This window comes from Enterobacter cloacae complex sp. 2022EL-00981, from assembly GCF_028737495.1.
In the GTDB taxonomy this organism is placed as follows: domain Bacteria; phylum Pseudomonadota; class Gammaproteobacteria; order Enterobacterales; family Enterobacteriaceae; genus Enterobacter; species Enterobacter cloacae.
Map to the genome: position 1 here is coordinate 51,381 of NZ_JAQZRK010000012.1, position 56,555 is coordinate 107,935.

Below are 56,555 nucleotides of genomic sequence, written 5' to 3' on the forward strand. Positions count from 1 at the left end.
CTGTTCAGGCAAATATCGTCAGCACAGCTACGACAGAGGTTCCGCCTGGTGTAGGCGTCAGGAAAACTGATACGACCAGTAATGGCGCTACTGCTAAAGCCGGGACATCAAACTCAGCAGACCCCGCTACTGCTAACCGGGCTACGCCAACCAAAAACGTTGGTAAGAATACTGGTTCAATCCTGAGTCAGGCTTTGGGTGGCTTGTCCGGTTCGGGCGGTAAGCTTCAGGAATATCTCGGCAACATCATAGGTAATGTCACCCCATGACCCCACTAAATTTTCAGGCTGGATTTACTGACCAGACATTGCAGGCTGTTTTCGACGATACACCGGTTACGCTTCGCCTGCGATGGAATGAGCGCTTTGGCTTCTGGTCGCTTGGTATCTATGACCGTGAGTCATTGCCGATCATAACCGGAGTTAAGCTTGTACAGAACTCCCCGCTTCTGAAGAACTTCAGTTTCGATAACTTCTCCGGAGATATCTACTTCATCCGTACGTATGGTGAAAAGGTACGTCCTGATATCGATTCGATTGGAGGCGATCACCTGTTGGTGTATGCCACTAAGGAAGAAATAGATGAGTTTGTTTCTGCGAACGGGTGAAATCATAGTCGGTCAGCCTCATGGTGAGGCGGTAAGTATCAAAGACCTGAGATTTGAGTTCGACATCACCAAAACAGCAAGCAAAACCGCCAACGAAGCATCACTAAAAATCTACAACGCCGCCCCCACAACTATCACTTTGATGGAGACCATAAATAACGTGGTCATCATCAAGGCTGGCTACGTCAATGACATCGGCGCTATCACCATCTTCACTGGCACCACATGCCGTAGCCTGACGTATCAGGATGGGCCTGACATCATCACGGAGATGGAGTTAAGGGACAGCGTCATACCTTTGCGCGACGCCAAGATAAGCGTTTCCTTCCCTCCAAATACGTCAGCAATGACCGTTCTGGATGGAGTGGCGAAGAACTTTGGCCTACCAATCAAGAAGAGCATTAGCAAGGTACAGGATAAGCAATACGTCGGCGGATATGCCTACAACGGCAGGGTCCGTGATGCCATGGACAGGGTCTGTAATTATCTCGGGCTGGAGTGGAGCGCTCAGGATAGCGAAATACAGATTATCAAAAAGGGTGGCGTCTATGCAGACACGGCAGTCGTGCTGTCGAAAGACACTGGCATGATCGGATATCCACGTCGTGAAGCTAAAACCATGACCGAGAAGACGGCGGCCAAGCAGGGCATCAAATACGGTCAGAAAGGTATCGTCAGGACGGTGGTGGATGTAGAAGACCCAACGGCGAAGCTCAAAGACCGGGTCACTCTTGAGGTGCAGGGCTACCGGGTTAAATCACTGCTTAACCCTGCCATTTATCCTGGCGCGTATGTGCAGCTTAAATCTCGCGGAATTGATGGAGAATTCTTCCGGGTTGAAGAAGCACATTACACCGGTGATACACACGGGCAGGAATGGAGCGTGGAAGCGCTATTGAGGTTTATCTGATGGCTGATAACAGTGATGTAGTAGAAGCGCTCAGACGGCTTGTCAGCTCGGAAATGGACACGGTAAACACCGCACTTCCATGCACCGTGGTGAGTTATTCAGGCGGCAAGGTAACTGTAAAGCCTGATGGCGAGAAAATATACGCAGATGGCGATACCAACGCTTATCCGGTACTCAGCGATTTGCGCATGGTGTGGCCGCAGTTTGCAAACGGACAGGCTGGATTAAAGGGCCCTGTTCAGGCAGGCGATAAATGCCTTTTGGTGGTATGCCAGCAGGCAACCGATGGAAGCGACGATACAAGGCGATTCGACATCATCGACTCATACGTTATCCCTGGCGCTGGTTATAGTGATGCAGTCCCTGGCAACGATGACGTGAGGATGTATTTTGGCGATGCCTTCATTGCTATCGATGCCAACGGGAAAATGACCATCAATGCGCCAGGCGGGGTGGAAGAAATAACCCCATTGCACACCGTTAAAGGAAGCATGACCGTTGAGCAGCTATTCACTTACCAGGGCGGCATGACTGGATCAGGAGGCGAAACATCGGTAGCTACCATAACCGGCACGATGCAGGTGATGGGTGACGTTGTCATCAATGGCATAAGAATAGGCACTCACCGTCACCAGGGTGATAGCGGTGGCACTACAGGCGGTCCGGAGAACTAATGATTGATTTCAGACTTACAGATAACAAAGTCGTGTTCACTAACGGCCTTCTTCAGTATGTAGACGGTGCCGAGCGAGTCAGACAGCAGGTCGAGTTCAGACTTAACCTGTGGCGCGGAGAGTGGTTCCTTGATAGCCAGTTCGGAACGCCGTACTTACAAGATATTCTCGGGAAGCAGGTAACGCTTAATGGCGCGCTATCAGCTATCCGTACAGAAATCCTCGCTGTAGAAGGTGTTACCGGCATAGTTGAGTTTACCTACAACTTTGACCGGGCAGAGCGAAAGCTGAGCATAGAGTTTACAGCCAACACTGATTACGGGTTGGTGCAATACCCATGATAAATACCCCCTTCAATATGCCTCGCCAATGTGCGGGGCTTTTTTATGCCTGAAATAAGGTGCATATGGCTGATTACATTACTGCGACAGGCTTTGACAAGCCGACATTACCGGAGATGGTTCAGGAAATCGGTGATGCAATGGAAACGGTCGTCGGACCGATTAACAGAGAGGCTGATTCGACCACCGGACAGTGGATCGCAATTGAAGCTGAGCAAAACGCAATTCACTTTGAAACTGAAGAGGGGTTGTGGGCTAGCCGGTTTCTTGCTTCTGCTGAGGGATTCGCTCTTGATGCTCTTGGCGACTGGATGGGTGGGATTACCCGACATGGCAAAACCACGACAAAAGTGAATGCCGTTATTTATGGCTCTGAATCACGTCTTGTTCCTGCTGGTTCTCTCGCGTCGTTCGGTAACTACCAGTTCAGACTGACGGCAGATTACACCATCTCGCGCTCGACGCTTCTGGATGGAGAGGTGAGGGTGTCTAACAACACTCAACCCTCCTACACAGTACGGATTGCTGGCGTTGACCATACCTACACCAAAGTAGCTGGAGACACAGTAAACACTATCGCTACCGGACTTGCTGCGGTTGTTGATTCAACAAGCCAGTATTCAGCCACAGCAAATGGCTCAGTAATCAGGCTCACGTCTGAAAACCTCATCGAAGGTTACGCAGTTTCGCTTAGTGCTGGCGTGGCTTGGCAGCTGATTGGCTCACCGGCAATCTTTGAGGCAACTGAAGCCGGTCCGATTGTCGTTCCTGTTGGCGGACTAAACAATCCGGTAAGTGCCATCACAGGATGGACAGGAGTTAATAACCTGGTTCAGGGGGCTACCGGTTCAGATCGCGAATCAGACACGGATTATCGCCAGCGTTTGTATCAGAGCAGAGCGTCATCAGGCGGTGCGGCAACCATCCCAGCAATTGAGACGCGCCTTATTACGGAAGTCAGCGGAGTAACCTTAGCCAAAGTCATTGAAAACGACACCATGGCGACAGTGGACAGCATTCCACCAAAGGCCATGCATACCATCGTTTCTGGGGGGCTTGAGCAGGATATTGCTGACGCTATCTGGAAGTACAAAGGAGCAGGCATAGCAACTTACGGTTCAATTGCTATCACTGTGTATGACCGGTACGAGAGACCACATATCGTGAACTTCTCAAGGCCTACAGAAGTGGATATTTACGTTAAAGTTGACGTTGTTCTTCTGGATACAGAGGAGCCGTTACCAGCTGCTGTTGTGGACGCTATAAAGCAAGGTGTTGTTGCTTACGGTGCCACTCTCGGCCTTGGTGATGACGTTATTACCCAGCGCATTTATGGCTACATCTACGCCAATACAACCGGCATCGGGAAAATGACCATCACGGTCAGTACTGATGGAACTACGTTTGCCGAAAGTAACATTTCCGTTGCTGAAAACTCCTTTGCTTCGTTCTCCGCTGCCAATGTGGAGGTCACAGGTGTCTGATGAATGGATTGATATCGATTTCCTTGCGCTGATACGACAGAGGCCTACTGACTGGCTTAAAAAAGGCGGGCAGGTTCCTGACCTCTTTGCTGCTGTTGGTGTACTTCATCCAGAAATTGAAGCCCGCGCAAAATATATCTACCTGACGCAGAGCATATACAACGCCCACGGCATAGAGCTTGACAGATTTGGTCAGTACGTTGATGTGGATCGGGATGGGATGCCTGACGATGATTATCGACGGGCAATCATGCAGGCGAAACTTGCAACTTCCTTTAGCGGAACGCCAGATAACGTCATGGTCGTAACAGCAACTACAACATCAAGCACTGATGTTGAGATTGTTGAGTTGCACCCTGCCGCCTTTAGCGTGCACGCCACCGGACCTTATGTACCAACAAACATCAACGCCATCGTCGACCGCGCTTCTGTGGCGGGTGTCAGAGCATATTCAACACACGATTATGGGCTCAACGGTTTCTCCCTTGCTGGGATAGACACCAATTCAGGGCAAGCGTTACAGGTCGGCGATAACACAGCAATGCAGGTAGACACCGACACGGCGCTTGGACTTAACCGTGGGTCTGTATTTATCGCTGGTTCCTACCTTGATGCAGCAGGTTCCGTATCAGGTGTTCTGGAAGTAAACGGCTCTTATCTCGGCGTCGCTGACGACGATTACCTTCTTATCTTCTCCCGTGACTATGGCGTCACCGGGACGATGCTATGCGGCGCTATGCCTAAGTGAGAATTAAATGGCTATCACATCATTTGCAGATACTGACGTCACTTATGCTGATGGGCAGAAGAACAAAGAACCCATTCCAGACGAAATCCTTGCAAGCGGCTTCGTCCCGCCTGTGCGCATGCCAGACGGATCTATCTCCACTGGAAGCAAACTTGCTGCCAATCATCTCAATACCCTGTTGAATGACCTGTACGCGCAAATCTCAGATTTGAAGGCGCGGGTATCAGCGCTTGAGGGGGCGTAATGGCTGACATTCTTCTCAAGTATCTGACAGATTTACCCTCTGCCGCTGACGCAGAATCCTCAGACCTGATGCATATCAACCAGGCTGGTAACGACCGCTCAATCACTCTGGAAGTACTGGCTTCAGCCATTTTCAACATCAGATACCCTGTAGGAAAAGTTGAGTGGTTCGCCAACGACACCAACCCAAATGCGATCTGGTCTGGCTCAACATGGGCGAGGGTTCCTGGTCAGGGGAAAACAGTACGCATAGCTAATAGCAGTGGTAGCGACGTTTTACAGCAGGGGGGGGCGGATACGTCGAGTATTTCAGTAGGCAATCTTCCTCCACACAAACATGACTACTCAGGTAAAACTTCTTCCTACGACTACGGGACCAAAACCACCACCTCCGACACTCATAACCACACATATCAGCGTCGAAATGGGTCTGATAGTGGTGATGTTGGTTCTGGTGGGAATATTTACGACCAGGGACCGGTATCAACAAATAACACTTCCAGCGATACACATAACCACACTGTGGCGATAGGTGCACATGAGCATGACTATTCTGGCTCAACTGCAAACACGGGTGGCGGCTCAGCTCTTGACGTAACTAATGCATATATCAAATTAGCAGCCTGGTACAGGACAGCATAAATGGCAGAACAAAAAGTAAAACTTACAGACCTCCCGGCAGCGACGGATACCATTGATACCGCTCAGTTACTGATAAACCAGAACAGTACAGACCAAAAACTTCCGGTTACGCACTTCCTTCGCGCCAAAAATAACCTCTCAGAACTGGCGAATATCGCACAGGCCAGAGCAAATCTTGATGTTCCTTCTGTTGATGAAGTTGACAGTAAGTTATCAGGCTTTATTGATGGATCATACACATTCAGTGCAGGCGGATCTTTGGCATCGCGTAATGATTTTATCTGGGACGAGGAAAGTAAAAGTTGGTACTACTGGAGCGGAGCTCTCCCAAAAGAAGTTCCAGCGGCATCGAGTCCAGAATCTACTGGCGGCATTGGCCCAGGTTTTTGGGTAGGTTTAGGGGATGCAGCATTAAGCTCTCAACTATCAAAACCTAGTGGAGCTTCGTTAATTGGCGGCAGTGTTTATGTAGTTGACTATTTTTCAGATGCAAAGGCGGCTAATGCCGGCAAGTCAAAGTACATCATGACGCGTGGGCATCATGTTTTCGGCGTTGGGGCGGCGACATATTTTAGTGATGGTACAACTGGCGTTCCATCAACTGGCAATGAGCTAAAATTTTTCGATGTGACCGGAAAGGGGTGGTATCTGCGTCACGATGGCCGCATTGATTGTCGTCAATTCGGCGTTGTGGCGGATGGAAGCGATGAAACTACGAAGTTGCAATTATGGTTGGATTGCTGCGCTCAATCTGGGGCCGAAGCGTATATTCCCTTAAATGTTTCCCCATCTGCTGCTGGCTTAATTTGTACCTCGCAACATAATGGTTTGAAATTCAAATGGCATGGGTATGTTAAGCACTGGGGAGATGGAACAAAGCCTGCAACTGTTGTAGATTCATGGGACCCTTCATCTGGATATGTTCTTTACCTGAAAGAAGTAAGTGACCTCACTGGAGAAATAAGAATTGATGGTGTAAGGACATCTAAGATAGCCGATGAACACATCCATAATATACATTCCTATGGCGGGAAAAATCACGTATTGTCATTATTTTTCAAAGAAACAAGAGGTGATGGAATTTATCTTAATGCAGCGCATGGTAACCAAGATTCAACACCTCCATCAAACATGAAATATCCATTAGTTGAGAGCGTAAACTCTGACTATGACGGTAGAAATGCGATGAGTATTATTTGCGCGGATGGCGTTTCCATAGGCACATTTGTTTCGTATAAGCATGGTGGACGCATTGGCACGGTTATGCAGCCAGGTGGTTTGGATATTGAACCAAATTATAGCTACCAGCCATGTACTAACATCCAGATTGATAGCTATTACTCACGCTCATGTGGAACAGGTTTTACTATTTTTGGTAAGGTAAATACTGGGAATATGGTTGTTAGAAACATCTCTATTTCGAAGATGGAAATTGTGATGGAGTATATTTCTTCAAATAACAATCAACTGCGTGGATCGCTTATTATGGGTGCTGATGGTTTGTACATAGGATCATCACATATTCGATGTTTATCAAATTACACTGCAAACTCCCCAATTGGCGTGCAAATTGATGCCTGTTATAATGCAGATATCAATATTTCTACCGAGAGGTTTTACCAGGCGGCAGCAATTGGCATCAAGTCATGGACTGAGGTTGGAGGTCTTGCCAAAATTGTAAATTCAAAAATATCTGTAACCCCTAGGATATTCCAGCGAGGAGCTGTAATAGGTGACGTCAATGGACTTGATTTTGTTATGCGTGGCTTCACCCCTACTTTGATGTCATCTAGTAGCGATGTGGGGCTTGTCCAAACAATTCAGGCAGATGGTTTGGGTGCATCTACAGCCATAAAATCAGCCCGTCTATCAGTATCAAGTGGTCTTGGTGCTGCTATTACATGGGGTGTTTTCTGCGTAAACACAAACATTGATCGTGAGACGTGCATAATTCATGATTCCGACTTATCTAGTATCGTGCACAATGGTACGACAACCAATAGACTAATCTCCACGGCAAACTTCCAAAAGAGGAACATAGCCGGTGTAACGCCGAAAGGAGGGGGTGATACAATAACAGGCACTGCAATTTGGGGGGTAGGAGATGTGGTTAATGACAATACTACATCATCAGCGGGTGGTTACATAGGAAAGATATACACAGCATCAGGATGGAAAAATTACGGAGCCATAAGCGCATAAAAAAAGCCCCGAAAGGGGCTTTAATTCAAAATGGAATACCATCATCATAAACTAGAATAGTCATTTTTTTAAATGTGAGCACTTCACTGGCGTAACCATAGCGCTCCTGTATACCAATGACGCACTTTTCTACGTCTGAACATTCTCTACCTTTAGATATAGCGAAGAATTGTCTCTTCGGAAGACCATTTAGGAATTCTTCGGTATGCCATGATCGCATTGTTTGCCACCTCACTGAATATGGGTCCAGTCTATATCCATCACGAATGAATATAGGGAATATCTTTACATCCCCTCGACTAAGCCAGTTAACAGTCATTGACTTATCCCAGAAATCACCGAAACCATATCGCAAGTCATGTTTCTTTAAGAAATCAATGTATTGATTATTTTCAGTTATTACACCTTTCGCCCACCACTTTTTCGTTTCATACGAGTTTATGGATGTAACAGCAAATAGAATAGTTATTACTAATAGTAACCTACTATATCTTCCCGATAGATTAATTGCTAGTATCGCGAATACACATGGGATTACGTTTACAAAAAAACGTGGTGGGCCTGGGAAAGACGAATTATTGCTTATAATGTATGAAGACACAATTCCGAGCAAAGAAAGGAATAATGTAATTGTTACATATCTCTTAATTCCACCACTTAGCCATCCAATCCAAACAGAAATAAGTACCAAAAACAACATTACAAAGAACGAAGCAATATAAAATATATTGCCTTTCATTACAGAAATATTTATTGTTTCCCCTATCAATATGATTGAGCCATAAATGTTCTGCAACATCATACTGATATCAACAATTTCAAACTTCTGTATGTCGAAGCCCATCAGAATAGGCAGAACATGAGTAATTGATAATCCAAAAAAGGCGGCCATTACACAAAGATGAGATACTCTCCTTTCCTTTGAAAGGAATAGGTAGATCTCAACAAGAAGTATTGGCATAAAGAATGTAGGTGCGATCCACATATCAGATGAGTTCGCAATCAAACCTATAACGGCTATCATCGTTGTTATGTAAATGTTGTTCTTTGATAGGTTTTTGGTAAACAGCAACAACATTAGAAATCCATACGCAGCAGTTGAATAATGCGCAAATGGATGAGCAACAAACCCATCAGTTAACATTATCTGAGGCAATAATGTAGTTCCTACGATAACCGAAACATAGCTCCACTTTCCATTTGATATTTTAGATATCTCAGAAGAAAACAATGTAACTAGTGCTGCAAATAATATAGTAGAAATCAGCAACGGAATTACACCATCATCTCCTAGCAAAAAGAAGATTGCGAAGTTAATTGGGTATACAGTAAAATACCAATTATCAGGAGTGGGTCTCCAGTCAAAAAAAGAAGACACTCCCTTATCTAAAAACTCTCTCCATACTAATGGACTATTGGCATAATCAGAGTTTATTGGAAAGTATCTTGATATTATAAATGCCAAGAAAGAAAAAGAAATAGCATACATAATAATGGATGTGATTTTATTGTTTCTATTGTAATTCATAACTTAATTACCCTTTTTAATTATGTAACGAGGTCTGTGTTTAACCTCAACATAAATCCTGCCAATGTACTCGCCAAGAACGCCAATCCCGATCAGCTGTATGCCACCAAGGAACAAAATTGATACCAGCAGGGAAGGGTATCCGCGAACCGGGTTACCAAATGCCAGGGTGTCAAGAATCATCCATGCTCCGTAAATGAATGCCATTCCGGCTACGAACAAGCCGATATATGTCCACATGCGCAGCGGGAACGTTGAAAAGCTTGTTATCCCCTCAAGAGCAAGGTTCCATAGTTTCCAGCCGTTAAATTTCGTGCTTCCTGCCACACGTTCTGCGCGGGCATACTCAACAACATCGGTCCTACCGCCAACCCAACTCAGCACCCCCTTCATAAAAAGATTGCGTTCTGGCATGAGCTTAATATTTTCTACCACATCACGAGACATCAGGCGGAAATCGCCAACGTTTTCCTCAATCTGCGGGTAGCTGATTTTGTTGTGTAGCTTATAGAACCATTCTGCAGTCTTACGCTTCAGTCTGCCATCAGTGGAGCGATCAGAACGCTTGGCCAGCACCATGTCTGCGCCGTCCTGCCATTTCTCTAGAAGGTGAGGGATGACCTCTATAGGGTCCTGCAGGTCAACATCAATCGGAATTATTGCGTCACCGCTAGCATGATCAAGACCAGCGAATAGTGCAGGCTCTTTTCCGAAGTTGCGCGTGAATGACAATGGAACCACAAGCGGATCTGCAATGGCAAGCGCGTGAATAATTGATTCCGTCGCGTCTTTGCTGCCGTCATTGATGAAGACTATCTCTACTTCATGCTGCTGTAGCCCTTCAAATTCCCGTACCGTTTTATAAAAAATCGGTATCGCGTCTTCTTCGTTGAAGACGGGAACGACCAGAGAAATTTTCATTTCGCATCCCTAAAGACAATGAACTTTGAATAGATAAATCCGCAGACCAGACTGATTGCGGAGAACAAAATTAAGGTAACGATCGGAGCCAGACCTGACTTGTCAGCCGCCCAGCCAACCGCAGCGCTAAGCGTGCCCATAAACCCCACATACAGCATATAGCGCAGGGTAGTGGTTGATGATTTGAATGTGAATCTGGCATTGGCGAAGAAGCTGAACGATACAGCAACAACGAACCCGGCAAAGTTGCCAAGGGCCTGTCCTGTATGGAATGCATAGATGCAAATGGCGAACACTACCCAATGAATGAGCGTGTTGATGACACCTATCGATGTGTACCTGGCGAATAACTTTAACATTATAGAAATCAGTGAATTCGGAAAGGTCTGAAGTGTAGCACCAGCCAGCGACTTGATCGACCCTCATGTTTGACGATACTGTATATATAAACAGTAATTATGTGGGGGTAAATATGCCACGCACAGCAGACATAAAGACCGCCTTTATTGCGGCCATACAGCTAAATCCTAATGGTTACCAGTACCTTCTGACCGATAGCTTCATCGAGAAGCTGCGTGAGTACAACTGGCACTTTTCCGCATCCGATGCAAATGCATGGATAGAGCGTTACCAGCAAGACTTTGTGGATAAGACAACAGACCACAGCGACAACCGATACTGGATCCTGCGTAACATGGGGAGGGTGCAATAATGGGCTTTCCATCCCCGGCGTCAGATTACGTTGAGCAACAGCTCTCACCTGTTGTGCTGTGTAACATAGGAGCGGATAGCAGAGTGCTTGAGACAGATATTGGTTTTGCAGTTATCGAGCCGTGCGTGAAAACCTGCGAAGGGGATGTACTTCTGATTCTGAGCGATGGGCGCACGCAATTTGCCAAGCTGATGGGTAAAGCGCTCATTACGGATGATGGGGAGGCAATAGAAGGAGCTGCGCTTGCAGATGTGGAGGTACTTGGAGTGGCGACGTTCTTCATCAACCGAGTAAGGGAAGATGACTGTCCGGTGATGTGATGGGGCATGGGTGGGGCATAAAGTTACCGCGAAACGACGTTAGTTCATTGCACATGACAAATCGTATCGCGGCAACATAGCAGAAGTTACCGCACATCAATCCAACATCAAGCCACTTCGTTAAAAGACTTAATAGTCTCCAGATAAAGATCGCCTGTAGCACAGGGGTACCGAGGAACGGGATCAGCGTAATGACGTCCTTACTGCTGAGCGAGCTGCCGATCCCGAGCATGATCCCGCAGAACGAGAGAAGCGCCACGGGCAGCATAAAGGTTTTACCCAGTTGCTGGAAAAATTCCCACAGCGATATTTTTTGTGCTGTTTTCGCCGTCATAAAACGACTCCTTTATTGTTAAAATCAGTTTGTCTGCTTCAATGCTGCGAGAAGATAAAACGTTTTATCAAAGTTTAGTGCGCGCTGAATCACATTCTCAGCCTTTCACTGGTAGTATAAAGATAACGTATTGATAAAACGTTTTACCGATCTCATTATCAGGGAGTCACGCCAAGACATGGCCGTAGCGAAAAAGATCACCATCAACGATGTCGCGCTGGCGGCGGGGGTTTCCGTCAGCACCGTTTCACTGGTCCTGAGTGGAAAAGGGCGTATCTCTCCCGCGACCGGTCAGCGGGTTAACGACGCCGTTGAACAACTGGGTTTTGTGCGTAACCGTCAGGCGTCGGCCCTGCGCGGGGGACAAAGCGGCGTGATTGGCCTGATCGTGCGTGACCTGACTTCACCCTTTTACGCCGAACTGACCGCCGGGTTAACCGAAGCGCTGGAGGCGCAGGGACGAATGGTGTTTCTGCTCCACGGTGGGCGCGAGCCGGACCAGCTTCTTTCCCGGCTCGACATGCTGCTCACCCAGGGCGTTGACGGTGTGATTGTTGCCGGAGCGTCGGGCGTGAGCAGTGAATTATGCGAGCGCGCGGCCGCAAAAGGCGTGCCGCTGGTCTTTGCGTCGCGCGCCAGTTATCTGGATGAAGCCGATACCCTGCGGCCAGATAACATGCAGGCGGCCCAAATGTTGACCGAGCATCTTATTCGTCGCGGACATCAGCGGATTGCCTGGCTCGGCGGAAAAAGCTCGTCGTTGACCCGCGCCGAACGGGTGGGCGGTTATTGCGCGACGCTGATTAAATACGGTTTACCGTTCCACAGCGAGTGGGTGGTAGAGTGTGAATCCAGTCAGAAAAAAGCCGCAGAAGCGATCGGTGCGCTGTTAAGCAGCAGTCCGACGATAAGCGCCGTGATTTGCTATAACGATGTGATTGCGATGGGGACCTGGTTTGGTCTGATCCGCGCCGGCCGTCAGAGCGGCGAGGGCGGGGTTGAAACCTTCTTCGGCCATCAGGTGGCGTTAGGGGCATTTGCCGACGTTGGCGAAAATGCGCTGGACGATCTGCCCATTGTCTGGGCCACCACGCCCGCACGGGAGATGGGCTACACGCTGGCGGACAGGATCATGCAGCGCATCGAAAAAACAGACGTGCAGGCCGGGCACCAGATTGTGGCGGCGCGGTTAGTCACGGTGAAATAATCCAGAGCACGTTGCGGATCGTAGGCCGGGTAAGGCGTAGCCGCCACCCGGCAATAAAAAACCCCTCATGCGAGGGGTTTTGTCGTTTACTGCTGTGGCGCCGCAGGTTCGGCTGGCGCTGCTGGTTCAGCCGGTTCCGGCATGCCCAGGGCAGGCATACCAAACATGCCGACAAAGTCCTCCAGTGGCATTTTGTCACCGTTGAGCGTCACCTGGCCGTTGGCATACTGCAGGCTGGTGGAAATCGTGTTGTCGTCCACCTTCGTGATACGGAACATCTGGCCCATCGCCGCCAGGCCTTTCACCTGCTGGTTTGCCAGCTTGCCGGCATCGTCATCGCCGTACCCTTCAAGCTTCGCAATCTGAGTCATAAACTCGGTCGCCATATCCATTGGGATCGTCAGCTTGCTGTCCAGAGACTTCACGCTGCGATCCACTTCCTGCGCCAGCGTTTGCGGTTCGCCCGTTGCGGCTGCCGGATCTTTCAGGAACAGAGACAGGTTAAAGCTGGTTTCGCCTTTGCTGTTTTTCCAGCTCAGCGGAGCGACGGTGATCACCGGTTCACCTTTGAGCAGGATAGGCAGGTTGTTGAACAGCACGGCCATCGCCTGCTGCTGATACACTTCCGGGTTCTGCTGCAGCGCGGCATCGGTCAGCAGCGCCTGGCTCTCTTTGCTGTATTTCTGACTGAATTCATGCCATGCCTGACCGTCAATATTGCCGATCTTCAGCGAAAGCTTGCCGGTACCCAGGTCCTGATTCTGCACTTTCAGGCTCTTCAGGGTATAATCCAGCTGAGTATTGATACTCTTACCGTCTTTGGAGACATCCGATTTACCATCAACGTCCATGCCTTCCAGCACGGCCATCTCTTTACCTTCAATCGCAATGGCAATCTTATCAATCGAGAGTTTCTGATCGCCGATACGCTCTTTGAAGTCGGTCATGCGGCTGTTGCCGTCTGCTTTCAAATTGTTGAAGGTAATCTGTACCTTCTGATCGTATTCGTTAACGGCGTTGACCAGACCGCTTTGCGCTTCCCCTGTCAGGGAGAGCACGTTCCCTTCGCGGTCAGCATCTACGGTGAAGTTGCCACCGCTGAAGGTGACTTTCTCGTTCTCTTTCTCGTAGTTCAGCGCCTTCAGCGCGATATTCGAGCTGGTATCACCGGCATAGCTGATGCGGGTATCAACCGCGAAAGGTGATTCATTTTTTGCCAGTTCGAACAGCGGCTTAGTTAAGTCGTTATTCACCAGCACGGTGTGAACGGACGCCATTGATGGGATCAGATTAAAGGACTTCAGCTGCGCCAGCGGGAACGGACCGTGACTTACCACCTCATCCAGCACCACCGTCTGGCCCGGCTTCAGCCAGCCATTTTCATTTCCGGCAACGGGCTTCACCACAAGCTGCATATGGCTGGTGAATACCCCGCGCTCATAATTCTGATAGCTCAGCTCTACACCCGCTTCCGGTGCGCCACGCTTAATTTGGCTGTTAGCCTGTGCCACCATCTCAGCCAGACGGCTCTCCAGCTGCTTCCCGGTAAACCAGGATGCTCCCGTCCAGACTACGCCTAACGCTACAATCACGCCTACCGCTACGACCGATTTTTTCATTGCGACTATCCCTAAAATGAAACCAGGCGGTAGAAACCGCCCGGAGATATAAAGCCTGCCACTAGCTTAGCAAGAGTTGTTAAAAAATTCAGTATTGTCTAAAGCTTATTAAATACGCGCGCCAGGCGACCGGTACCGCTCACGCTGACCGGGGACTCATTAGCAGCAACGAAAGCTGACTCACCCGGCTTAAGCACCAGACGCTGTTCGCCTTTATGCAGTGTCGCTTCACCCTCAACGCAGAACAGGATCGCCGCGCTCTCCTGCGCGATGGTCGTTTCGGTCTGGCTGAGGTCGTGCAGGGAGAAAGCAAAATCGTCAACCGGAATAGGGAAGTCCAGCTCTGCGCCATTTTTGACGGGCTGAGTAAGCAGCTCGGCAGCAGGTTTTGCCACAAACTTCACGTTAGCCACCAGTTCAGGGATGTCGATATATTTCGGCGTCAGACCCGCGCGCAGCACGTTGTCCGAGTTGGCCATTACCTCCAGCGCCACACCCTGCAGATAGGCATGCGGCGTTTCTGCGAACAGGAACATGGCTTCGCCCGGGTTTAGCTTCACCACGTTCAGCAGCAGCGGGGAGAACAGGCCGCTGTCGTCCGGGTAAAACGCAGAAATCAGACGGATGGTGTCCCATGGTTCGCCCTGCTGGCCGTCCAGCGCCGCTTTCAGCACCGCCAGGGCGTGGGATTTCTCGTCGCCCTGCATGTTGAGCAGGCTGGCGAACAGCTGACTCAGGCTTTCCGCGTTCGGATTTGCCAGGAAATGTGCGATAGCGTTATGCGCTCCTGCGACCGGCTGCAGCAGAGAGATGATCTCGGAGAACTCGCGAAACGCGTTCATCGCCAGGAAAGGGGTCAGCGCAAAGACCAGCTCCGGCTTGTGGTTCGGATCTTTATAGTTACGCTCGGCGGCATCTAACGGGATACCGGCCGCATTCTCTTTTGCAAAGCCAATTTCAGAGGCTTTCTTGTTCGGGTGAACCTGGATGGAGAGAGGTTGATCGGCACACAGCACCTTAAACAGGAACGGCAGCTCGCCAAAACGGTTGGCCACGCTGTTGCCCAGCCGCGTGGCTTTATCGGCATCAATTACGTCGCGCAGCGCGCGCACCTGGCCGCTGGCATCTTCAACTTTTGAGCTGCTCTTCGGGTGGGCGCCCATCCACAGTTCTGCCATCGGCAGGTTGTCCGGGTTCGCGATACCGTAGAGTTCCGTTAACGCAGTTTTACTTCCCCAGGCGTAGTTTTGCACTGAGTTGATGAGTTTTTGCATTATCAAGCCCTGATTCAAATGTGGAATAAACTCCGGGTATTAAAGCAATAAACCACCTGGAAGTAACCTGCGGATGTAAAAAGTCGTACTAGTCTCAGTTTTTGTTAAAAAATTGTGTAGGATAAGCTGACTCGCTTTTAAGCCGGGCAGCGGAACATCTGCCCTGAATAATCAGACCGACGCAGTAAGTGAGAGAACAATGTCGAACAAACCCTTTCATTACCAGGATCCTTTCCCGCTCGGTAAGGATCAGACCGAATATTACCTGTTAACCCGCGATCACGTCTCTGTCTCTGAGTTTGAAGGGCAGGAGATCCTCAAGGTCGATCCGCAGGCGCTGACCTTACTGGCGCAGCACGCCTTCCACGACGCCTCGTTTATGCTCCGTCCTGCGCATCAGCAGCAGGTGGCCGATATTCTCAGCGACCCGGAGGCCAGCGAAAACGATAAGTATGTCGCGCTGCAGTTCCTGCGTAACTCCGATATCGCGGCAAAAGGCATTCTGCCGACCTGCCAGGACACCGGTACGGCCATCATCGTGGGTAAAAAAGGCCAGCGTGTCTGGACCGGAGGCGGCGATGAAGCCGCGCTGGCGCACGGTGTCTACAACACTTACACCGAAGACAACCTGCGCTACTCGCAAAACGCGGCGCTGGATATGTATAAAGAGGTCAACACCGGCACCAACCTGCCTGCGCAAATTGACCTCTATAGCGTGGACGGCGATGAGTACAAATTCCTTTGCATCGCGAAAGGCGGCGGTTCAGCCAACAAAACCTACCTCTACCAGGAAACGAAAGCGCTGCTCACACCGGGCAAGCTGAAGAACTACCTGGTGGAAAAAATGCGTACCCTGGGGACTGCAGCCTGCCCGCCATACCATATCGCCTTTGTCATTGGCGGCACGTCGGCGGAAGCGACGCTGAAAACCGTGAAGCTGGCATCGACCAAATACTACGACGGCCTGCCAACCGAAGGGAACGAACACGGCCAGGCGTTCCGTGATGTTCAGCTTGAGCAGGAGTTGCTGGAAGAAGCGCGTAATCTGGGGCTCGGCGCACAGTTCGGCGGTAAATACTTTGCTCACGACGTGCGTGTGATCCGTCTGCCGCGCCACGGCGCATCCTGCCCGGTGGGTATGGGCGTCTCATGCTCGGCGGATCGTAACATCAAAGCGAAGATCAACCGTGAAGGCGTGTGGATCGAAAAACTGGAGAACAACCCGGGTAAATACATTCCGGAAGAGTTGCGTAAAGCCGGTGAAGGTGAAGCGGTTCGCGTTGATCTGAACCGTCCGATGAAAGAGATTCTGGCGCAGCTGTCTCAGTACCCGGTCTCGACGCGTCTCTCCCTGAACGGCACGATCATCGTCGGCCGCGACATCGCCCATGCGAAGCTGAAAGAGCGCCTGGACAACGGCGAAGGGTTGCCGCAGTACATCAAAGATCATCCGATCTACTACGCGGGCCCGGCGAAAACGCCAGAGGGTTATGCCTCCGGCTCATTAGGCCCAACCACCGCAGGCCGCATGGACTCCTATGTTGACCAGCTCCAGGCCAACGGCGGCAGCATGATCATGCTGGCGAAAGGCAACCGCAGCCAGCAGGTGACGGATGCGTGCCACAAGCACGGCGGGTTCTACCTGGGCAGTATCGGTGGTCCGGCGGCCGTACTGGCGCAGGGCAGCATCAAGAGCCTGGAGTGCGTGGAATACCCGGAACTGGGTATGGAAGCGATCTGGAAAATTGAAGTGGAAGATTTCCCGGCGTTTATCCTGGTGGATGACAAAGGCAATGACTTCTTCAAGCAGATCCAGTCCTCTCAGTGTTCGGCATGTGTGAAGTAAGCTAAAAAGCCGGGTGGCGGCTGCGCCACCCGACACCAAAAGAGCGCACAAAGCGCCATAACGTTTCACAGAAGTCATCAATACTTATCTCTTAAGCATGTGAGCAATCCCATCTTTAATTATCAAGGAGAAAGTAATGACAACGCATCGCCGTGAGAAAGACTCGATGGGCGCGATCGACGTTCCGGCCGACAAACTCTGGGGGGCGCAAACCCAGCGCTCACTTGAGCATTTCCGCATTTCAACTGAAAAAATGCCCGTCTCGCTGATTCAGGCGCTGGCGCTGACCAAACGTGCCGCCGCCAAAGTAAACCTGGATCTGGGCCTGCTGGCGGCTGACAAAGCCAACGCCATCATCAATGCCGCCGACGAAGTGCTGGCGGGCAAGCATCCCGACGAATTCCCCCTGGCCATCTGGCAGACCGGCTCTGGCACGCAGAGCAACATGAACATGAATGAAGTGCTGGCCAACCGGGCAAGCGAGTTGCTGGGCGGCGTGCGCGGTATGGAGCGTAAGGTTCACCCGAACGATGACGTGAACAAGAGCCAGAGCTCCAACGATGTCTTCCCGACGGCAATGCACGTGGCGGCGGTGATTGCCATCCGTGAACAGCTGATCCCGCAGCTAAATGTGCTTAAAAGCACCCTTAACGAGAAAGCCCAGGCCTTCAGCGATATCGTCAAAATCGGGCGTACCCACCTGCAGGATGCCACGCCGCTGACCCTTGGGCAGGAGATATCCGGCTGGGTGGCGATGCTGGAACACAATCTCAAACACATTGAGTACAGCCTGCCGCATCTCTCTGAACTGGCGCTGGGCGGCACGGCGGTGGGGACGGGGTTAAATACCCATCCGGAGTACGCGGTGCGCGTGGCGGAAGAGCTGGCCGCGATTACCGGGCAACCGTTTGTTACCGCGCCCAATAAGTTTGAGGCGCTGGCAACCTGCGACGCGCTGGTTCACACCCATGGTGCGCTGAAAGGGCTGGCGGCATCACTGATGAAAATCGCCAACGACGTGCGCTGGCTGGCCTCTGGCCCGCGCTGCGGCATTGGTGAAATCAGCATCCCGGAAAATGAACCGGGTAGCTCCATTATGCCGGGCAAAGTGAACCCGACGCAGTGTGAAGCCATGACCATGCTCTGCTGTCAGGTGCTGGGAAATGACGTGGCCGTCAACATGGGCGGTGCGTCAGGCAATTTCGAGCTGAACGTCTATCGTCCGATGGTTATCCACAATGTGCTTCAGTCTGTACGTTTGCTGGCGGACGGCATGGAGAGTTTCAACGCGCATTGCGCCTCCGGCATTGAGCCGAACCGCGAGCGAATCAGCCAGTTGCTCAATGAGTCGCTGATGCTGGTGACCGCCCTCAATACCCATATCGGCTACGACAAAGCCGCTGAGATCGCCAAAAAGGCGCATAAAGAGGGGCTGACGCTGAAAGCCTCTGCGCTGGCGCTTGGCTACCTCACGGAAGCCGAGTTTGATGCCTGGGTCCGCCCTGAAGCGATGGTCGGCAGCCTGAAATAGTCACGTCGCCACATACAGGTGCAGCCGGGGAATAATCAGCTGCAGCGGCTGCGCCTGAGGCTTATAGCGATGCTGAACGTTTTCCGCATCGTAATTCAGCAGTTCGCCAATGTCCGGTACCACAGCGCCCTGATCGGCATCGTAGAGCGCAATCAGCGGTGTTGGGCAGGCGTACTGGATCTGCTTTTGCTGGCCTGAATACCAGACGCGGGCGATAGGCTGCACCTTCACCGGGCGTTTAATCTTCAGGCGCGTTTCAGCGGGCAATGACGCGATGCTGTGATACTCCTGCTCCAGGCGCTCAATCCACTGCTCGCGCGACCACGGAGCCACGGTGCGCGGCGCTTTCAGGCTCTTTTCCAGCTGGGCCAGGATCTCATCCCGGGTAAAGTTTTTGATAATGTGCTTGTTGGCCCAGCCGAAGCGCAGCGTGGCGGGCTGACGCAGTACCGTCAGCGTACGGTAGGCATTCAGGGTGATTAAACCCGGAAGCTGGCGGTGCACCCACTCAAAGCGGGCGGCTGGCGCCAGGCCTGACTCTTCGGTAATGATCTTTTCAAATGCCGCTTTCAGGGTATTGATGTGCGTAATCTGGGTTTCCAGCGCCTCACGGGTTTCGGCGTCCGTTTGCAGACAGATCACCCCCGGCAGGCGAACGGCCGCCTTGCTGCTGCGGTTTTCTGACTGCTGCTGAATAAACAGGCGACGATAGTGCTGTAGCGCCAGATCCCGCGCGGATTGGCCGATATGCTGTTTGACGTCGATGGTTTGCAGCGGATCGTGCTCTGCGCCTTTTGCCACCTCCGGCAGGGTAAAGACCCGCGCAGCCAACAGGCGGCAGGCCTGCAGGCGCTCGGTCAGCGTTAACAGCTCATGCTCCATCTCCCGAAAGGTGCTGTTCAGCCTTTCGATAAGATCGTATGTCGCCATGTGAACCCCCATTAGTTACAACATACTCATGGTATAGCACAGCACGCCGGGTCAAGCCAGCGTGCGGTTAAGGTCAGGCAGGAACGGGAAGGGCGATGTTATGGTACACCGGCCAGCTAAAGCAGAAGCATGCGCCGCCGAGTTCACTCTCCCCGCACTGCACCGTGCCGCCCATCGCCTGCGCGATAGAGTGGACAATCGCCAGCCCCAGACCACACCCTCCCGTCGCACGGTCGCGGCTCGGGTCGAGACGCACAAACGGCTCGAACACGGTTTCACGCGCATCCGGGGCGATGCCGGGGCCATCGTCTTCCACCGTCAGACGGGCCTGATTGTCCTGCAAGTCCAGGCCAATCCGCAGCGTGCTCTCGCTGTAGCGCATGGCGTTGTTCATCAGATTATCCAGCACGCGTTCCATCAGGCGCATGTCCAGCGCGCCGTAATCTCCCGGCGTGACGCGCGTTAACAGGGTGCGTTGCGGATTGACGCTCTGGACGTCATCAATATGAGTTTGGATCCACGTCGGCAAATCTGGGGTACTGAGGTGCAGTTCATTTTGTGGACGGTCAAGACGAGCATAGGTGAGCAGCTCCTCAATGAGCGCTTCAAGCTGGCCGATGTCGCGGTTTAACGCCTGAGACTCTGCCGCCGTAAGGTTTTCGCTCATCTCCAGCCGATAGCGCAGACGCACCAGCGGCGTGCGCAGCTCATGAGCAATCCCGTCGATCAGCTGTTTTTTGCTGGCAATCAGGGCGTTGATGTTATCGGCCATCTGGTTAAATGCCACCCCCAGACGTTCAAAGCTGGACCCGCTGTCAAAGTGAATACGCTCGGTAAGATGCCCCTCGCCAAAGCGCTGTGCGGCGGATTCCAGTTTCAGCATGTCCTGCCAGTGTGGGCGCATCCAGATAAAGACCGGGAAGGCGAGTGAAATGGCGATAAAGGCCATCAGGGCCATATCCAGCAGGCGCATCTGGTGCAGATAATAGAGATAAGGCACCGGCCCTACGGCCAGCACATAATGACTGCGCGGAATACGCTGGATAAAGGTGTATTTCTCATCCAGTGCCACGATATCCCCGTCACGCAGGCGCTGCATGGCAGGCGGATCTAAATCGAAATCCTTCAGCGGTTCAATGCGCAGATCGAACGACAGGTTCAAATCCAGCTCTTTTAAGGTTCTCGCCCAGTCATGTGGTGGAATTTCACGCAGTTCGCTGCGCATCAGATAAAGTGAGCTTTTCATCAGATCGTCCAGCGACTGCCTGCCCGCTCGTTCGGCAGTGAACTTATAGACCAGCCCGACCAGCATGGTCATCACCAGGAAGCAGACAAACAGCAAAAGATAAAACTGCACAAAAAGCTTTTTCATTAAATCTCACCGAAAAAACGATACATGCCGAATATACATGAAAAACCTTCCGGTGTTTTCACCACCATCATGCACGACAAACGTATTATCTGAGCCGTGCCGAGGTTTGTTACATGGCGTGAGTACTTCTTTTGATTTTGGCAATGAGTTTTTCTGTCACGCTCAGGCCTTCCGCGATCTCCGCATCAATCACGGCGCTTCCGAATTCGTTAATTAAATCCAACAATATTTCGTAAGACTGAATCAGTTCCAGAAGATCAAAGAGGGCTTTTTGGTCGGCACGCGCGGGGGAGGCTTGGTTAAGCGTTGCCTGATTAACAATCCATTCAAGATTGGTTTTGATGGCTTCTACGTCATGGTAGCTATACATATGTCATAGGCTTAAATCCTCATTTCAAGATTTTATGGGAGAGAGGTAGCGAAAGCGTCGCGATAAAAACGTTTATGTGGCGGGCCCGGTGCGAGCTCAAGAAGGAATGCAGGAAAAGTAATTATGGATTAGTTCGCTGGCTTAGCAAGTTAATTGTTGCGCCAACGGGCAAATTAACGCGCGAAAGTCAGGGCATTGTCGTGTAATGCCTTCATTTCGCGCAGGTTATGCTATTTTGCCAACGCGATCAGGTTTCCCAGGCGTGCGGGGCGAACAGATAACCCTTGTTACGCACGGTTTTGATGCGGTACGGCTCGGTGGCGTTGTCCTGCAGTTTCTTACGCAGTCGCGAAATAGCCACGTCAACACTGCGATCCATTCCATCGTAACTTACGCCGCGCAGGTTTTTCAGCAACGCGTCACGGTCCATAATCTGCCCTGCATGGGTGGCCAGCTCCCAGAGCAGGTCAAAATCGGCGGTAGAGAGCGCGATAAGCTCACCGGAGAGCAGGACCTGGCGGTTAACCGGATCGATGGATAACGTGCCAAACCGCATCGCTTTATGCGGCATCAGGGACTGCGCCGGCACCTCGCGTTCACTGCTGGCATGCTGGCGCAAATGCAGGCGCAGACGGGCGAGCAGAACGGCAGGCGGCGTGGTTTTAAGAATGTAGTCATTGGCCCCCATCTCCAGCGACAGAATATGGTTCATGTCGCTGTCCAGTGAGGTCAGCAGCACGATAGGGCCATCCCACTGAGCGCGCAGGTCGCGGCACAGCGTCATCCCGTCTTTGCCGGGCAACATGATATCCAGCAGCACCAGATCCGGGTTTTCACGCACCACGACCTCTTCGGCGCGATCGCCACGTGGCTCAACAATAACGTCCATATCATGTTTACCCAGATAAGCGGCGATCAATTGCCCCACTTCGGGCTCATCTTCTACATAAACAATCTTATTCATACAACGTCTGTTATCGCGAAAAATGCCAACATACACCGCGTAACCTTAACCTTCCATTAATCTTTCAAAATTAACGTCAGTTCCGTTATTCTGGCTCTTATTGTTACTTGATTGTTATAGGAAAAAGCATGGGGCTGGCGATAAAAGCCGCGCTGGGCGCGCTGGTGGTGTTATTGATTGGCGTGCTGGCAAAAACAAAAAATTACTACATTGCCGGGCTGATTCCGCTCTTCCCGACGTTTGCGCTCATTGCACACTACATTGTCGCCACGGAACGCGGCACTGAGGCGTTGCGCACCACCATTGTGTTTGGCATGTGGTCAATCATCCCTTACTTTCTCTACCTGTTGTCCTTGTGGTATTTCACGGGCTTTCTGCGGCTTCCCCTGGCGCTGGGCGGGGCGGTGGTCTGCTGGGGGCTCAGCGCCTGGGTGCTGATTTTCTTCTGGAGCCGCTATCACTAGCGCAGCGGTCGCCCGCCGTCCACAGCAAAGGTTCTGCCGGTGACGTAACAGCTGGTGAGCAGATAATCGATAAGGTCGATCACCTCTTTCTCGCCAGGGGCGATTTTCATCAGGGATTTATTCAGCGCCTGCTGACGATACTCGGCATCATCGCCCTCGTTGAATAAAATCATCGCCGGGGCGATGGCGTTCACCTTGACCTCTGGTGCCAGCTTGCGGGCAAATGAACGCGTCATGTTATCCAGTGCGGCTTTACTCGCCGCATAAGCGATGTGTTTGTCGCTCCCGCGCTCCACCACATAATCGGTGAAATGAATAATGTCACCCGCGGCATGGCCGTGGCCGCGCAGCAGATCCTGTAGGGCATGGTTAAGCAGATAGGGGGCATTGACGTGGATCTGCAGCATACAGGCGAGCGTTTCGCTGAGCGACGTACCGGGTTTTTCTGCAAGCCATGCGCTGGCGTTATGGATAATCGCCCGCAGACCGTGGGTCGTTGATTTGACCTTATCCGCAAAGGCAAGAATGCCGTCGTCGGTGGAGAAATCAGCCTGAATACAGGTTGCCCCCGCTTTTCGTAGCCCGTCTATCGAGGGGTATTCCGTGCGGTAACTGACAATGACCGGGTGGCGAAGGTTGAGAAAGTGATGGGCGAGGGCGAGGCCGATACGACGGCCTCCACCGGTGATCAGTATTGGGCGATGCTGCGCAGTTCCCATCGTATTCTCCTTTTCAGTTCAACAATGGGAAACGCAGGGTTATCCCATTAACATCCAGGTTGCCGGTACGGCAGCAACCAGTAACAGCCCGATGAGGGCCATTTCGCGGCGTTTAAGCGCGTTCTCCAGCTGATGAGTACGGCGGGCATAGATAAACACCAGCAGGCCCGGCGCATACAACACCACCGACAGCAGCAGGTGCATAGGCCCGGAAGCATACAACAACCACAAACCGTAAATACAGGCGCCGATCCCTACCGCATAGTGCGCCGGGCGGGTGGCGATTTTTAACAGATACGCACCCACTAAGAAATAGGGTACCAGAATCATCTCCGAGGCGATGGTCAGCAGGGTGTTATAGTCCGAACCTGTGAGCCAGATCAGCACCAGGCAGACCTGAACGCTGATATTCGTCAGCCAGAGCGACGCTGACGGCGCACTGTTTTTATTCTGACGGGCAAACAGACGCGGAAACGCTTTGTGCGTGGCAGCCAGGAAAGGCACTTCCGCCGCCATGATGGTCCAGCTCAGGTAAGCCCCACAGACGGAGATAATCAGCCCCGCGGCAATCACCACATCGCCCCAGCTACCGAGCATTTTCACCATCAGACCGGCCATGGATGGGTTACGCATTTCGGCCAGTTCAGGACGAGCCACCACACCCAGCGACAGCAGCGTCACCAGCAGATAGACACCGAGGGCCGCCAGCACCGCCAGCAGCGTGGCGCGTCCGACGTCGCGCTTATTGCGCGCGCGGGCAGAGACCACCACCGCACCTTCAACACCAATGAAAACCCACAGGGTGATCAGCATGGTGTTTTTCACCTGCTCCCAGACGGGGACGCCCAGCGCAAGGCCAGTGAAATCGAGTTTAAATACATCCAGACGGAATGCCATAAACGCCATTACGATAAACAGCCCGAGCGGAACCAGTTTGGCCAGCGTCGCCACCAGGTTAATGCTTGCCGCTGTCTGGACGCCGCGCAAAATGAGCCAGTGTACGACCCACAGCAGCACCGACGCCCCGACAATCGACTGCCAGGTGTTGCCGTCACCAAAGAGACGCAGCTCGGGCGTATCGGTAAAGAAACTGAGCGCCGAGAAGACAATAACCAGATAGGAGACGTTAGCGATCACCGCACATAGCCAGTAACCCCACGCGGAACAGAAGCCAATCAGTTCCCCAAAACCGGCCCGCGCGTAGGTGAAAATACCGCCATCGAGATCGGGACGAATACGGGTCAGCAGCAGCATGGCGAAGGCCAGCAGCAAAATGCCAACGCCGGTAATCCCCCAGCCGATCAGTAGCGCGGCAGGGCTTGCGACGGCCGCCATATTCTGCGGTAAACTGAATACCCCCGCACCCAGCATTGAGCTTAAAACGAGTGCAGTTAAAGCACTCAGGCCAAGTTTCTTTTCCATTGGCTTCCTGTTATGAAAGGTCCAAATCCAGAATAATTATTTCGCACAGGCGCATAAAAATGGTGGATCACACTAAGGCGCGGGATTTTACGGAGTGTCACGAACGCATGCAATGATGTGTAGCAGAAATTCAAAAAAAGTAACAAAAAAAGGCGGCACTGAGCCGCCTTTAATGAAGGGTTTTGTTACTTGTACAGATCGGCGCTGATGGTCATGTTGTTACCACGTTCCTGCCACTGGCGGGTGATGTGGTAGTACTTCGCCCCTTTCTTCGCCGCACGCTTCGCGACCTGATAAGAGACTTCCGTACCGTTGCCATAGTTGCCGGTAAACTTGATGCTGTCGAACGGCACCATCTGCGCAGCCGTGGCGTTGTTCAGCTCTTCAACTTTGGTACCGTCTGGCAGGGTAACGGAGTAACGGCCACCTTTCGTGGATTGCGTCTCAAAGAAACGGCCCACTTCAGCGCTTGGCGCTGCGGAGGTTGCTACGCCTGGAATTTCGACTTTCTTCGCTTCTTCGCCGCCTTTCGCTAACGCTGCGCGACCGGCTTCTGAATCAGCAGGGATGGCATCCGGGCTTTGCAGAACGCGTTTTTTCGCATCTTCTTTATAGATGAACGCGGTAATACGCTGGTTGCCACCCTGGTTAGCATCTACCTGACGCACGATGTAGAACGAGTAAGCCCCTTTCTGTTTCGCGGCTTTGGTGATGGCATCGTTCACTTCTGGCTGGCTGCGGTAGAAGCCCTGAACGGTAACGGTGTCATACGGTTCCAGCTCAATCGCCTGATCTTTAGGCAGTTCAACGACGCCGTTGATCACGCGGTTTTTCGGCGCGTCAGCTTTTGGCGCATTCTCTTTGTACAGCGCAATGGTCACGCGCTGGTTGCCGCTATTGCCTTGATCGGACTGGTCAAGCACGTAAAACGACGCTGCGCCGTTTTTATCAGCGGCTTTTGATGCGGCGGTAACGGCATCGCCAATAGAGTTGTAACGACCCACAATGACCGTATGGTCAAAAGGTTTTAACGCTGCCGCTTGCTCCGGCGTTAACTCTGTCGCGGCATTCGCAGACAGGGCGGTCGCGGAAAGAAGTGCGGACGCCAGGAGTGTGTTCTTAAGCTTCATAAAAATAATCCTTCGCCTTGCGCAAACCATGTACTGGTATTGTTGTTAATTTGAGACGGTCCCGATTATGGCATTTAAAACCTGTTGCTGTCTGCGCCATTTTTCACAGCCTGTGCTCACCGAAGGATCTGATTCGATAACATTTAGTGATATGTTGAAAAAAGAGGCGTTTGACAAGCAAAAGTGATAAAGCATATGACTTTTACAAGTTAATTTAATGTTAATAAGTTGATCTCATATGGCGCTATATCATGTTTTTACCGCTTCGCTTGCGCGATTTATCGGTTCTGAGGATGAATTTAAGGTAAATATCTCTGTCAGCGAGGCCGATCGCTTATTTTTCACAGATAATGTAAGAAATAGTGTTTTCAGGCGGTAGATCGCAGGCGCTATTTTCAGTAGGTTATAGAAAGTTTGTTACTGTTTTATTTTCCGGGGTTACTCATTTGCCGCCGCTCTAAGGATGGCGAAATTTGATGCAACTGCGGGCATTTATCGATAAACCATCATCAAAAACCGATGGAAGGGAAAACTATGCGTATTGGGGTACCAAAAGAACGGTTTGCCAATGAAACCCGCGTAGCGGCGACACCAAAAACGGTGGAGCAACTGCTTAAACTGGGTTTTACCGTCGCCATTGAAAGCGGCGCGGGCAAACTGGCGAGTTTCGATGACGAGGCCTTTATTCAGGCTGGTGCGGACGTGGTGGACGGTGCTGAAGTCTGGCAATCACCCGTTATTCTGAAGGTGAATGCGCCGCAAGAGAGCGAGATTGAGCTGCTGAACCCGGGCACCACGCTGGTGAGTTTTATCTGGCCTGCCCAAAACCCAGAGCTGATGGAGAAGCTGGCGGCACGTGGCGTGACGGTAATGGCGATGGACTCCGTACCGCGTATTTCGCGCGCGCAGTCTCTGGATGCCCTGAGTTCAATGGCGAACATCGCCGGTTACCGTGCAATCGTCGAAGCCGCCCACGAATTCGGCCGTTTCTTTACCGGTCAGATCACGGCGGCAGGCAAAGTGCCGCCGGCAAAAGTGATGGTGATTGGTGCCGGTGTGGCAGGCCTGGCGGCTATCGGTGCGGCAAACAGCCTGGGCGCTATCGTCCGCGCGTTTGACACCCGCCCGGAAGTGAAGGAGCAGGTACAGAGTATGGGCGCCGAGTTCCTTGAGCTGGACTTCAAGGAAGAAGCGGGCAGCGGTGATGGTTATGCGAAGGTCATGTCCGAAGCCTTTATCAAAGCGGAAATGGAACTCTTTGCCGCGCAGGCAAAAGAGGTGGACATTATTGTCACCACCGCGCTGATCCCGGGTAAACCGGCACCGAAGCTGATCACCCGTGAGATGGTGGACGCCATGAAGCCGGGCAGCGTGATTGTCGACCTGGCCGCGCAAAACGGCGGTAACTGTGAATATACCGTGCCGAACCAGGTATCCACGACCGCCAACGGGGTGAAGGTGATTGGTTATACGGATCTGCCGGGCCGTCTGCCCACGCAGTCGTCCCAGCTGTACGGTACTAACCTCGTTAACCTGCTGAAACTGCTCTGCAAAGAGAAAGATGGCAACATCATCGTTGATTTTGACGATGTGGTTGTGCGCGGCGTGACCGTGGTGCGTGAAGGCGAAATCACCTGGCCTGCGCCACCAATTCAGGTTTCCGCCCAGCCTCAGGCTGCACCGAAAGCGGCGCCAGAACCCACAGAGCCTGCTAAACCGGCGTCTCCGTGGCGTAAATACGCGCTCATGGCGCTGGCGATTATTCTGTTTGGCTGGCTGGCCGATGTCGCGCCAAAAGAGTTCCTCGGCCACTTTACCGTCTTCGCGCTCTCCTGCGTGGTGGGTTACTACGTGGTCTGGAATGTCTCCCATGCACTACACACGCCATTGATGTCGGTCACTAACGCCATCTCCGGGATCATCGTGGTCGGGGCGTTACTGCAGATTGGTCACGGCGGCTGGATTAGCTTCCTGAGCTTTATCGCGGTGCTGATCGCCAGTATCAATATTTTCGGTGGTTTCACCGTGACTCAGCGCATGCTGAAAATGTTTCGTAAAGGCTAAGGGGTAGCATATGTCTGGAGGATTAGTAACAGCCGCATACATTGTTGCTGCAATCCTGTTTATTTTCAGTCTGGCGGGACTTTCCAAACACGAAACGTCTCAGCAGGGTAATAACTTTGGTATCGCCGGGATGGCGATTGCGCTGATTGCCACTATTTTCGGACCCGATACCGGCAACGTTGCCTGGATCCTGGTGGCGATGATCATCGGCGGGGCGATCGGTATTCGTCTGGCAAAACGCGTTGAAATGACCGAAATGCCGGAGCTGGTGGCGATCCTGCACAGCTTCGTCGGTCTGGCAGCGGTGCTGGTGGGCTTCAACAGCTATCTGTACCACGAACCGGGCATGGAGCCGATTCTGGTCAACATTCATCTGACCGAAGTGTTCCTGGGCATCTTCATCGGTGCAGTAACCTTCACCGGCTCGATTGTGGCGTTCGGTAAGCTGCGCGGTAAGATCTCCTCCAAACCGCTGATGCTGCCAAATCGTCATAAGCTGAATCTGGCGGCGCTGGTGGTCTCCTTTGTGCTGCTGGTGGTCTTTGTGCGTACCGAAAGCGTAGGTCTGCAGGTGCTGGCGTTACTGGTGATGACCATCATTGCGCTGGCGTTCGGCTGGCACCTGGTGGCCTCCATCGGTGGGGCAGATATGCCGGTTGTGGTGTCGATGCTGAACTCCTACTCCGGTTGGGCGGCGGCAGCGGCTGGCTTTATGCTGAGCAACGACCTGTTGATTGTCACCGGTGCGCTGGTGGGCTCTTCCGGTGCGATCCTGTCCTACATCATGTGTAAGGCGATGAACCGCTCATTCATCAGCGTTATCGCCGGTGGTTTTGGCTCTGACGGCTCCTCGACCGGTTCTGACGAAGAAGTGGGCGAGCACCGTGAGATCAGCGCAGAAGATACGGCAGAGATGCTGAAAAACTCGCACTCGGTCATTATCACCCCAGGCTATGGCATGGCGGTGGCGCAGGCGCAGTATCCGGTTGCTGAAATCACCGAGAAGTTGCGCGCGCGCGGCATCAAGGTGCGCTTTGGCATCCACCCGGTAGCGGGGCGTCTGCCAGGCCACATGAACGTGCTGCTGGCAGAAGCGAAAGTGCCTTACGACATCGTGCTGGAGATGGACGAGATCAACGATGATTTCGCCGACACCGACACCGTGCTGGTCATTGGCGCCAACGACACCGTTAACCCGGCGGCGCAGGACGATCCACGCAGCCCAATCGCCGGGATGCCGGTTCTGGAAGTGTGGAAGGCGCAGAACGTGATTGTCTTCAAACGTTCCATGAACACCGGCTACGCTGGCGTTCAGAACCCGCTGTTCTTCAAAGAGAACACCCACATGCTGTTTGGCGATGCCAAAGCCAGTGTGGATGCGATCCTGAAAGCACTGTAATTCGCGTTCTCCTCAAAAACCGCTCTTCGGGGCGGTTTTCTTATTTCTGCGGTCAGCGTTTCTCCTCTGTCTATACTTTATCCTTTGTGTACTACGAGGAGGTGAAATGCAATTTTTGTCCCGCTTCGACATCCTGGAGCTGATGATGACGCCGACATTCTGGGTAAACGTCGCCACGGTTATCGTTGTGACGCTGCTGGTCTACTGGCTTCTGACGCGCCTGATCGCATTCGTTAAGAGAGGGATCACAACCTGGGGAGATAAGCACCCAACCACAAACAGGATGCGTTTTATCCTGACCGATATGCTTAACCGCACCAGTCGCTTCCTGCTTTTTGTCGTGGCGCTGCTCATCAGCTTGCGTTTTGTTGATTTACCCGACCGGCTCTTTAGCACCGTAAGCCACGCCTGGTTCCTGGTCTTCGCGATACAGGTGGCGCTCTGGCTGGATCAGGGCGTGGTGTCGTGGCTGCGACACGTTATGCTGGCCCCCGGCAGCCATAAAAATCCGGTTACCCTGGTGATCACCGGCCTTATCCTTCGCGCTATCGTCTGGTCTGTGATGCTGCTGTCAATTCTCGCTAACGCGGGCGTCAACATCACCGCGCTGGTGGCAAGCCTGGGGGTAGGGGGGATTGCTATCGCCCTCGCCGTACAAACCATTCTGAGCGACGTCTTCGCTTCGCTTTCTATCGGCTTTGATAAACCGTTTGAAATTGGTGATTTCGTGGTGTTCAACGACGTGGCGGGAACGGTGGAACACATAGGCTTAAAAACGACCCGTATTCGTAGCCTGAGCGGGGAGCAGATCGTTTGCGGTAACGCCATTTTGCTTCAGCAGACGCTCCACAACTATAAACGTATGCAGACCCGTCGCATCGTCTTCACGTTTGGCGTCGCCAGCGACACGCCGCCTGAAAAGCTGCGCTATGTGGGGGATATGGTCAGGCAGATCATCACCGATGTGGGTGAGACAAAGTTCGATCGCGCCCATTTCCTTGGGTTTGACCGTGACCGCCTGACGTTTGAAGTGGTTCATATTGTCAATACGGCGGATTACAACAAATACATGGATATCCAGCAGGAGATCAATATCCGTATTCTCGAAGGGCTGAACGCCAAGGAGATTAAGCTGGCGCTGCCCAGCATGGTGTTGCACGCACCGTGGATGCAGGATCGATCAACTGAAGAGACACAGACAGCAATCGAGAGCTGATAAGAAAAGCCCGCCGGGGAGGCGGGCGAGTAGACTGACGTTAATCGTCTTCCGGGTCATCCAGTTCAACCGGTGTCTGGTACTCATCCGGCTTAATGACCAGCAGGTCGCAGCGCAGATGGTCAATCACCTGTTCCGCGGTATTGCCCAGGAACGCGGCAGAAATACCGGTCCGTCCGATGGTGCCCAGCACCACAATCCCTGCCTGCAGATGTTCGGCTAAATCGGGGATCACCTCTTCAGGCAACCCTTTCTCGACATGCGTCATGTTCTCATCAATGCTGAACTTCTGGCGCAACGCTTTCATGGCCAGCAGGTGCTGTCCGCGGATCGCGTCGTTATATACGCTCGGGTCAAATTCAGGCAGTTCGATGGCAATATTGATAGGGGTAACCGGGTAAGCGCCGACCAGATGCACTTCGGTGTGGTTAACCTGCTCGGCAAGCAGCAGCGTCTCTTTGACCAGCTTTTCATTCAGCGAATTGTGATAATCCTCTTCGCTTGCCAGGTTTACTGCCACGACGGCTTTGCCGCCTTCAGGCCACGGCTGATCTTTCACCATCCAGACCGGGCACGGGCATTTACGCAGTAAGTGCCAGTCTGTCGGCGTGAAGATCACGGATTCCAGTTTGTCGTGCTGGTGCGCCATTTTCAGCAGCAGATCGTGCCCACCGGCGACCACCTCCTGGATAATCGCTTCAAAGGGGCGGTTATGCCAGACCACTTTAATATCGATAGGCACACCCGCTTCAAGGTAGTACTTCGCCTGTTCGCGGATCCACGCGGTACGTTGGCTGATCACTCCCTGACGCATAGCGGTACGCTCGTCAGGCGACAGAAGGGTGGTCATCTCATACGAGAAGTCATAGATCGGCAAAAACGCTTTGATTTTGCCACCAATCCGTTGATGTAAATACACAGCACGTCGTAATGCCGGCTGATCGTCCTGATTAGGATCGATAGCTACCAGCATGTTTTGATACTTTGCCATACAGGTCTCCTTACTACTGTCACCACAGTCTGTAATTAAAAGAGTAACCTATATATCCTGAATGAAACAGAGGTAAGGTTTTGCCAGATCAATAATTCATGAAAATATCTCAGAAGAATAGCACCGTCGTTGTCACCGCGATAAACGCGATCAACAGCAGCACCATCACCACGATGGCAAACGTGGTGGAGTCCTGAACGTAGGTTTTTTCCTCTCCCTTCATTGGGCCGACAAGCATGATCCAGATGAAAAGGAAGGTCACGGAGGCAATAACAACTGAAACGAAAAATAAACTTTCTCTCAATTTAACCTCAACGAGAACCTTTCAGGAGCGGGGGATGTCTGTCGCAGGGGCGGGAAATGGTGTGCTTACCTGCCAGACCAATAAATCATAAAAATTTATCGGCCTGGCATCAATCATTCGTGGGGTTTATGCCACGTTGCGGGCGTGGCCGGCAAGAACAGCCAGCGCTTCACCGTTTTCGATGGTGATGTATTTACCTTTAACAGCCAGCATGCCGCTTTTCTGGAAACGGCCCAGCAGACGGCTGATGGTTTCCACGGTCAGGCCCAGGTAGTTACCAATATCGCCACGGGTCATGGTGAGACGGAACTCACGTGGAGAGAAACCACGTTCGGCGAAACGGCGGGAGAGGTTATAGATAAATGCAGCCAGGCGCTCTTCCGCATTCTTTTTGGACAGTAGCAGGATCATGTCCTGATCGCCTTTGATCTCACCGCTCATCAGACGCATCATCTGCTGACGCAGGTTTGGCATTTTGCCTGACAAATCGTCCAGCGTTTCAAACGGGATTTCGCAGACCATTGAGGTTTCCAGCGCCTGCGCAAAGCTCGGGTGATGGCCAGTACCGATGGCGTCAAAGCCGACCAGATCGCCTGCCAGATGGAAGCCGGTGATCTGCTCATCACCCTGTTCGGTGATGGTATAGCTTTTGATGGTGCCAGAACGGATAGCATAGAGCGATTTCAGTTCGTCTCCCGCTTTAAACAGCGTCTGCCCTTTCTGAATAGGCTTTTTGCGCTCGATGATGTTATCAAGCTGGTCAAGCTCATGCTCATTCAGGGTAAACGGGATACAGAGCTGGCTGATGCTGCAATCCTGGCAATGGATAGCACAACCGCCAGACTGAATGCGTCGTATAATTCGCTTTTCTGGGATCATAGGTTTGCTCAAGCCTTAATTGATATTGGTCAATTTTAACATCTTTTTGGTAAGTACGTAAGCCTGGCAAACCATCAATAAGGACAAGAGACGGCAACGTGTTGCCATCTTCTTGAAATTCCACAGCTTGATTATGGATTTTTAGCCTAACCGGTAGAAAATTAAGCACAAAAAGCCTGGGAACTACAGCAAAAGATACCCTTCGTGACGCAGTAACCACTCCTTGCGCTGCACACCGCCGGCATAGCCGGTCATGGTGCCGTTGCGGCCGATCACACGATGGCAGGGCACCACGATACTCACGGGGTTAGAACCGTTCGCGGCACCCACCGCCCGCGCCGCGCCCGCGCGGCCTAACTGTTCTGCGAGCTGGCCGTAGTGCATAACCTGACCACACGGAATATCGCGTAGCGCCTGCCAGACTTCACGCTGGAATGGCGTACCGGCCGTGGCGGTTGGCAGGTCATTGATGATGCTGAGATCGCCCTCGAAGTACGCCGCCAGCTTGTCGCTCAGCCCACCTGGATTGGTGGCACTGATACGCTCAAAACCCTGGGCGCGGTAATGGATGTTGAGCAGCTCTTCCATGCGATCGCTGTGCTCTTCCCATTCCACGGCACGCAGATGGAACTGCTCGTCGGCGATAACCCACAGCGGCCCAAGCGGCGTTGCAATTTTATCTTCGAGTAATCTCAGCATCCTCTTTCCTTTAATTCAGCCTCGGGTAGATACCCGGTCCTATCGGCAGGCCGACAAGATACCATGCCACCAGCATCACCAGCCATACCCCTAAAAAGATAAGCGGATAGGGTAAAACCAGCGAATAGTAGGTACCCAGCTTCGCCTCCGGTTTATAGCGCTGCAGGAAGCCCAAAAACAGCGGTACGAATGGCGAAACCGGCGCCAGCGGGATCACCGAGGAGTCGGCGATACGGAACAGGATCTGCGCAAAGGCCGGATGGAAGCCCAGCATCATAAACATCGGCACGAAAATGGGGGCCAGAATCGACCAGATGGCGGATCCGCTGGCGATAAACATGCACAGCAGTGACGACAGCAGCGCCAGACCCACAAACGCCGGGACGCCGCTTAACCCGGCGGCTTCCAGCGCATCGGTCAGGCCAACGGCCATAAATTTGCCCATGTTGCTCCAGTTAAACATGGCGACGAACTGGGCCAGCGGGAAGACCATCACGATAAAGCCCGCCATCTCCTTCATCGGCTCAATCATCAGCTGCGGCAGATCGGCCTGGCGGCGGATTTTGCCAGTGGCGATGCCATACGCGAGCGACACGACAAAGAAAAACAGAATGATCAGCGGCACAATGCCCTGAATAAACGGCGAGGGCAGGACGGTATGTTTCACCGGGTCGCGCAGGATACCGTTCTCCGGCACTACCATCAGCGCCACCATCGCGATAAATACCAGCGAGACTATCCCGGCGACGCGCAGGCCAAAGCGTTGCTCTTTGCTCAGCGTTTCCAGCTTTTCGTCACTACGGCCTTCCCATTTCCCTAACCGCGGCTCGATGATCTTATCGGTAATCAGCCCGCCAACAAGCGTCAGGACGATGACCGAACTGGCCATAAAGTACCAGTTGTCGATCACGCTGACGTGCATGGCCGCATCGATTGTTTTCGCCGCCTCGGTGCTAATCCCCGAAAGCAGGACATCGGTGGTGACGATCAGCAGATTGGCAGTGAAACCGCATCCCACACCGGCAATTGCCGACAACAGACCCGCCACGGGGTGACGCCCGACGGCAAGGAAGATCAGCGCCCCCATCGGCGGCATGATTACCAGCGCGGCATCAGAAGAGATGTGGCTGAAAAACGCGATAAACAGCACCATATAGCTGGCGTAGCGTGCGCTGACGTGAGAAGCCATTTTCACCATCAGCGCGGGGAGCAGGCCAACGCGCTCAGCCAGTCCGGCCCCCAGCACCAGCGCCAGAATGGCGCCCAGCGGCGCAAAACCGCTGAAGTTTTTAATCACATTCGGTAAAAACCAGTGCAACCCTTCAATGCTCAGCAGGTTCTTTACGCTTACCATGCTGCCATCGGCCGGGCTGCGCACGCTCACCCCTAAGGCGGACAGCACGGCTGTCGCCACCATCAAAACCACGATCAACCAGATAAAAAGCAGGAAAGGGTGTGGCACTTTATTGCCGATCCTTTCAACCCAGCCATAGAGCTTACCGGATGGGGAATGCGAAGGTATGGATGACATACTCATGGGCGTTCCTCGGGACTGTTGTGTTGTTGTGTTGTATTGTGTTTTTTATTTTAAAGGTGACGGTGTCACGCCCGCAGGGATCGGACACACGTACGGTTTTTCTTGTGTTTGTTGTTCGAACTCTTCACGACATTTTTTCAGCAGGTCTGCGTCCTGCAGCAGATGTAGCGCGGTGGCACCCATCACTTTCCCGGCCAGCAGCATGCCTTTATGGGCAATGGACGTTCGCCCCTGAGCCACCAGTTGCCAGGTGTGCAGCGGCGTGCCGACGGTAAAGCAGGGGCTGAAACACTGGGCGACGGGCATCTTCCAGCTAACATCACCCACGTCCGTGGAGCCAGCCAGCACGTTATCGGTGATAGCGTAAGGCGCGACCTCGTCCACCAGCAGGGTCTCCTGGTGGCGGCGGGCAAAGGCTTTACCTTCGTTCCCCCCGGTTGCAGCAATGTTTCTGAGGCTGTTTTGCAGATCGTTTGCCGTCAGGGTGGCGCGGATCTCCCGGGCAAAGGCGCGTTCTTCCTCCGTCCAGGCTGGCGTGCCGTAATGTTGCAGGGCGCGATACATCGCCGCTTCGAGCGTTCGGTTTGGCAGGTAGCTGGAGCAGGCTTTATCAAAGCGACACTCGACGGTGGTTTCGGTCATCAACGCCGCACCCTGAGCGATCTTCTCAATGCGCGCGTAGATTTGCTGCGCGTCGGCCATCTCCGGGGCGCGGATCAGGTACAACACTTCGGCCTGCGCCTGCACCACGTTGGGGGAGATGCCGCCGGTATCGGTTATGGCGTAATGGACGCGTGCTTTCTCGATGATATGTTCGTTGAGGAAGTTGGTGCCGGTGGTCATCAGCGTCACCGCATCCAGCGCGCTGCGCCCCAGATGCGGCGAGTTTGCCGCATGCGCCGCCACGCCCTTAAAGCGCCAGGCGGCCTGGATATTGGCCAGCGTACTGACGTTAAACATGCCGGCAAACGCTTCCGGGTGCCAGGTGACCGCGGCGTCAACGTCGTCAAACAAGCCCTCACGGACCATAAACGTTTTACCGGAACCGCCTTCTTCGCCGGGACAACCGTAAAAACGCACGGTTCCACTCCCGCCGTGCTGCTCCAGCCAGCTTTTCACCGCAACGGCACCTGCAAACGCCGCGGTGCCGAGCAGGTTATGCCCGCAGCCGTGGCCGTTAGCACCGGGCGTGGTGGCGTGTGCCGTCGCGCAGTGTGCCTGCTGGCTTAATCCGGCCAGCGCGTCATATTCGCCGAGCAGGGCAATCACCGGTTTACCGCTACCGAAGCTGGCGATAAAGGCATTCGGAATGCCGCCAGCCTCACGGGTCAGGGTGAAGCCTTCCGCTTCCAGCGCGCTGGCCAGCCGCTCTGCGGACCAGAACTCTTCAAAGCGGGTTTCCGGGTGATCCCAGATTTCGTCGGCAATGTCGGTGAACGCCTGACATCGCGTGTCGATTGCATCGGCAATAAAAGCGTAGTTCTCCTGCATTACACACCTCGCGTCCAGGGGAAATTCAGCGCAGTGCGCGCCAGCGTTTCGATAGCGACGGTCATGACGCGCTCATCAAAGTCGAATTTTTCATTGTGATGTCCGGCGCTCAAATCGGTGCCAAACACCATGTAGGAGGCCATGCCGCCGTTTTCTTGCACCCGGGCCATCATCAGCGTGGCGTCTTCGGAACCGGCCGGGGCTTTAACCTTATCAATGGCCTGTTCCACACCGGGCACCTGGCTTGCCTGCTGGCACAGATAATCCACCCAGGCAGGTGTCGGAGCGCTGGCGGTGGCAGCCCCCATCAGGCGCATCTCAGCCGTCACGCCGTAGAGCGCGGCGGCACCGGTAATGACGGATTGCGCGCGTTCGAATACATACTGATTGATCGCCTCGCTCTCGCCACGGGTTTCGACCTTAAGCAGGGCATGGGCGGGTACCACGTTGCGTCCGCTGCCGGCCTGCATCACTCCCACATTCACCCGGGAAGCCCCTTCGCTGTGTGGCGCAATGCTGTGCAGCGCGAGCGCGGCCTGGGCGGCGGCGAGCAGGGCGTTACGGCCTTCTTCCGGTTTACCGCCTGCGTGTGCGGCAACGCCGGTAAACGTCGCGTCAAACTTGGTTGTCGCCATAAAGTTATCGCTGCCGCAGATCACCGTCCCGGCAGGCACCCCGGTACCAATGTGAATGGCGGTGAAATAGTCCACCCCGTCCAGTGCCCCGGCGGCCACCATGGCGCGTGCGCCGCGAGTGCCTTCTTCGGCAGGCTGGAAGATCAGCCTGATGGTGCCGTTCAGCTGCGCTTTGTTGTGCATGAGCACGTGCGCCAGCCCAAGGCCAATCGTGGTGTGGCCGTCGTGCGCGCAGGCGTGCATCATGCCCGGATTGCAGGAGGCAAAGCCGTCGCGGAACGGGCGGTGGCTGTCGTCGAGCGCTTCGCTCAGGTCGAGAGCGTCCATGTCCACGCGAAACGCCAGCGTCGGGCCGGGACGGCCGGTGTTAAGCGTGGCAACCAGGCCGGTGAAGCCGCCTTCAAACGGCGCGAGCCATTTTTCGGGCGCGCCCTGCGCACGGGCGCGGGCAAATTCTCGTGTCAGAGTGGCGTTATCCGGCAACCCCATACGGCTTTCGGCATCCACCACGTCGCGGCCCATTGCCAGGTCATAACCCAGGCTATCCAGGGTCTCCGCGACCTTCGCGGCAGTCCGAAATTCCACCCAGCCGGATTCGGCAAAATGGTGAAAATCGCGACGCCATGCGCTCAGTTGCGGGGCTAAGGTTTGGATGTACTGTGCCAGTGAGTCCATATCTGTTCCTGTCATCATTAAAATATGTGAACTGCTTCACGCTGTGATAGTTTTTACTTATCACTAACCGATTTTTCACAGTTTTAACCGTTCAGGAATTACCCTCGCACATCCCTTTCCATTAAAGTAGATGACAGTTTCTTTACTCTGATAAACAACGGTTATCGGTCGGGCTATGTCATTTCAGATTAAATTTCATCAAATTCGGGCGTTCGTTGAAGTGGCGCGTCAGGGCAGCATTCGCGGCGCCAGCAGGACGCTGAATCTTTCGCAACCGGCGTTGACCAAATCGATCAAAGAGCTGGAGGAGGGCATGGCGGCGCAGCTCTTTGTGCGCCGAAGCAAAGGCGTGGCGTTAACCGAGTGTGGCGAAGGCTTCTATCAGCGCGCCAGGCTGATTCTGGAAGAGCTGCGCGCGGCGCAGGATGACATTCGCCAGCGGCAGGGCGAGCTGGCCGGGCAGATCAATATCGGGATGGGGGCGAGTATTTCGCGAAGCCTTATGCCTGCGGTTATCACCCGCTTTCATGCGCAGCATCCGCAGGTTAAGGTGCGAATTATGGAAGGGCAGCTGGTATCGATGATCAATGAATTACGCCAGGGCGAACTGGACTTCACCATCAATACCTATTATCAGGGTCCTTACGATCATGAATTTACGTTTGAAAAGCTATTAGAAAAACCGTTTGCCGTATTTTGCCGGGAGGGGCATCCGGCGACGGGAGCAACCTCCATTAACGATCTGCTGCATTATAACTGGACCATGCCAACGCCCCGGGGAAGTTATTATAAGCAGTTAGAGGATGTATTTAGCCATCGCTCGCAAATACCCCGCATTGGCGTGGTCTGCGAAACATTTTCGTCGTGTATCAGCCTTGTCGCACAAAGCGATTTTTTAAGCATATTGCCGCAGGAGCTGGGCTGTGACCCCCTGTTGGCGGGGCGTCTGGTTATGCTGCCGGTTGTCGAATCACTTCCAAAAGCGACGTATTATTTAATTCAGCGTCGGGATTCGCGCCAGACCCCGCTTACGGAGTCGTTAATTACGCAGTTCAGACGCGAGGCGCGGGCAATCGTCTCTGCGTGAAACGTCATCCATAAAAAACAGGGCCTGTCCGACATCAGACAGACCCATCAGTACACACAGCAGTGCATCCCTTCGCATATCCTGGATGTTATATCCATGAGGCAGGTTAATTAAGTTATAACAGCTTTCTCTCAAAATGAAAGGCGGTTGAGTGTTTGATTTTATGGATGTTTAAGCCAAATTGCATGTTTTATTTACGCTGAAGTTTGAGTTAAGTGATGTTTAATTTTCCCCCGGCTGTCGATTGATATTCATCAGCTTGCTTTCAGCGCCACCCTACCCGGGGGAACGGCTGTTGAGGCACACCCCCCGCGAAGGTATAGTACAGGCTCAGATGTAGCCGGAGGATTTCCATGAACCCTGACGACAAATCACTGTTTCTTGACGCCATGGAGGATGTCCAGCCCCTGAAGCGCTGCGCAGATATTCACTGGCAGCCGAGCCGCAACACGCGGGCGCGCCAGGAGATTGATACCGAGCAGCTGGATAACTTCCTCACCCTGGGCTTTCTGGAACTTCTGCCCCTGGATGAGCCGCTGGCATTTCAGCGTGAAGGGATACAACAGGGCGTAATGGATAAGCTGCGCTCGGGGAAATACTCTCGCGAGGCCAGCCTGAACCTGTTACGTCAGCCCGCCGAGCGTTGCCGCCAGATGCTGTACGCCTTTATTCGCCAGGCTGGACGCGACGGATTACGCAATCTGATTATCATTCATGGAAAAGGGCGCGAACAGAATGCTCATCCCAACGTGATACGTAGCTATCTGGCGCGCTGGTTAACAGAGTTTGAGGAAGTGCAGGCCTTCTGCGTGGCGCTGCCGCATCACGGCGGCAGCGGGGCCTGTTATGTTTCACTGCGAAAATCCAACGACGCGAAACAGGAGAACTGGGAACGGCACGCCAAGCGCAGCCGTTAACGGGATTAGCGCGGGCGAGGTGCTCGCCCGCGCTGAACTCAGAAGGTTTCCCAGTTGCTGTCGGTGGCGGTGCCTGCCGTGGCCGGGCGCAACAGCTGTGGTGTTTTCACATGCGTTGTACGGGGCGCGGTGGCCTGTTGTTTACCGTTCAGACGAAATGCCGCCACCGCCTGGCGCAGCTGTTCGGACTGATCTTCCAGCGCCGCTGCCGCCGTGGCGGACTGCTGCACCAGCGCGGCGTTTTGCTGGGTGACTCTGTCCATCTGCGAAACGGCCAGGCTCACCTGCTCAATACCGCGACTCTGCTCATCGGACGCAGATGAAATCTCGCCCATGATATCGGTCACGCGGGTGACCGCCGCCACAATTTCCTTCATCGTTGCACCGGCTTCGCTGACCTGTTCAGAGCCGGTATTCACGCGGCTGACAGAGTTCTCGATAAGGCCCTTGATCTCTTTTGCCGCCTGCGCGCTGCGGCTCGCCAGGGTACGTACTTCCCCGGCAACCACCGCAAAGCCACGGCCCTGTTCCCCGGCGCGTGCGGCTTCTACCGCGGCATTCAGTGCCAGAATGTTGGTCTGGAAGGCAATGCTGTCAATCACGCCGGTGATGTGGGCAATTTGCTGCGAACTGTCGGCAATTTCCGTCATCGTGCGGACAACGTTATCCACCACATGACCGCCGCGCGCCGCTGTCTCAGACGCGTTTTTCGCCAGCAGGGTCGCCTGACGGGCGTTGTCGGAGTTCTGTTTCACCGTGGCGGTCAGCTCTTCCATGCTGGCTGCGGTCTCTTCCAGCGAGGCGGCCTGTTCTTCCGTACGGGCGGAAAGATCGTTGCTCCCGGCGGCAATTTCGCCTGCGCCGGTGTAGATGGAGTCGGTACTGCCGCGTACGGCGCTGACCGTGGTGACCAGAGATTGCTGCATCTCATGCAGACCGGCCGCCAGCTGGCCCATCTCATTGCGGCCAGAGAGGGTAATATCCTGCGTCAGGTCGCCCGCCGCAATGGTACGAATATGGTTCATAATGGTTTGCAGCGGTTTTAACAGCAGGTGCTGTAAACCCTGCCAGATCACCACCAGCACGGCGATAACGGCCAGGAATATAGCCGCCAGCGTCCACTGCATCTGGGTAAAGCTGCTCTGGTTCTCTTCGGCCGCGGCTTTCAGCAGCGTGTTGTTTTCGGCGCGCCAGCGGTTATAGACCGCTTCCATATCGTCCTGTGCCTGCTGCGCATCCAGATCGCCATAGGCCTGATAGTTGTCGGCACGCAGATACTCAATCGACAGACGCATCACTTCGTGCATCTGGTTCCAGGATTTCAGCATCTCGTCGGTTAGCGCCGCACTCTGGCCGTTAACCTGCGGCAGGGCCTGCCACTGTTTGTTATAGGCTTCTGCTTTAGCCAGAGAGTTACCCGCGGTGCCAAGCAGTTTGTTGATCGCCTCAAGGGACGCCGGATCGCGCTGATTTTTCAGATAGCGGATGGCCACGCGCGTCACGGTAACGCGCGTTTTGATGAGGGTGTTAACGCTGTCGCTCAGGCTCTCCTGCTGGGCATTAAGCACCCCGGAGTTCTGGAAGTTATGGCGATCGTTGCTGACGGCAGAGTAGAACAACCCTCCCGTGACAACTTGTAGCAGGCAGAATATGGTGAGAGCAAAGATAATACCGGTAATCACGTGCAGATTTTTCAGCATAGCGGTCGTCCGTAAGAAAGTGCAGGGGTACACAAATACTATCGTCGTCTAAAATTTAAACTTTAATTTAACTCGCGCTTAACTATGGGTTCTGGTCGGGAACCTGTTGTAAATCCGGATCTTTTTTATGAGGAAGGTGAACATGAGCAGCATCGATAAAAGCGGGACATACGCGCTGGGCACACGCACGGTTAAACGGCTGGGTTACGGCGCAATGCAGCTGGCCGGGCCGGGCGTTTTTGGGCCACCGAAGGACAAAAATGCCGCGCTGGAGGTGCTCCGGGAAGCCGTGGCGGCGGGCGTGAATCATATCGATACCAGCGATTTTTATGGTCCGCATGTGACTAACCAGCTGATCCGCGAGGCGCTGCATCCGTACCGGGACGATCTTACCCTCGTCACCAAAATCGGTGCGCGACGCGATGATAAAGGCGCCTGGCTGCCGGCCTTTTCCGCCCAGGAGCTGACCCAGGCGGTACACGACAACCTGCGCAATCTGCAGCTGGATGTGCTGGACGTGGTGAACCTGCGGATTATGTTTAGCGCACACGGACCGGCGGAAGGCTCGATCGCTGAACCGCTGTCGACCCTGGCAGAGCTACAGCAGCAAGGGCTGGTGCGACATATTGGTCTGAGCAATGTCACCGCCACGCAGGTTGCCGAGGCGCAGAAGATGGTGCCCGTGGTGTGTGTGCAAAACATGTACAACATCGTGAACCGTAGTGACGATGCGCTGCTGGATTCGCTTGCGCAGCAGGGGATTGCTTATGTGCCGTTCTTCCCGCTGGGCGGTTTTACGCCGCTGCAATCTTCCGGGCTGCAGGCGGTGGCGGACGACCTGGGGGCGACACCGATGCAGGTTGCGCTGGCCTGGCTGCTGCAACGTTCTCCGAACATTCTGCTGATCCCGGGAACCTCTTCCGTGGCGCATCTGCGGCAAAACCTCGCGGCAGGGGAGCTGGTGTTACCGCCCGACGCGCTGGCTACGCTAAATGCGCTGGTGTAACCACGTATAAACAGAGCCCGGAGGGATCCAGGCTTTGTTATTTAACGATCGGCAGATCGGAATAGCGCGTGGTGTAGCAGGGCGACAGCATATCCCGCTTCATCGCCCAGGATTTCACCGCCCCCTGGCCCGCAAACCACACAGACCCCCGGCCTGAACGGTTAAGGCGGTCGATAACCTGCATCAGGGCTGTACTGTCTGGCCGCGGTGGGTGTTCATCGAACAGGCTAAGTTGCGCCACGCCCTGACTAAAAAAGTCACTGAGCATGACGCCCGCTTTCATATAGCGATGTCCCTCTTTCCAGATTCGGTTTAATGACTCGATAGCTACCCTGATAATATCCCGCGTATCGTTGGTGGGGATCGTCAGCTTGCCGGAGGCCTGGTTACCATAAAAAACCTCGTCCTCTGCATGCGGGCTGGTGCGAATAAAGACGCTGATATAGCAGCAAAACTGTTTCTCTTCGCGCAGCTTCTCGGCGGCGCGTTCGGCATAGGCGCAGATCGCCTGGTGCATATCGTCATACCGGGTGATACGGCTGCCGAAGGAGCGGCTGCAGATGATTTGTTGCTTTGTTGGCGAAAACTCTTCCAGCGCCAGACACGGTTCACCGCGTAACTCGCGGGCGGTTCTTTCCAGCACGACATTGAAGTGTTTACGGATCACCCAGCTTGAACATTCCGCCAGATGCAGGGCAGACTCGATCCCCATCAGATTCAGTTTTTTGCTGATCCTGCGCCCGACGCCCCACACTTCGCTGACCGGTACCAGTGACAGCAGTTTACGCTGACGATCGATATTCGATAAATCCACCACGCCATTGGTTTTCTTCCAGGTTTTGGCGGCGTGGTTAGCCAGCTTAGCTAAGGTTTTGGTGGGCGCAATGCCCACCCCGACCAGCAGGCCGGTCTCTTTGTACAGGCGCTGGCGGATTTCCTGCCCGAACGCCTCCAGACTCATGCAGTGGCTGATGCCCGTCAGATCCAGAAAGGCTTCATCAATCGAGTAGATCTCCACTCTCGGGGCCATCTCTTCAAGGATGGTCATCACCCGGCGGCTCATATCCGCATACAGCGCATAATTGGAGCTAAAGACGTGTACCTTCTGGCGTCTCAGTTCATCCTTCAGCTTGAAGTAGGGACCGGCCATGCCGATCCCCAATGCTTTTGCTTCTGCTGAACGTGAAATGATACAGCCGTCGTTATTTGAAACGACCACCACGGGTTTCCCCTTAAGGTCGGGCCGAAACGCCGTCTCGCAGGAGGTGTAAAAACTGTTTACGTCAACGAGCGCGAACATGGCGGTTAGCTTTCAGGGTAAACGTCACAACGCCGAAGATCTCCAGCTCGTCTTCTGCGGCAAAAACGACCGGTGCGTAGTCAGGATTATGGGGGATGAGCTGAAGACGCGGATGCGTTTGCAGCTCCTTCACGGTAAATTCGCCCGCGACCGCCGCAATCACAATATCGCCATGAACGGCGTTTAACGAACGGTCAACCACCAGCAGGTCACCATGGCTGATGCCTGCGCCGATCATCGAATCACCGCTCACCCTGACAAAATAGGTCGCGCTGGGGTGTTTGATCACCAGCTTGTTCAGATCAAGGCTATCCTCGACATAATCCTGAGCAGGGCTGGGGAAGCCACAGGGCACCCGCTCCATAAACAACGGAAGCAATAGCGTGGCATCAGGCCCCAAAGGAGAGATCAACTGCATAATGGTTAACTCATATTACTGTGTTTATATACAGTATTCATGATTAACCAGAACGATCAAGAGACGGGAGGGGAATTTTCCGGAACTCGTTGAAAGTCGAAAATTTTTAGTTCAACAAGGCGCGCTGGCGAGTATGCATTCTGGAATGTTTAATTTTTCTTAATTATTTCAGGCAGTAGCTGTTCTATGGCCCCCACAACGCTTCTGACCCTGTGTGGAATAAAGCGAGCGTCCGGATAAACCGCATAGAGAAAGCGGTCGGGTAACCGCCACGCGGGGAGTACCTGCACCAGCGTGCCGGTTTGCAACGCCCGTGCCGCGAGCGGTAGCTGCATACCGCCAATACCCATGCCTGCCTCCAGCGCCTGTAACAGGGCGTTGCTGGTATTGGCGCGGAAAACGGTATTCACTGCAATATCAATCGTTTCGTCATCAGAAACCAGGCGTAAGTGAGCGTCCAGCGGGATGCCGCTGAATCGCACGTGGGGAAGCGCCGCCAGCGCGTACACGGACTCGACCGGCGGGAATGACGGGGCGGCAAAGAGCGGCGTTTCAATGCGTGCCAGTACGCGTGCGGCATGGGTTTGCGGAGGCTCCGCGCTCAGCCGAAGCGCCACATCCACCCCTTCGGTGACCAGATCGGCGATGCGGTCATCAAGCGAAACCTGCAGATGTAATTCAGGATTCATGCGCTGTAGCGTCAGCAGGCGCGGCAACACGATCTGGCCCAGGCCGCTCGGCAACTGCACATGTACGGCCCCCTGATATTGATGCTCAACCGGGTTCAGGCGTCGCTCTGCTTCCTGCATGGCCTCCAGCACAAGCTGCATATCCCGCCGGTAACGCTCACCCTGCGCGGTGAGCTTCATCCTGCGCGTTGTACGATGCAGCAATACCACACCGAGCTCTTCCTCAAGGGCGGCGATCTGCTGGCTGACGGCGGACTGCTTGATCCCGGCCAGGCGAGCGGCAGCGGAAAAGGAGCCCGCTTCGGCGACGCGCAGAAAGGTGGAAATGGCGTTGAGCTTGTTATTCATTTCGTGATTCTGCTTATAAATGCCATCGGATTCGGGGGATATATCAGGAAAAAATAATAGATCACACTGTGTCTGTCACCCCTTTCGGAGAAACACCATGAATACGACGCAGCAACACAGGGTCGCGCTGGTCGCTGGCGCCAGCGGGATTGTTGGCAACCAGCTGGTCAAAACGCTTTTGCGCCATCAGTGGGAGGTCATTGGCCTGAGCCGCCAGGCGGTATCTTACCCTGAAGGCATTGCGATGGTTAATGTTGATTTACTGGATGCGCAGGACAGCGCGCGGGCACTGTCATCGCTCAGCGGGATCACTCATGTGTTTTACAGCGCCTGGGTTAATGCCGCGAACTGGACAGAGATGGTTGAACCGAACGTCACCATGCTGCGCCATCTGGTCAGTAACCTCGAAAACACGGCCCCCCTTGAGACGGTCAGCCTGATGCAGGGCTACAAAGTCTACGGCGCGCATCTTGGCCCGTTCAAAACCCCGGCACGTGAAAGCGATCCCGGCGTACCGGGCGCGGAGTTTAATGCGGCCCAGCTCAGGTGGCTTAGCGATTTTCAACGGGGAAAAGCGTGGCACTGGAGCGCCATCCGGCCGGGCGTGGTGGGCAGCACGGTGCCGGGTAACGCCATGAATCTTGCCCTGAGCATCGCGCTGTACGCATCGCTGTGTAAGGCGCTGAATTTACCGCTGCGTTTTCCCGGCGCCGAACAGACCTGGCACAGCATTGTTGATCATACAGACGGTGAATTGCTGGCAGAGGCGACCGTGTGGGCCGCCACGTCGCCGGTAGCAGAGAACCAGGCATTCAATGTGAATAACGGTGACATCTGGCGCTGGAGCGAGCTGTGGCCACGCATTGCACACTGGTTTGAACTGGAGTCTGCACCCCCGGTCCGGCTCTCATTTCAGCAGCTGTTTACGGACTACCGCGCGGTATGGCGCGAACTCGCCGCAGCTCGCGGGCTGGTGGAAAGCGATATTTTGCAGCTGAACGACGGACAGTTTGCCGATTTCGTGTTTGGCTGGGATTACGATATGTTTGGCGATGGCAGCAAGCTGCGTCGGGCCGGATTCACCGCCATGCGGGCCACCGACGAGATGTTTTTCAGCCTGTTCGCGCAGCTCAGGGCGGCACGCATTATTCCCTGACAGGGGGGATGTTGTTCTCAGGAACGAACCCGTTATACTCGCTCATGACTGTGATCAACGGGATTGGTGAATATGCGGGAAGCAATCAGCGTTTTATTAATGGCTCTGCCGGTTATTGAGTTATGTCTGGTGATTTCGAACGCGGTACCCGCCAGCCCGTCACAAATCGCGACGATGCACCTCCAGCGCATTGATCAGACCTTCGGCCTCCTGGCAACGAAGGAGGACGCCAGATCCTGCTGGGCAATATGCTGAAGACCATCACCGCAAATGGCATAAAGACACAGCAACTGGCGGAAGAGGATATTGCTGAGGTCCTGAGAACCCATTTTGCGCTGACGGCCGCGTAACGGATCGGGGGACAATTTCGCTTTCAGCACAGACCGGGTTCTATACGCTGTGCCGGTTGCGTAAACCGTCCCCCCACTGTAATAACAGACTGAACGACGCGGGCAGTACCGTGAGTGTGACCAGCGTCGCGACCAGCAACCCTCCGATAATGGCATACGCCATAGGTCCCCAGAATACCTGGTGCGAGATGGGGATCATGCCCAGAATGGCGGCACAGGCGGTCAGACAGATAGGTCTGGCCCGGTGCTCTGCGGCTGCGATAATGGCGGCATCGTTCGTCATCCCCAGAGCCAGATTGCTGTCAGCTTCGCCGAGCAGGATCACCGCGTTACGAATGATCATGCCCGCCAGCGCGATCACGCCCAGCAGGGCGACGAACCCCATCGGTGTTCCGCCCGGCAGCATCGCCAGAACGATGCCCGGTAAGCCAAACGGGGCCATGAACAGGGCCAGAAACATCCGGGAATAGCGTCGTAGCTGAAGCATCAGCAATAACAACATAATGACCAGCGTCACCGGAAGAACGGTAAAGACAGAGCGGTTTCCTTTATCGGATTCCGCAACCGCGCCGCCTTCCTCAATACTGTAGCCCGCAGGCAAACGGGCACGCAGTTTATCCACTGCCGGGCGCAGCGCGGCGGAGACGACCTCGGCTCTGAGTCCCGGCGCAAGGTCAGTTTGCACGGTGATAAACGGCAGGCGCTGACGACGCCAGACAACCGGATCGTCCACACCCCAGACCGGCGTTGCGACAGCACTGAGCGGAATTTTTTTGCCATCGTTCCCCTCAACGGTCAGTGACGACAGTGTGGCCAGATTAAGACGTTCACTGACTCTGGCGCGGAGCACCACATCCACCAGCCGGTCATTATCCCGTATTGAGGTCACGACGCTGCCGGACCAGACCGTATTCAGCGTCCGGGCCAGACTTTCTGACGACACGCCCGCAGCCCGGGCTGCCGTCTGATTCACCTCAAGGGTAATCACTCTCTCCGGTTCACCGGCGGTCTGGTTGACTTCACGTGAGAGCGGTGACTGGCCAATCACGTCCGTCAGGTGATTCGCCAGCGCCCGAACCTTCACATAGTCCGGCCCGCTAACCCGGTATTTGATTGGCCAGCCGACCGGGGGGCCGAGCTCCAGGGGCGATACGCGTGTGATGATGTCGCTAAATTGCGTCGCCAGTATCTTGTTCAGCTGTGCGTGCAGACGGTCGCGGGCGGCGAGGTTTTTCGCGACCACCACCAACTGGGCACTGTTTTCATTCTCCAGCTGCACATCCATTGGCAGATAAAAACGGATGGCGCCCGATCCCACGTATGTTGAGTAATGATCGATATTGCTATTGCCTGCCAGCGCCTTCTCCAGCTTTTCGGCCTCTCTTTGCGTTTCCGGCTGTGAGGCGTTGGCCGGAAGCGTCAGGCTCACCAGCAGCTCTGGTCTGTCGGAAGCGGGAAAAAACTCGCCTTGCATAAACGTCGTCCCGTACAGGGACAAACCCAGTGCGGCAAGGGCACAAAGCACGGTGGTGAGTCGGTGGCGCAATACCTTACGCAGCAGCCAGTGATACCCGCGTGCGAGCCGCCCCGGGCCGGAGGCATGATGCCTGACGTTCTCCGGCAGCAGCCATGTTCCGGTCAGCGGTGAAAACAGGATCGCGACCACCCATGAACACAGCAGGGCAATCAGCACGACCGCAAACAGAGAAAAGCAGTATTCACCCGCGCTGGATGCCGCAAAGCCGACCGGAATAAATCCGGCGATCATCACCAGTGTGCCGGTGAGCATCGGGAATGCCGTCGTGGTGAACGCCCGGGTTGCCGCTTGCCGACGGGAATCGCCAGCCTCCAGACGAGAAACCATGGTTTCCACGGTGATCATGGCGTCATCCACCAGCAGACCCAGCGCAATAATCAGTGCCCCGAGCGAGATGCGCTGCAGGCCAATCCCGGCCAGCATCATTCCGGCGAAGGTCATGGCCAGAACCAGCGGGATTGCCGCAGCCACAACCAGCCCCGCCCGTAGCCCCAGAGAGACAAATGAAACGGCCAGGACGATAACCACCGCTTCAATAAGAACCCTGATAAAACCCCTCACCGCGTCACTGACTACCGCGGATTGATCGGCGACCTTCACCATCTCGATACCGTGCGGCAGCCCGGCGCTGAGGGCGGCCACTCTTTGATTCAACGCGGCGCCAAAGCGCAGCATATTGCCTGTCGGCGCCATTGAAATCGCCAGCCCGATAGCCGGTTTTCCGTTAACCCGGAACGCCGGTGAGGGCGGTTCGGCGCTTTTCCGGGTGAGGGTGGCAATGTCAGTCAGGGGGATATAACGATTGTTAATATGCAGCGTGACCGCGCGTAAACTCTCCTCTGAGGTGAGCGCACCGCTGACGTGGAGTGCGATGTTCTCCTGCCCCGTGCGTATGATGCCCGCCGGGACGACTGCATTCTGCGCCCTGAGCGCCTCCGCCACCTGCTGAATATTCAGACCCATCCCCGCCAGACGGGCCGGGGAAAAGGCCAGAACCATCTGTTCCTGCTGTTCACCCAGCAGGGTGGTTTTGCCGATATCCGGCAGGGACATCAGTTCCCGACGCAGTGTCTCCACCCGATCCCGAACCTCCCGCAGGGTATAGCCTTCGGGGATGAAGCCATAAATTGTGCCGAACGTGTCGTCAAATTCGTCGTTGACATCAGGGCCCTGAACGCCTTCTGGCAGAGACGGAGCGATATCCTGCATTTTCTTCCGCACCTGGTACCAGATATCCGGCACCGTTTGCGGCGGCGTATCATCGCGCAGGTTGACATGAATAACGGTGCGTCCTGCCCGGGTTTCGCTTTCGATATAATCAAGCCAGGGGATCTCCTGTAACTTTTTCTCAAGCGTATCCGTCAGCAGGCGAGTCGTGTCCGCTACCGATGCCCCCGGCCATTGCGCGGAGACCACGGCCGTTTTGATGGTAAACGCCGGATCTTCGTTGCGCGGCAGGCGCTCGTAACAGAACACGCCCATCGCCATCACCAGCAGCATAAAGAAACTGACCATCTGCTGATTTTTAAGCGCCCAGGCGGAGAGGTTAAATGTCTCTTTTGTGCTTCTCATGTTCATGGCTGCTCCTCCCCGGCAATCACCTGTTCTCCTGAGCGTAATTTGCTCACGCCAGCCGTAATCACCCTGTCACCGGGCGCAAGACCGGAGGCGATGATGACGGAGGAGGCCGTGTAACGTGCAGGCACAACCACGCGCAGTTGCGCCTGAGATTGCCGGTTGATTACAAACACAGCGGGCTTGTCTGCGTAACGACTCAGTGCCGACGCAGGAAGGACGTAACCGCACGCGGCACTGGAGGGCAGGGTTACGGTGACGCTGGCACCCAGTGCCATGGCGGCGGGCGGGTTGTTCAGGGTGGCTCTGACCCGCCAGGTACGGGTCAGGGGATCGGCCTGAGGCGTGATATCGCGTAACACCGCTGAAGCATTGACCGTCGGGTCGCTGAGCAAGGCGACGCGGAAATCAGCCTTATCTGGTGAGGGGATCTCATCAGGCGCGGCAACATCAAACACCACATCGCGGGCTTCACCGGTCGCCAGCGTCAGCACCGACTGGCCTGCGCTGACAATCTGGCCCGCAGAGGCGCTAACCGCGGTAATGATGCCTTCCTTCGGCGAGAGAAGGCGGGTCCAGCCCAGGCTTTCCCGGGCGTTGCGCAGTGCCGCCTCGCTACTTTTCAGACGCGCGCTGGCGACAAGCCAGTCTGCACGGGCTGTGTCGAGTTGTGTGCGGGCTATAGCGCCGGTGGACATCAGCGTTTGCATTCTGTTGACGTTGAGCGCGGCAATCTGCGCTGAGGCTTTGGCACCCTCATAGTCAGCGGTGGCCGCGTCGAGCTGATTTTGTCCGGTGGTATTGTCGAGGGTCGCCAGCAGTTGCCCGGCGGTAACCCGATCGCCAATATCGACGACGCGCGTGAGGATCCTGCCCCCGGTACGGAAACTCAGCGTCGTCTCATCATGGGCATGGATCTCACCGGTTCTTTCCAGTGCTGGCAGCGTTTTCGCTGAACCCACCACACTGTAGCGTACCGCCCGCACGGGGGGCGGCGTGTTTTCGTGTTTATCGCCGCAACCGGTTAGCGGGAAGATAGCCAGGGCAAGTATCACCAGGGGAATAAAGTGTAGCCAGGAAAGGGTGCGCGCCACGCTGTATACATGATCCAGGCTGTGGCGGAGGGAGAGAATGAATTCGTCTGACATAACGCCGCTCCAGAAAAGGGATGGCGTTATTTAATCGGCTGTTCATCGAGAAAGATTCGATGTTGTGTCAAGGGTTTATCAAGAGCGGGAATTTTCCTCGTCACAAGCGCGCCAGGGCAGCTGGATGCGCACCAGAAGCCCTCCGGTTTCTGGTAATGACGCGCTAATACTTCCCCTATGCGCCTGACAAATCGCCTGCGCAATTGATAAACCGAGGCCGCTGCCACCGGAGTGCCGGGCTCGTGATTGTTCCTCGCGGCTAAATCGCTTAAACATGTCCGGTAAAAAGTGCTTTGATACACCCGGACCGTCATCGGCGAATTCGAGGGTGTACTGCCCCTGGGCATAATGCAGCGCCACCTCCAGATGGCCTCCCTCGCGTCCGTAGCGGAGTGAATTCTCCATGAGGATCGTAAATACCTGTCCCATACGGAACGCATCGCCTCTGAAGGGGCATGCGCGCGGGTTACGCAACGTTATCGTAAAATTTTGCGCATCGGCCTGCGGGGTTATCCAGTCTGCCCGCTCCTGAATCAGCTCATCCAGACGGAATGGCCTGTCTTCAAGCACAAGATTTCCCGCATCAGCCAAAGAGAGAAGGTGCAATTCATCGGTCAGCCGGTTGAGGTGCTGGAGCTGTTTCATCACCATCCCTAACTGCTCCGGGGTGGCGTCAAACACGCCGTCCATCATACCCTGCAAACGCCCAATGGCTGCCGTCAGGGGAGAGCGCAGCTCATGTGCCATGGCAACGTGCGAGGCGCGCAGCTCCTTTTCATAGCGAGCCAGTTGTCCGGTCATGGTATTAAAGTCAGCCGCAAAGCTGATCATTTCAGCGGGCGCATCTTTCACCAGCTCTGCCTGTCGGCCAAACTGCCCATCGGCCACATCTTTGGCCGCATCACGAAGACAGCTGAACTGCAGCGCCAGAGGACGAGCGTGCTTAAGTCCCATCACCACAATGAAGGGGATCATCACCAGCACCAGCAGAGCCACGGTGACCCAGTCAGCCGAGGCGATAGACGGGGTGGAGTAACTGAGCCCCCACCAGCTGTCTACAATATCGTGAAAGCGGGCCGGGTTTGACTGCGGATTCTGGCTGAGCGTGAGAAACTCCTGCCGGACCGCTGCGGGCATTTTGCCCATTATCCAGTAGTTCTGCACGGCGTAACGCAGCCACATACAGGCTGCTATAACAATCACGCTGCCAATCGCCAGCGCCAGGATGCGCGCGCAAATCCAGCGCCAGAGGGAGGAATGACGGGTCTTTATCATGGCTGTCTGAACCTGTAACCCACGCCGCGAACGTTAACCAGCACGCCGGAAAGACCCGCGGCTTCGAGTTTTTTACGCAGGTTATAAATATGGGTATCCACCACCCGCTCCAGGGCCTCGCTTTCCGGCAAACAGTGCTCCAGTAAATATTGACGGGAAAAAGGACGCGAAGGTGAACGCATCAGCGTGGCCAGTAGCGAAAATTCCGTTGGGGTCAGATCCAGAACCCGCGGCGTGTTGTCATCATTGATAATGCTCGCCACGATGGCCGTGACATCCACCTCCAGCGTCTGCCAGCGAAGGATCTCTTCTTCGCGCGTGTTTTTATTGCTCCGGCGCAGCACCGCCTGCACCCGTGCCACGACTTCACCCGGATGATAGGGTTTAACGACATAGTCATCAGCCCCGTATCTCAACGCGCCGATGCGATCGGGCGTATCGCCCATAGCCGTCACCATGATAACGGGCACATCGCTTTTGCGACGCAGGCTGGCCAGCACCTCAGTTCCGTTGAGTCCGGGAAGCATGACATCCAGCAAGACAAGATCGGGTTTCCAGCGTTGCGCCATCTCCAGCCCGGCCAGCCCGTCCCCCGTGACGGTCACATCGTAATTTTCACGGCGTAAATAAGCTTCAAGTACGCCAGCCGCATCGGCATCATCTTCAATAATCAGCACTCTTCTGGACAACATCTGTTCACCTTGACCGTTTCTTAACACTATCCCGACTATTCATTGATTTAGCCAAATCATACTGCGCACAACGTAGAAGTGGAGACCAGTATGATAGCGAGAAAAAAAGCCCTGTATATGACCGTTCCGTTTCTGATGACGGCAGCATCCGGCGTACACGCCGATGAGGCACAAACGTCTTCCGACTATTTGACGATTGGGGCAGGAGGAAGCTATGCGCCTCGTTATTCAGGCTCTGACAAGCAGGTATGGCAAGGGGTTCCTGTTTTACAGGGGCGCAAAGGTGCATTCTTTATTGATGCGCAGAAAGGCATTGGATATGACCTGCAAAATGACAGCGGCGTGTACCTTGAACATACGCTGGGTTACGACCTGGGGAGGGCGGACGAAAACGCCAGCTGGCGCGAGGGAGCAAATAATCTGAAAGGGATGGGAGAGATCGATACCAGCCTGAATACCGGGCTGGCGGTCGGCTGGCAAATCACTTCCTGGCTGAGTGTGGAAGGCAAAGCGACCCTGCCTGTAACGGACAGTCAGGGGGTAAACTACCAGGCCTCTGTTACGCTGCTTCCTCTACAAACCAGTCAGGACACGATTGCTTTTCAGTCTGCATCCCTGTTTGGCGACAGCCGTTACCTCAATACCTGGTATGGCGTCAGTCAGCAGCAGAGTCAGCGCTCCGGTTATAGCCGTTATTCAGCGCCCGGTGGATTCTACGGTATAGACAGCAGTCTGACATGGAGTCATCAGTTCGATACCCATTGGGGCACGGTACTGAGTGCCGACTACACCTGGCTTGGGGAGCATGCAAATAACAGCCCGATCGTATCGCGACGTAACGAAGGCGCTGTCACCGCCGCCATCACCTGGACATTCTAGTGTAGTGGTGAGAGACGCGATCTTCCTCGGCGTAGCCGGGGTAATCATTACGGCCATCTATGTCATTACCTGGTACGTCTATGTATACGGGTGAACAGAGCTGGCCGGAGCGAGAAAATTCCTGGAAGATTATTTCTTCTTGTTCATCATCGCTTTCAAATCAGCAAACGGATTAAAGGTGGCGACACCCACATCTTTTTGCGCGTCTTCTCCCGCGACAACGGTGGTGCCGTACTGATCCGCCTCGGTGTACTTCGAGTGTTCATGATCGTGGCAAAACAGGCACAACAGCTCCCAGTTACTGCCATCTTCCGGGTTATTGGTATGGTCGTGATCGATATGGTGAACCGTCAGTTCCCGAAGGTTGGAATAGACAAATTCCCGTGAGCAGCGCCCACAGACCCATGGATAAATTTTTAATGCTTTTTCACGGTAGCCGCTTTCCAGCCGCGCGTAGTTTTTAGGGATCAGAGCCATTGCCGGTTTTACCTGCCAGGAAAAGAGTGAGCGAAATTATATCCCATTATGGAACGCAATAGCGATCTGCTCAGGTCAGTCAATTTATTTGACGCTTTCCGTTAAATAAACGGCATTTATTGTTGCCCGGTAATGCGTAGAGTAGAAGAAACGCAACACATTCTCAGGATTACCCCTTATGAAAAAGATCGGATTTTTATCATTTGGTCACTGGACGCCGTCGCCACAGTCCGGTACCCGAACCGCAGCGGACACGCTGCTGCAGTCCATCGACCTGGCCGTGGCCGCTGAAGAGCTGGGTGCCGATGGCGCTTATTTCCGTGTGCACCACTTTGCCCGCCAGCTCAGCTCGCCGTTCCCCTTGCTTGCGGCGATAGGCGCAAAAACCAAAAACATCGAAATCGGTACCGGCGTGATCGACATGCGGTATGAAAACCCAATGTACATGGCGGAGGATGCCGGGGCGGCGGATCTGATCTCCGGTGGGCGTTTGCAGCTGGGAATTAGCCGCGGCTCGCCGGAGCAGGTGATTGATGGCTGGCGTCACTTTGGCTATGTCCCGCAGGAAGGGGAAAACGAATCGGATATGGCGCGTCGTCATACCGAGGTGCTGCTTGAGGTGCTGCGCGGAGAAGGGTTTGCGAAACCAAACCCGCAACCGATGTTCCCGAACCCGCCGGGTCTGCTGCGCCTGGAGCCTCATTCCGAAGGTTTACGCGACCGCATCTGGTGGGGCGCCGGTTCAAATGCAACGGCGGTCTGGGCCGCAAAACTGGGCATGAACCTGCAAAGCTCAACGCTGAAAGACGATGAAACCGGCGAGCCGTTCCATATTCAGCAGGCAAAACAGATCCGCGCGTATCGTCAGGCCTGGGCTGAGGCGGGCCATACCCGTCAGCCGCGCGTGTCGGTGAGCCGCAGTATCTTTGCCCTGATGGACGATCGTGACCGGATGTATTTCGGGGCCAGCCGCAACGACAGCGATAGCGTGGGCTATCTGGATGAAAAAACGCGGGCGATTTTCGGGCGCAGCTATGCGGCAGAGCCCGACAAGCTGGTTGAACAATTGAAGCAGGACGACGCGATAGCCGAAGCGGATACCCTGTTACTGACCGTACCGAATCAGCTTGGCGTGGACTACAACGCGCATGTGATTGAGTCGATCCTCAAACATGTGGCGCCAGCAATGGGCTGGCGCGAGTAGGTAAACTGACGGGTTGCTCAGCCTCTGTGACTCATATCGCTCAGCAGTACGGCGATACTTTGTCCGCCCGCCGTCTGCTCAAGCGCAATCTTGACGATGATGGTCAGCGGAACGGAGAGCAGCATGCCAACGGGGCCGAGCAGCCAACCCCAGAATATCAGGGACAAAAACACCACCAGGGTCGAAAGCCCAAGCCCGCGTCCCATCATGCGCGGTTCAAGAATGTTTCCGAAGACCAGGTTAATTACCAGATAACCGGCCAGCAGAATCAGGGCATCATACAAACCACTGAAAACCAGCACCTGCAGAATAGGCGGGATGGCCGCCAGCACGGAACCGATGTTGGGAATATAGTTAAGCGCAAAGGCGAGCAGTCCCCAGACGAACGCAAAC

55 protein-coding genes and 1 pseudogene (2 of these 56 cut by a window edge) are annotated in these 56,555 nt (G+C 54.2%); 25 read left to right on the plus strand and 31 right to left on the minus strand.

Annotated elements, in window-relative coordinates:
- From PUZ33_RS12450 to PUZ33_RS12495, 10 genes are all read left to right on the plus strand, one after another.
- Window positions 1–269: the final stretch of a phage baseplate protein gene (locus tag PUZ33_RS12450; RefSeq protein ID WP_062676810.1), read on the plus strand. Its footprint begins 448 nt before the window's first position; 269 of the gene's 717 nt are visible here — the last part of the coding sequence; the start codon falls outside the window, past its left edge; its stop codon occupies window positions 267–269.
- Entirely contained in the window at window positions 266–607 is a 342-nt protein-coding gene (locus tag PUZ33_RS12455; protein WP_062676811.1) for a phage baseplate plug family protein, read from the plus strand. Before PUZ33_RS12450 ends, PUZ33_RS12455 begins: the two co-directional genes overlap by 4 nt.
- Window positions 582–1,517: a phage protein gene (locus PUZ33_RS12460; protein WP_062676812.1), complete on the plus strand. Its 936-nt coding sequence runs from the start codon at window positions 582–584 to the stop codon at window positions 1,515–1,517. Before PUZ33_RS12455 ends, PUZ33_RS12460 begins: the two co-directional genes overlap by 26 nt.
- Window positions 1,517–2,191 (plus strand): Gp138 family membrane-puncturing spike protein, encoded by a 675-nt coding sequence (locus PUZ33_RS12465; protein ID WP_062676813.1) that lies wholly within the window; start codon window positions 1,517–1,519, stop codon window positions 2,189–2,191. Before PUZ33_RS12460 ends, PUZ33_RS12465 begins: the two co-directional genes overlap by 1 nt.
- Window positions 2,191–2,532: a hypothetical protein gene (locus tag PUZ33_RS12470; protein ID WP_062676814.1), complete on the plus strand. Its 342-nt coding sequence runs from the start codon at window positions 2,191–2,193 to the stop codon at window positions 2,530–2,532. The genes PUZ33_RS12465 and PUZ33_RS12470 overlap by 1 nt, the downstream gene beginning before the upstream one ends.
- A gap of 65 nt (window positions 2,533–2,597) precedes the next feature.
- Window positions 2,598–4,016 (plus strand): baseplate J/gp47 family protein, encoded by a 1,419-nt coding sequence (locus PUZ33_RS12475; protein ID WP_062676815.1) that lies wholly within the window; start codon window positions 2,598–2,600, stop codon window positions 4,014–4,016.
- Complete coding sequence (locus PUZ33_RS12480) at window positions 4,009–4,764, plus strand: hypothetical protein (RefSeq protein WP_252107695.1); 756 nt, start codon at window positions 4,009–4,011, stop codon at window positions 4,762–4,764. The genes PUZ33_RS12475 and PUZ33_RS12480 overlap by 8 nt, the downstream gene beginning before the upstream one ends.
- Window positions 4,765–4,771: 7 nt before the next feature.
- Window positions 4,772–5,008, plus strand: a complete 237-nt coding sequence (locus tag PUZ33_RS12485) for a hypothetical protein (protein WP_062676817.1) — start codon at window positions 4,772–4,774, stop codon at window positions 5,006–5,008.
- The gene (locus PUZ33_RS12490; protein ID WP_062676818.1) at window positions 5,008–5,649 is read left to right on the plus strand and encodes a phage baseplate protein; all 642 of its coding nucleotides are present in this window, start codon (window positions 5,008–5,010) and stop codon (window positions 5,647–5,649) included. Before PUZ33_RS12485 ends, PUZ33_RS12490 begins: the two co-directional genes overlap by 1 nt.
- Window positions 5,650–7,851 carry a hypothetical protein gene (locus PUZ33_RS12495; protein ID WP_252107694.1) on the plus strand — a complete coding sequence of 734 codons (2,202 nt, stop codon included), beginning with the start codon at window positions 5,650–5,652 and terminating at the stop codon, window positions 7,849–7,851.
- 25 nt (window positions 7,852–7,876) lie between these two features.
- Here the strand turns inward: PUZ33_RS12495 and PUZ33_RS12500 are convergent, their stop codons facing one another.
- The 3 genes from PUZ33_RS12500 to PUZ33_RS12510 are packed head-to-tail and all read right to left on the minus strand — an operon-like array spanning window position 7,877 to window position 10,659.
- Entirely contained in the window at window positions 7,877–9,379 is a 1,503-nt protein-coding gene (locus PUZ33_RS12500; RefSeq protein ID WP_235174174.1) for a hypothetical protein, read from the minus strand.
- A gap of 3 nt (window positions 9,380–9,382) precedes the next feature.
- Window positions 9,383–10,300 carry a glycosyltransferase family 2 protein gene (locus tag PUZ33_RS12505; protein WP_211944414.1) on the minus strand — a complete coding sequence of 306 codons (918 nt, stop codon included), beginning with the start codon at window positions 10,298–10,300 and terminating at the stop codon, window positions 9,383–9,385.
- Window positions 10,297–10,659, minus strand: coding sequence for a GtrA family protein (locus PUZ33_RS12510; RefSeq protein ID WP_032634964.1), 363 nt, complete (start codon window positions 10,657–10,659; stop codon window positions 10,297–10,299). Before PUZ33_RS12510 ends, PUZ33_RS12505 begins: the two co-directional genes overlap by 4 nt.
- Before the next feature lie 113 nt (window positions 10,660–10,772).
- Between PUZ33_RS12510 and PUZ33_RS12515 the strand changes: the two genes are divergently transcribed.
- On the plus strand, window positions 10,773–11,012 hold the full coding sequence (locus PUZ33_RS12515) for a hypothetical protein (RefSeq protein ID WP_252107738.1): 240 nt from the start codon (window positions 10,773–10,775) through the stop codon (window positions 11,010–11,012).
- Window positions 11,012–11,332 carry a hypothetical protein gene (locus tag PUZ33_RS12520; protein WP_112032451.1) on the plus strand — a complete coding sequence of 107 codons (321 nt, stop codon included), beginning with the start codon at window positions 11,012–11,014 and terminating at the stop codon, window positions 11,330–11,332. Before PUZ33_RS12515 ends, PUZ33_RS12520 begins: the two co-directional genes overlap by 1 nt.
- Before the next feature lie 139 nt (window positions 11,333–11,471).
- On the opposite strand, the pseudogene PUZ33_RS12525 reads toward PUZ33_RS12520, so the two are convergent.
- Window positions 11,472–11,666: pseudogene (locus tag PUZ33_RS12525) on the minus strand (PTS sugar transporter subunit IIBC); the annotation flags it as partial.
- Between the two features lie 178 nt (window positions 11,667–11,844).
- Between PUZ33_RS12525 and PUZ33_RS12530 the strand changes: the two are divergent.
- Window positions 11,845–12,873, plus strand: a complete 1,029-nt coding sequence (locus tag PUZ33_RS12530) for a Mal regulon transcriptional regulator MalI (protein WP_058680635.1) — start codon at window positions 11,845–11,847, stop codon at window positions 12,871–12,873.
- Between the two features lie 86 nt (window positions 12,874–12,959).
- Here PUZ33_RS12530 and PUZ33_RS12535 read toward each other — a convergent pair whose 3' ends face one another.
- Both PUZ33_RS12535 and manA read right to left on the minus strand, forming a co-directional pair.
- Entirely contained in the window at window positions 12,960–14,492 is a 1,533-nt protein-coding gene (locus PUZ33_RS12535) for a YdgA family protein (protein ID WP_058680634.1), read from the minus strand.
- 98 nt (window positions 14,493–14,590) lie between these two features.
- Window positions 14,591–15,766 carry a mannose-6-phosphate isomerase gene (gene manA, locus PUZ33_RS12540; RefSeq protein ID WP_058680633.1) on the minus strand — a complete coding sequence of 392 codons (1,176 nt, stop codon included), beginning with the start codon at window positions 15,764–15,766 and terminating at the stop codon, window positions 14,591–14,593.
- Between the two features lie 199 nt (window positions 15,767–15,965).
- On the opposite strand from manA, the gene fumA reads away from it, so the two are divergent.
- Window positions 15,966–17,612 carry a class I fumarate hydratase FumA gene (gene fumA, locus PUZ33_RS12545; protein WP_038419230.1) on the plus strand — a complete coding sequence of 549 codons (1,647 nt, stop codon included), beginning with the start codon at window positions 15,966–15,968 and terminating at the stop codon, window positions 17,610–17,612.
- A 136-nt stretch (window positions 17,613–17,748) separates the two neighbouring features.
- Complete coding sequence (gene fumC / locus PUZ33_RS12550; protein WP_058661246.1) at window positions 17,749–19,143, plus strand: class II fumarate hydratase; 1,395 nt, start codon at window positions 17,749–17,751, stop codon at window positions 19,141–19,143.
- On the opposite strand, the gene tus is transcribed toward fumC, so the two are convergent.
- From tus to rstA, 4 genes are all read right to left on the minus strand, one after another.
- Complete coding sequence (tus, locus tag PUZ33_RS12555) at window positions 19,144–20,073, minus strand: DNA replication terminus site-binding protein (RefSeq protein ID WP_029882784.1); 930 nt, start codon at window positions 20,071–20,073, stop codon at window positions 19,144–19,146.
- A 73-nt stretch (window positions 20,074–20,146) separates the two neighbouring features.
- Window positions 20,147–21,445, minus strand: coding sequence for a two-component system sensor histidine kinase RstB (rstB, locus tag PUZ33_RS12560; RefSeq protein ID WP_013096876.1), 1,299 nt, complete (start codon window positions 21,443–21,445; stop codon window positions 20,147–20,149).
- A 109-nt stretch (window positions 21,446–21,554) separates the two neighbouring features.
- Window positions 21,555–21,815, minus strand: coding sequence for a hypothetical protein (locus PUZ33_RS12565; protein ID WP_048971255.1), 261 nt, complete (start codon window positions 21,813–21,815; stop codon window positions 21,555–21,557).
- Window positions 21,816–22,062: 247 nt separating this feature from the next.
- Entirely contained in the window at window positions 22,063–22,779 is a 717-nt protein-coding gene (rstA, locus tag PUZ33_RS12570) for a two-component system response regulator RstA (RefSeq protein WP_013096874.1), read from the minus strand.
- A 128-nt stretch (window positions 22,780–22,907) separates the two neighbouring features.
- Here rstA and PUZ33_RS12575 point away from each other — a divergent pair, with 128 nt between their 5' ends.
- Complete coding sequence (locus PUZ33_RS12575) at window positions 22,908–23,243, plus strand: GlpM family protein (RefSeq protein ID WP_058680632.1); 336 nt, start codon at window positions 22,908–22,910, stop codon at window positions 23,241–23,243.
- Here the strand turns inward: PUZ33_RS12575 and folM are convergent.
- The 3 genes from folM to ydgH all read right to left on the minus strand — a co-directional run bounded on the left by folM (window position 23,240) and on the right by ydgH (window position 26,514).
- Window positions 23,240–23,962: a dihydromonapterin reductase gene (gene folM, locus PUZ33_RS12580; RefSeq protein WP_013096872.1), complete on the minus strand. Its 723-nt coding sequence runs from the start codon at window positions 23,960–23,962 to the stop codon at window positions 23,240–23,242. The two genes, PUZ33_RS12575 and folM, sit on opposite strands and share 4 nt — an antisense overlap.
- Before the next feature lie 39 nt (window positions 23,963–24,001).
- Window positions 24,002–25,384 (minus strand): amino acid permease, encoded by a 1,383-nt coding sequence (locus tag PUZ33_RS12585; protein ID WP_058680631.1) that lies wholly within the window; start codon window positions 25,382–25,384, stop codon window positions 24,002–24,004.
- Window positions 25,385–25,569: 185 nt separating this feature from the next.
- Window positions 25,570–26,514, minus strand: a complete 945-nt coding sequence (gene ydgH, locus PUZ33_RS12590; protein ID WP_013096870.1) for a DUF1471 family protein YdgH — start codon at window positions 26,512–26,514, stop codon at window positions 25,570–25,572.
- Window positions 26,515–27,048: 534 nt separating this feature from the next.
- Here ydgH and pntA point away from each other — a divergent pair.
- The 3 genes from pntA (at window position 27,049) to PUZ33_RS12605 (ending at window position 31,193) form a co-directional block, all read left to right on the plus strand.
- Entirely contained in the window at window positions 27,049–28,578 is a 1,530-nt protein-coding gene (pntA, locus tag PUZ33_RS12595) for a Re/Si-specific NAD(P)(+) transhydrogenase subunit alpha (protein WP_058680630.1), read from the plus strand.
- A gap of 10 nt (window positions 28,579–28,588) precedes the next feature.
- Window positions 28,589–29,977, plus strand: a complete 1,389-nt coding sequence (pntB, locus tag PUZ33_RS12600) for a Re/Si-specific NAD(P)(+) transhydrogenase subunit beta (protein WP_013096868.1) — start codon at window positions 28,589–28,591, stop codon at window positions 29,975–29,977.
- A gap of 106 nt (window positions 29,978–30,083) precedes the next feature.
- Window positions 30,084–31,193 (plus strand): mechanosensitive ion channel family protein, encoded by a 1,110-nt coding sequence (locus PUZ33_RS12605; protein WP_058680629.1) that lies wholly within the window; start codon window positions 30,084–30,086, stop codon window positions 31,191–31,193.
- A 40-nt stretch (window positions 31,194–31,233) separates the two neighbouring features.
- Here PUZ33_RS12605 and uspE read toward each other — a convergent pair whose 3' ends face one another.
- The 7 genes from uspE to PUZ33_RS12640 all read right to left on the minus strand — a co-directional run bounded on the left by uspE (window position 31,234) and on the right by PUZ33_RS12640 (window position 38,404).
- Window positions 31,234–32,184, minus strand: a complete 951-nt coding sequence (gene uspE / locus PUZ33_RS12610; protein ID WP_013096866.1) for a universal stress protein UspE — start codon at window positions 32,182–32,184, stop codon at window positions 31,234–31,236.
- A gap of 109 nt (window positions 32,185–32,293) precedes the next feature.
- A complete protein-coding gene (locus PUZ33_RS12615; RefSeq protein WP_255309974.1) occupies window positions 32,294–32,422 on the minus strand; it encodes a hypothetical protein in 129 nt (42 codons plus the stop codon).
- 192 nt (window positions 32,423–32,614) lie between these two features.
- Window positions 32,615–33,367: a fumarate/nitrate reduction transcriptional regulator Fnr gene (fnr, locus tag PUZ33_RS12620; protein WP_006174991.1), complete on the minus strand. Its 753-nt coding sequence runs from the start codon at window positions 33,365–33,367 to the stop codon at window positions 32,615–32,617.
- Window positions 33,368–33,550: 183 nt separating this feature from the next.
- Window positions 33,551–34,066 (minus strand): methylated-DNA--[protein]-cysteine S-methyltransferase, encoded by a 516-nt coding sequence (gene ogt / locus PUZ33_RS12625; protein ID WP_013096864.1) that lies wholly within the window; start codon window positions 34,064–34,066, stop codon window positions 33,551–33,553.
- Window positions 34,067–34,076: 10 nt separating this feature from the next.
- Entirely contained in the window at window positions 34,077–35,603 is a 1,527-nt protein-coding gene (gene abgT, locus PUZ33_RS12630) for a p-aminobenzoyl-glutamate transporter (RefSeq protein ID WP_020688271.1), read from the minus strand.
- A 45-nt stretch (window positions 35,604–35,648) separates the two neighbouring features.
- Window positions 35,649–37,094: a M20 family metallopeptidase gene (locus PUZ33_RS12635; protein ID WP_058680628.1), complete on the minus strand. Its 1,446-nt coding sequence runs from the start codon at window positions 37,092–37,094 to the stop codon at window positions 35,649–35,651.
- On the minus strand, window positions 37,094–38,404 hold the full coding sequence (locus PUZ33_RS12640; protein WP_252107693.1) for a M20 family metallo-hydrolase: 1,311 nt from the start codon (window positions 38,402–38,404) through the stop codon (window positions 37,094–37,096). The genes PUZ33_RS12635 and PUZ33_RS12640 overlap by 1 nt, the downstream gene beginning before the upstream one ends.
- A 175-nt stretch (window positions 38,405–38,579) precedes the next feature.
- On the opposite strand from PUZ33_RS12640, the gene PUZ33_RS12645 reads away from it, so the two are divergent.
- Both PUZ33_RS12645 and smrA read left to right on the plus strand, forming a co-directional pair.
- On the plus strand, window positions 38,580–39,491 hold the full coding sequence (locus tag PUZ33_RS12645) for a LysR family transcriptional regulator (RefSeq protein WP_020688268.1): 912 nt from the start codon (window positions 38,580–38,582) through the stop codon (window positions 39,489–39,491).
- Between the two features lie 353 nt (window positions 39,492–39,844).
- Window positions 39,845–40,408, plus strand: coding sequence for a DNA endonuclease SmrA (gene smrA, locus PUZ33_RS12650; RefSeq protein ID WP_013096859.1), 564 nt, complete (start codon window positions 39,845–39,847; stop codon window positions 40,406–40,408).
- Between the two features lie 38 nt (window positions 40,409–40,446).
- On the opposite strand, the gene tcp is transcribed toward smrA, so the two are convergent.
- Window positions 40,447–42,108: a methyl-accepting chemotaxis citrate transducer gene (tcp, locus tag PUZ33_RS12655; RefSeq protein ID WP_252107692.1), complete on the minus strand. Its 1,662-nt coding sequence runs from the start codon at window positions 42,106–42,108 to the stop codon at window positions 40,447–40,449.
- A gap of 142 nt (window positions 42,109–42,250) precedes the next feature.
- On the opposite strand from tcp, the gene PUZ33_RS12660 reads away from it, so the two are divergent.
- The gene (locus PUZ33_RS12660; protein WP_058680626.1) at window positions 42,251–43,114 is read left to right on the plus strand and encodes an aldo/keto reductase family oxidoreductase; all 864 of its coding nucleotides are present in this window, start codon (window positions 42,251–42,253) and stop codon (window positions 43,112–43,114) included.
- A gap of 37 nt (window positions 43,115–43,151) precedes the next feature.
- On the opposite strand, the gene umuC is transcribed toward PUZ33_RS12660, so the two are convergent.
- The 3 genes from umuC to PUZ33_RS12675 form a co-directional block, all read right to left on the minus strand.
- Window positions 43,152–44,414, minus strand: a complete 1,263-nt coding sequence (umuC, locus tag PUZ33_RS12665; protein WP_058680625.1) for a translesion error-prone DNA polymerase V subunit UmuC — start codon at window positions 44,412–44,414, stop codon at window positions 43,152–43,154.
- Window positions 44,398–44,832, minus strand: coding sequence for a translesion error-prone DNA polymerase V autoproteolytic subunit (gene umuD, locus PUZ33_RS12670; protein ID WP_029882790.1), 435 nt, complete (start codon window positions 44,830–44,832; stop codon window positions 44,398–44,400). Before umuD ends, umuC begins: the two co-directional genes overlap by 17 nt.
- Window positions 44,833–44,981: 149 nt before the next feature.
- A complete protein-coding gene (locus PUZ33_RS12675) occupies window positions 44,982–45,869 on the minus strand; it encodes a LysR family transcriptional regulator (RefSeq protein ID WP_058680624.1) in 888 nt (295 codons plus the stop codon).
- 97 nt (window positions 45,870–45,966) lie between these two features.
- Here PUZ33_RS12675 and PUZ33_RS12680 point away from each other — a divergent pair, with 97 nt between their 5' ends.
- A complete protein-coding gene (locus tag PUZ33_RS12680; RefSeq protein WP_058680623.1) occupies window positions 45,967–47,025 on the plus strand; it encodes an SDR family oxidoreductase in 1,059 nt (352 codons plus the stop codon).
- A 194-nt stretch (window positions 47,026–47,219) separates the two neighbouring features.
- On the opposite strand, the gene PUZ33_RS12685 is transcribed toward PUZ33_RS12680, so the two are convergent.
- The 5 genes from PUZ33_RS12685 to PUZ33_RS12705 all read right to left on the minus strand — a co-directional run bounded on the left by PUZ33_RS12685 (window position 47,220) and on the right by PUZ33_RS12705 (window position 53,602).
- Entirely contained in the window at window positions 47,220–47,405 is a 186-nt protein-coding gene (locus PUZ33_RS12685; protein ID WP_154606845.1) for a hypothetical protein, read from the minus strand.
- A gap of 10 nt (window positions 47,406–47,415) precedes the next feature.
- Window positions 47,416–50,490: an efflux RND transporter permease subunit gene (locus PUZ33_RS12690; RefSeq protein ID WP_252107691.1), complete on the minus strand. Its 3,075-nt coding sequence runs from the start codon at window positions 50,488–50,490 to the stop codon at window positions 47,416–47,418.
- Window positions 50,487–51,635 carry an efflux RND transporter periplasmic adaptor subunit gene (locus tag PUZ33_RS12695; protein ID WP_058680620.1) on the minus strand — a complete coding sequence of 383 codons (1,149 nt, stop codon included), beginning with the start codon at window positions 51,633–51,635 and terminating at the stop codon, window positions 50,487–50,489. Before PUZ33_RS12695 ends, PUZ33_RS12690 begins: the two co-directional genes overlap by 4 nt.
- Before the next feature lie 78 nt (window positions 51,636–51,713).
- Complete coding sequence (locus tag PUZ33_RS12700) at window positions 51,714–52,910, minus strand: sensor histidine kinase (RefSeq protein WP_058680619.1); 1,197 nt, start codon at window positions 52,908–52,910, stop codon at window positions 51,714–51,716.
- Window positions 52,907–53,602 (minus strand): response regulator, encoded by a 696-nt coding sequence (locus PUZ33_RS12705; RefSeq protein ID WP_062676694.1) that lies wholly within the window; start codon window positions 53,600–53,602, stop codon window positions 52,907–52,909. The genes PUZ33_RS12700 and PUZ33_RS12705 overlap by 4 nt, the downstream gene beginning before the upstream one ends.
- A 90-nt stretch (window positions 53,603–53,692) precedes the next feature.
- Here PUZ33_RS12705 and PUZ33_RS12710 point away from each other — a divergent pair, with 90 nt between their 5' ends.
- Window positions 53,693–54,481, plus strand: coding sequence for a MipA/OmpV family protein (locus PUZ33_RS12710; protein ID WP_058680617.1), 789 nt, complete (start codon window positions 53,693–53,695; stop codon window positions 54,479–54,481).
- A gap of 129 nt (window positions 54,482–54,610) precedes the next feature.
- On the opposite strand, the gene yajD is transcribed toward PUZ33_RS12710, so the two are convergent.
- Entirely contained in the window at window positions 54,611–54,958 is a 348-nt protein-coding gene (gene yajD, locus PUZ33_RS12715; RefSeq protein WP_006808895.1) for an HNH nuclease YajD, read from the minus strand.
- Window positions 54,959–55,136: 178 nt separating this feature from the next.
- On the opposite strand from yajD, the gene PUZ33_RS12720 reads away from it, so the two are divergent.
- Window positions 55,137–56,162: an LLM class flavin-dependent oxidoreductase gene (locus tag PUZ33_RS12720; protein WP_058661262.1), complete on the plus strand. Its 1,026-nt coding sequence runs from the start codon at window positions 55,137–55,139 to the stop codon at window positions 56,160–56,162.
- Window positions 56,163–56,179: 17 nt separating this feature from the next.
- Here the strand turns inward: PUZ33_RS12720 and PUZ33_RS12725 are convergent, their stop codons facing one another.
- On the minus strand, window positions 56,180–56,555 hold the final stretch of the coding sequence (locus tag PUZ33_RS12725; RefSeq protein WP_020688252.1) for an AI-2E family transporter. It continues 662 nt past the right edge of the window; only the last 376 of its 1,038 coding nucleotides appear in the window; its start codon lies beyond the right edge, outside the window; it ends in the stop codon at window positions 56,180–56,182.

What these genes read in the sequence shown, in the direction of transcription:
- PUZ33_RS12705 (WP_062676694.1), bottom strand. Translation starts at nt 53,602, where the DNA reads ATGTTGTCCAGAAGAGTGCTGATTATTGAAGATGATGCCGATGCGGCT.
- PUZ33_RS12465 (WP_062676813.1), top strand. Translation starts at nt 1,517, where the DNA reads ATGGCTGATAACAGTGATGTAGTAGAAGCGCTCAGACGGCTTGTCAGC.
- PUZ33_RS12680 (WP_058680623.1), top strand. Translation starts at nt 45,967, where the DNA reads ATGAATACGACGCAGCAACACAGGGTCGCGCTGGTCGCTGGCGCCAGC.
- pntB (WP_013096868.1), top strand. Translation starts at nt 28,589, where the DNA reads ATGTCTGGAGGATTAGTAACAGCCGCATACATTGTTGCTGCAATCCTG.
- ogt (WP_013096864.1), bottom strand. Translation starts at nt 34,066, where the DNA reads ATGCTGAGATTACTCGAAGATAAAATTGCAACGCCGCTTGGGCCGCTG.
- PUZ33_RS12660 (WP_058680626.1), top strand. Translation starts at nt 42,251, where the DNA reads ATGAGCAGCATCGATAAAAGCGGGACATACGCGCTGGGCACACGCACG.
- PUZ33_RS12720 (WP_058661262.1), top strand. Translation starts at nt 55,137, where the DNA reads ATGAAAAAGATCGGATTTTTATCATTTGGTCACTGGACGCCGTCGCCA.
- uspE (WP_013096866.1), bottom strand. Translation starts at nt 32,184, where the DNA reads ATGGCAAAGTATCAAAACATGCTGGTAGCTATCGATCCTAATCAGGAC.
- PUZ33_RS12565 (WP_048971255.1), bottom strand. Translation starts at nt 21,815, where the DNA reads ATGTATAGCTACCATGACGTAGAAGCCATCAAAACCAATCTTGAATGG.
- smrA (WP_013096859.1), top strand. Translation starts at nt 39,845, where the DNA reads ATGAACCCTGACGACAAATCACTGTTTCTTGACGCCATGGAGGATGTC.
- PUZ33_RS12615 (WP_255309974.1), bottom strand. Translation starts at nt 32,422, where the DNA reads ATGCTTGTCGGCCCAATGAAGGGAGAGGAAAAAACCTACGTTCAGGAC.
- PUZ33_RS12700 (WP_058680619.1), bottom strand. Translation starts at nt 52,910, where the DNA reads ATGATAAAGACCCGTCATTCCTCCCTCTGGCGCTGGATTTGCGCGCGC.
- PUZ33_RS12485 (WP_062676817.1), top strand. Translation starts at nt 4,772, where the DNA reads ATGGCTATCACATCATTTGCAGATACTGACGTCACTTATGCTGATGGG.
- PUZ33_RS12455 (WP_062676811.1), top strand. Translation starts at nt 266, where the DNA reads ATGACCCCACTAAATTTTCAGGCTGGATTTACTGACCAGACATTGCAG.
- PUZ33_RS12575 (WP_058680632.1), top strand. Translation starts at nt 22,908, where the DNA reads ATGGGGCTGGCGATAAAAGCCGCGCTGGGCGCGCTGGTGGTGTTATTG.
- PUZ33_RS12605 (WP_058680629.1), top strand. Translation starts at nt 30,084, where the DNA reads ATGCAATTTTTGTCCCGCTTCGACATCCTGGAGCTGATGATGACGCCG.
- yajD (WP_006808895.1), bottom strand. Translation starts at nt 54,958, where the DNA reads ATGGCTCTGATCCCTAAAAACTACGCGCGGCTGGAAAGCGGCTACCGT.
- PUZ33_RS12710 (WP_058680617.1), top strand. Translation starts at nt 53,693, where the DNA reads ATGATAGCGAGAAAAAAAGCCCTGTATATGACCGTTCCGTTTCTGATG.
- PUZ33_RS12695 (WP_058680620.1), bottom strand. Translation starts at nt 51,635, where the DNA reads ATGTCAGACGAATTCATTCTCTCCCTCCGCCACAGCCTGGATCATGTA.
- PUZ33_RS12510 (WP_032634964.1), bottom strand. Translation starts at nt 10,659, where the DNA reads ATGTTAAAGTTATTCGCCAGGTACACATCGATAGGTGTCATCAACACG.
- umuC (WP_058680625.1), bottom strand. Translation starts at nt 44,414, where the DNA reads ATGTTCGCGCTCGTTGACGTAAACAGTTTTTACACCTCCTGCGAGACG.
- rstB (WP_013096876.1), bottom strand. Translation starts at nt 21,445, where the DNA reads ATGAAAAAGCTTTTTGTGCAGTTTTATCTTTTGCTGTTTGTCTGCTTC.
- PUZ33_RS12460 (WP_062676812.1), top strand. Translation starts at nt 582, where the DNA reads ATGAGTTTGTTTCTGCGAACGGGTGAAATCATAGTCGGTCAGCCTCAT.
- PUZ33_RS12515 (WP_252107738.1), top strand. Translation starts at nt 10,773, where the DNA reads ATGCCACGCACAGCAGACATAAAGACCGCCTTTATTGCGGCCATACAG.
- PUZ33_RS12495 (WP_252107694.1), top strand. Translation starts at nt 5,650, where the DNA reads ATGGCAGAACAAAAAGTAAAACTTACAGACCTCCCGGCAGCGACGGAT.
- PUZ33_RS12475 (WP_062676815.1), top strand. Translation starts at nt 2,598, where the DNA reads ATGGCTGATTACATTACTGCGACAGGCTTTGACAAGCCGACATTACCG.
- folM (WP_013096872.1), bottom strand. Translation starts at nt 23,962, where the DNA reads ATGGGAACTGCGCAGCATCGCCCAATACTGATCACCGGTGGAGGCCGT.
- fumC (WP_058661246.1), top strand. Translation starts at nt 17,749, where the DNA reads ATGACAACGCATCGCCGTGAGAAAGACTCGATGGGCGCGATCGACGTT.
- PUZ33_RS12490 (WP_062676818.1), top strand. Translation starts at nt 5,008, where the DNA reads ATGGCTGACATTCTTCTCAAGTATCTGACAGATTTACCCTCTGCCGCT.
- PUZ33_RS12585 (WP_058680631.1), bottom strand. Translation starts at nt 25,384, where the DNA reads ATGGAAAAGAAACTTGGCCTGAGTGCTTTAACTGCACTCGTTTTAAGC.
- PUZ33_RS12645 (WP_020688268.1), top strand. Translation starts at nt 38,580, where the DNA reads ATGTCATTTCAGATTAAATTTCATCAAATTCGGGCGTTCGTTGAAGTG.
- manA (WP_058680633.1), bottom strand. Translation starts at nt 15,766, where the DNA reads ATGCAAAAACTCATCAACTCAGTGCAAAACTACGCCTGGGGAAGTAAA.
- PUZ33_RS12640 (WP_252107693.1), bottom strand. Translation starts at nt 38,404, where the DNA reads ATGGACTCACTGGCACAGTACATCCAAACCTTAGCCCCGCAACTGAGC.
- PUZ33_RS12470 (WP_062676814.1), top strand. Translation starts at nt 2,191, where the DNA reads ATGATTGATTTCAGACTTACAGATAACAAAGTCGTGTTCACTAACGGC.
- umuD (WP_029882790.1), bottom strand. Translation starts at nt 44,832, where the DNA reads ATGCAGTTGATCTCTCCTTTGGGGCCTGATGCCACGCTATTGCTTCCG.
- PUZ33_RS12675 (WP_058680624.1), bottom strand. Translation starts at nt 45,869, where the DNA reads ATGAATAACAAGCTCAACGCCATTTCCACCTTTCTGCGCGTCGCCGAA.
- rstA (WP_013096874.1), bottom strand. Translation starts at nt 22,779, where the DNA reads ATGAATAAGATTGTTTATGTAGAAGATGAGCCCGAAGTGGGGCAATTG.
- fumA (WP_038419230.1), top strand. Translation starts at nt 15,966, where the DNA reads ATGTCGAACAAACCCTTTCATTACCAGGATCCTTTCCCGCTCGGTAAG.
- tcp (WP_252107692.1), bottom strand. Translation starts at nt 42,108, where the DNA reads ATGCTGAAAAATCTGCACGTGATTACCGGTATTATCTTTGCTCTCACC.
- abgT (WP_020688271.1), bottom strand. Translation starts at nt 35,603, where the DNA reads ATGAGTATGTCATCCATACCTTCGCATTCCCCATCCGGTAAGCTCTAT.
- PUZ33_RS12535 (WP_058680634.1), bottom strand. Translation starts at nt 14,492, where the DNA reads ATGAAAAAATCGGTCGTAGCGGTAGGCGTGATTGTAGCGTTAGGCGTA.
- pntA (WP_058680630.1), top strand. Translation starts at nt 27,049, where the DNA reads ATGCGTATTGGGGTACCAAAAGAACGGTTTGCCAATGAAACCCGCGTA.
- PUZ33_RS12500 (WP_235174174.1), bottom strand. Translation starts at nt 9,379, where the DNA reads ATGAATTACAATAGAAACAATAAAATCACATCCATTATTATGTATGCT.
- tus (WP_029882784.1), bottom strand. Translation starts at nt 20,073, where the DNA reads ATGGCGACATACGATCTTATCGAAAGGCTGAACAGCACCTTTCGGGAG.
- PUZ33_RS12690 (WP_252107691.1), bottom strand. Translation starts at nt 50,490, where the DNA reads ATGAACATGAGAAGCACAAAAGAGACATTTAACCTCTCCGCCTGGGCG.
- ydgH (WP_013096870.1), bottom strand. Translation starts at nt 26,514, where the DNA reads ATGAAGCTTAAGAACACACTCCTGGCGTCCGCACTTCTTTCCGCGACC.
- PUZ33_RS12530 (WP_058680635.1), top strand. Translation starts at nt 11,845, where the DNA reads ATGGCCGTAGCGAAAAAGATCACCATCAACGATGTCGCGCTGGCGGCG.
- PUZ33_RS12505 (WP_211944414.1), bottom strand. Translation starts at nt 10,300, where the DNA reads ATGAAAATTTCTCTGGTCGTTCCCGTCTTCAACGAAGAAGACGCGATA.
- PUZ33_RS12520 (WP_112032451.1), top strand. Translation starts at nt 11,012, where the DNA reads ATGGGCTTTCCATCCCCGGCGTCAGATTACGTTGAGCAACAGCTCTCA.
- PUZ33_RS12635 (WP_058680628.1), bottom strand. Translation starts at nt 37,094, where the DNA reads ATGCAGGAGAACTACGCTTTTATTGCCGATGCAATCGACACGCGATGT.
- fnr (WP_006174991.1), bottom strand. Translation starts at nt 33,367, where the DNA reads ATGATCCCAGAAAAGCGAATTATACGACGCATTCAGTCTGGCGGTTGT.